This is a genomic window from Salmonella sp. SAL04213 (assembly GCF_046550535.1).
Taxonomy (GTDB): Bacteria; Pseudomonadota; Gammaproteobacteria; order Enterobacterales; family Enterobacteriaceae; genus Salmonella; species Salmonella enterica.
This window is the reverse complement of the sequence record NZ_JBGDXS010000012.1, coordinates 1-56,701: the sequence shown is the minus strand read 5'-3', so window position 1 is coordinate 56,701 and position 56,701 is coordinate 1. Positions and strand designations below refer to the sequence as shown.

The 56,701-nt window shown below is 53.1% G+C and carries 58 protein-coding genes, 5 tRNA genes and 1 pseudogene (1 of these 64 cut by a window edge); 16 read left to right on the top strand and 48 right to left on the bottom strand.

Features of this window, described 5'->3' with window-relative positions; all coding sequences use genetic code 11:
• Together ACLJPQ_RS20410 and yigF are read left to right on the top strand one after the other, a co-directional pair.
• Window positions 1-439 carry the 3' portion of a membrane protein gene (locus ACLJPQ_RS20410; RefSeq protein WP_001538085.1) on the top strand. The gene continues 20 nt to the left of window position 1, outside the view, so 439 of the gene's 459 nt are visible here — the last part of the coding sequence; its start codon lies off the left edge, out of view; its stop codon occupies window positions 437-439.
• A 15-nt stretch (window positions 440-454) separates the two neighbouring features.
• The gene (yigF, locus tag ACLJPQ_RS20405; protein WP_000356594.1) at window positions 455-835 is read left to right on the top strand and encodes an inner membrane protein YigF; all 381 of its coding nucleotides are present in this window, start codon (window positions 455-457) and stop codon (window positions 833-835) included.
• A 48-nt stretch (window positions 836-883) separates the two neighbouring features.
• On the opposite strand, the gene corA is transcribed toward yigF, so the two are convergent.
• The 8 genes from corA to lptM form a co-directional block, all read right to left on the bottom strand.
• Window positions 884-1,834 carry a magnesium/cobalt transporter CorA gene (corA, locus tag ACLJPQ_RS20400; protein ID WP_000947139.1) on the bottom strand — a complete coding sequence of 317 codons (951 nt, stop codon included), beginning with the start codon at window positions 1,832-1,834 and terminating at the stop codon, window positions 884-886.
• Window positions 1,835-1,989: 155 nt separating this feature from the next.
• Entirely contained in the window at window positions 1,990-2,046 is a 57-nt protein-coding gene (gene ysgD, locus ACLJPQ_RS20395) for a YsgD/CorL family protein (RefSeq protein WP_212723238.1), read from the bottom strand.
• Window positions 2,047-2,305: 259 nt separating this feature from the next.
• Window positions 2,306-4,468: a DNA helicase II gene (gene uvrD, locus ACLJPQ_RS20390; protein WP_000383436.1), complete on the bottom strand. Its 2,163-nt coding sequence runs from the start codon at window positions 4,466-4,468 to the stop codon at window positions 2,306-2,308.
• 135 nt (window positions 4,469-4,603) lie between these two features.
• Complete coding sequence (gene yigB / locus ACLJPQ_RS20385) at window positions 4,604-5,320, bottom strand: 5-amino-6-(5-phospho-D-ribitylamino)uracil phosphatase YigB (protein ID WP_079954794.1); 717 nt, start codon at window positions 5,318-5,320, stop codon at window positions 4,604-4,606.
• Complete coding sequence (gene xerC / locus ACLJPQ_RS20380; protein WP_000132874.1) at window positions 5,320-6,222, bottom strand: tyrosine recombinase XerC; 903 nt, start codon at window positions 6,220-6,222, stop codon at window positions 5,320-5,322. Before xerC ends, yigB begins: the two co-directional genes overlap by 1 nt.
• Window positions 6,219-6,926, bottom strand: coding sequence for a DUF484 domain-containing protein (locus ACLJPQ_RS20375; RefSeq protein WP_000812760.1), 708 nt, complete (start codon window positions 6,924-6,926; stop codon window positions 6,219-6,221). The genes xerC and ACLJPQ_RS20375 overlap by 4 nt, the downstream gene beginning before the upstream one ends.
• Window positions 6,923-7,747 (bottom strand): diaminopimelate epimerase, encoded by an 825-nt coding sequence (gene dapF, locus ACLJPQ_RS20370; protein WP_001160671.1) that lies wholly within the window; start codon window positions 7,745-7,747, stop codon window positions 6,923-6,925. The genes ACLJPQ_RS20375 and dapF overlap by 4 nt, the downstream gene beginning before the upstream one ends.
• Window positions 7,748-7,783: 36 nt before the next feature.
• Complete coding sequence (gene lptM / locus ACLJPQ_RS20365; protein WP_000799903.1) at window positions 7,784-7,987, bottom strand: LPS translocon maturation chaperone LptM; 204 nt, start codon at window positions 7,985-7,987, stop codon at window positions 7,784-7,786.
• A 185-nt stretch (window positions 7,988-8,172) separates the two neighbouring features.
• Here lptM and ACLJPQ_RS20360 point away from each other — a divergent pair, with 185 nt between their 5' ends.
• From ACLJPQ_RS20360 to cyaY, 4 genes and pseudogenes are all read left to right on the top strand, one after another.
• The gene (locus tag ACLJPQ_RS20360) at window positions 8,173-8,424 is read left to right on the top strand and encodes a hypothetical protein (RefSeq protein ID WP_001621231.1); all 252 of its coding nucleotides are present in this window, start codon (window positions 8,173-8,175) and stop codon (window positions 8,422-8,424) included.
• A pseudogene (locus tag ACLJPQ_RS20355) lies at window positions 8,394-8,696 on the top strand (hypothetical protein); the annotation flags it as partial. The gene ACLJPQ_RS20360 and the pseudogene ACLJPQ_RS20355, both read left to right, overlap by 31 nt.
• A complete protein-coding gene (locus ACLJPQ_RS20350) occupies window positions 8,684-9,073 on the top strand; it encodes a DUF3021 family protein (protein ID WP_023194999.1) in 390 nt (129 codons plus the stop codon). The pseudogene ACLJPQ_RS20355 and the gene ACLJPQ_RS20350, both read left to right, overlap by 13 nt.
• A gap of 69 nt (window positions 9,074-9,142) precedes the next feature.
• Window positions 9,143-9,463, top strand: coding sequence for an iron donor protein CyaY (gene cyaY, locus ACLJPQ_RS20345; RefSeq protein WP_000999920.1), 321 nt, complete (start codon window positions 9,143-9,145; stop codon window positions 9,461-9,463).
• Window positions 9,464-9,533: 70 nt separating this feature from the next.
• Here the strand turns inward: cyaY and ACLJPQ_RS20340 are convergent, their stop codons facing one another.
• From ACLJPQ_RS20340 to cyaA, 4 genes are all read right to left on the bottom strand, one after another.
• Window positions 9,534-9,896, bottom strand: a complete 363-nt coding sequence (locus tag ACLJPQ_RS20340) for a hypothetical protein (protein ID WP_010989084.1) — start codon at window positions 9,894-9,896, stop codon at window positions 9,534-9,536.
• Between the two features lie 11 nt (window positions 9,897-9,907).
• On the bottom strand, window positions 9,908-10,450 hold the full coding sequence (locus ACLJPQ_RS20335) for an STM3941 family protein (RefSeq protein ID WP_001747560.1): 543 nt from the start codon (window positions 10,448-10,450) through the stop codon (window positions 9,908-9,910).
• 185 nt (window positions 10,451-10,635) lie between these two features.
• Window positions 10,636-10,989, bottom strand: coding sequence for a membrane protein (locus ACLJPQ_RS20330; RefSeq protein WP_000752579.1), 354 nt, complete (start codon window positions 10,987-10,989; stop codon window positions 10,636-10,638).
• 107 nt (window positions 10,990-11,096) lie between these two features.
• Complete coding sequence (cyaA, locus tag ACLJPQ_RS20325; RefSeq protein WP_000281718.1) at window positions 11,097-13,643, bottom strand: class I adenylate cyclase; 2,547 nt, start codon at window positions 13,641-13,643, stop codon at window positions 11,097-11,099.
• A 376-nt stretch (window positions 13,644-14,019) separates the two neighbouring features.
• Between cyaA and hemC the strand changes: the two genes are divergently transcribed.
• The 4 genes from hemC to hemY are packed head-to-tail and all read left to right on the top strand — an operon-like array spanning window position 14,020 to window position 18,088.
• Entirely contained in the window at window positions 14,020-14,961 is a 942-nt protein-coding gene (gene hemC / locus ACLJPQ_RS20320) for a hydroxymethylbilane synthase (protein ID WP_001521319.1), read from the top strand.
• Complete coding sequence (gene hemD / locus ACLJPQ_RS20315) at window positions 14,958-15,698, top strand: uroporphyrinogen-III synthase (protein WP_000025494.1); 741 nt, start codon at window positions 14,958-14,960, stop codon at window positions 15,696-15,698. Before hemC ends, hemD begins: the two co-directional genes overlap by 4 nt.
• A gap of 21 nt (window positions 15,699-15,719) precedes the next feature.
• On the top strand, window positions 15,720-16,889 hold the full coding sequence (gene hemX / locus ACLJPQ_RS20310) for a uroporphyrinogen-III C-methyltransferase (protein WP_000138962.1): 1,170 nt from the start codon (window positions 15,720-15,722) through the stop codon (window positions 16,887-16,889).
• Between the two features lie 2 nt (window positions 16,890-16,891).
• Window positions 16,892-18,088 (top strand): protoheme IX biogenesis protein HemY, encoded by a 1,197-nt coding sequence (gene hemY / locus ACLJPQ_RS20305; RefSeq protein WP_023602562.1) that lies wholly within the window; start codon window positions 16,892-16,894, stop codon window positions 18,086-18,088.
• A 581-nt stretch (window positions 18,089-18,669) separates the two neighbouring features.
• Here the strand turns inward: hemY and ACLJPQ_RS20300 are convergent.
• The 20 genes from ACLJPQ_RS20300 to trxA form a co-directional block, all read right to left on the bottom strand.
• A tRNA-Pro gene (locus ACLJPQ_RS20300) sits at window positions 18,670-18,746 on the bottom strand.
• A 42-nt stretch (window positions 18,747-18,788) separates the two neighbouring features.
• Window positions 18,789-18,875: transfer RNA gene (locus tag ACLJPQ_RS20295), tRNA-Leu, on the bottom strand.
• 20 nt (window positions 18,876-18,895) lie between these two features.
• Window positions 18,896-18,971 (bottom strand) — tRNA-His (locus ACLJPQ_RS20290).
• Window positions 18,972-19,025: 54 nt separating this feature from the next.
• A tRNA-Arg gene (locus ACLJPQ_RS20285) sits at window positions 19,026-19,102 on the bottom strand.
• Between the two features lie 102 nt (window positions 19,103-19,204).
• Complete coding sequence (thrP, locus tag ACLJPQ_RS20280; protein WP_000818378.1) at window positions 19,205-20,590, bottom strand: bifunctional threonine/serine APC transporter ThrP; 1,386 nt, start codon at window positions 20,588-20,590, stop codon at window positions 19,205-19,207.
• A gap of 206 nt (window positions 20,591-20,796) precedes the next feature.
• The gene (wecG, locus tag ACLJPQ_RS20275; RefSeq protein WP_000183617.1) at window positions 20,797-21,537 is read right to left on the bottom strand and encodes a lipopolysaccharide N-acetylmannosaminouronosyltransferase; all 741 of its coding nucleotides are present in this window, start codon (window positions 21,535-21,537) and stop codon (window positions 20,797-20,799) included.
• Entirely contained in the window at window positions 21,534-22,892 is a 1,359-nt protein-coding gene (gene wzyE / locus ACLJPQ_RS20270; RefSeq protein ID WP_000055605.1) for an ECA oligosaccharide polymerase, read from the bottom strand. The genes wecG and wzyE overlap by 4 nt, the downstream gene beginning before the upstream one ends.
• Entirely contained in the window at window positions 22,889-23,968 is a 1,080-nt protein-coding gene (locus ACLJPQ_RS20265) for a TDP-N-acetylfucosamine:lipid II N-acetylfucosaminyltransferase (protein WP_023206350.1), read from the bottom strand. The genes wzyE and ACLJPQ_RS20265 overlap by 4 nt, the downstream gene beginning before the upstream one ends.
• Window positions 23,965-25,215 (bottom strand): lipid III flippase WzxE, encoded by a 1,251-nt coding sequence (gene wzxE / locus ACLJPQ_RS20260; RefSeq protein WP_000050288.1) that lies wholly within the window; start codon window positions 25,213-25,215, stop codon window positions 23,965-23,967. Before wzxE ends, ACLJPQ_RS20265 begins: the two co-directional genes overlap by 4 nt.
• A gap of 1 nt (window position 25,216) precedes the next feature.
• Window positions 25,217-26,347 carry a dTDP-4-amino-4,6-dideoxygalactose transaminase gene (gene rffA / locus ACLJPQ_RS20255; RefSeq protein WP_000612080.1) on the bottom strand — a complete coding sequence of 377 codons (1,131 nt, stop codon included), beginning with the start codon at window positions 26,345-26,347 and terminating at the stop codon, window positions 25,217-25,219.
• A 4-nt stretch (window positions 26,348-26,351) separates the two neighbouring features.
• Complete coding sequence (gene rffC, locus ACLJPQ_RS20250; RefSeq protein ID WP_001145154.1) at window positions 26,352-27,029, bottom strand: dTDP-4-amino-4,6-dideoxy-D-galactose acyltransferase; 678 nt, start codon at window positions 27,027-27,029, stop codon at window positions 26,352-26,354.
• Entirely contained in the window at window positions 27,007-27,321 is a 315-nt protein-coding gene (locus tag ACLJPQ_RS20245) for a sugar phosphate nucleotidyltransferase (RefSeq protein WP_223154456.1), read from the bottom strand. Before ACLJPQ_RS20245 ends, rffC begins: the two co-directional genes overlap by 23 nt.
• A complete protein-coding gene (gene rffG / locus ACLJPQ_RS20240; RefSeq protein ID WP_000822142.1) occupies window positions 27,264-28,331 on the bottom strand; it encodes a dTDP-glucose 4,6-dehydratase in 1,068 nt (355 codons plus the stop codon). Before rffG ends, ACLJPQ_RS20245 begins: the two co-directional genes overlap by 58 nt.
• Window positions 28,331-29,593 (bottom strand): UDP-N-acetyl-D-mannosamine dehydrogenase, encoded by a 1,263-nt coding sequence (gene wecC / locus ACLJPQ_RS20235; RefSeq protein WP_058820863.1) that lies wholly within the window; start codon window positions 29,591-29,593, stop codon window positions 28,331-28,333. Before wecC ends, rffG begins: the two co-directional genes overlap by 1 nt.
• The gene (wecB, locus tag ACLJPQ_RS20230; RefSeq protein WP_000866685.1) at window positions 29,590-30,720 is read right to left on the bottom strand and encodes a non-hydrolyzing UDP-N-acetylglucosamine 2-epimerase; all 1,131 of its coding nucleotides are present in this window, start codon (window positions 30,718-30,720) and stop codon (window positions 29,590-29,592) included. Before wecB ends, wecC begins: the two co-directional genes overlap by 4 nt.
• 55 nt (window positions 30,721-30,775) lie before the next feature.
• Window positions 30,776-31,822 carry an ECA polysaccharide chain length modulation protein gene (gene wzzE, locus ACLJPQ_RS20225; protein ID WP_000193413.1) on the bottom strand — a complete coding sequence of 349 codons (1,047 nt, stop codon included), beginning with the start codon at window positions 31,820-31,822 and terminating at the stop codon, window positions 30,776-30,778.
• A gap of 11 nt (window positions 31,823-31,833) precedes the next feature.
• Complete coding sequence (gene wecA / locus ACLJPQ_RS20220; RefSeq protein ID WP_000771937.1) at window positions 31,834-32,937, bottom strand: UDP-N-acetylglucosamine--undecaprenyl-phosphate N-acetylglucosaminephosphotransferase; 1,104 nt, start codon at window positions 32,935-32,937, stop codon at window positions 31,834-31,836.
• A 229-nt stretch (window positions 32,938-33,166) separates the two neighbouring features.
• Window positions 33,167-34,426, bottom strand: a complete 1,260-nt coding sequence (gene rho / locus ACLJPQ_RS20215; RefSeq protein WP_001054532.1) for a transcription termination factor Rho — start codon at window positions 34,424-34,426, stop codon at window positions 33,167-33,169.
• Between the two features lie 87 nt (window positions 34,427-34,513).
• A complete protein-coding gene (locus tag ACLJPQ_RS20210) occupies window positions 34,514-34,597 on the bottom strand; it encodes a rho operon leader peptide (RefSeq protein ID WP_134820045.1) in 84 nt (27 codons plus the stop codon).
• A 247-nt stretch (window positions 34,598-34,844) separates the two neighbouring features.
• Window positions 34,845-35,174, bottom strand: a complete 330-nt coding sequence (gene trxA, locus ACLJPQ_RS20205; RefSeq protein ID WP_001280776.1) for a thioredoxin TrxA — start codon at window positions 35,172-35,174, stop codon at window positions 34,845-34,847.
• Between the two features lie 143 nt (window positions 35,175-35,317).
• On the opposite strand from trxA, the gene rhlB reads away from it, so the two are divergent.
• Window positions 35,318-36,583 carry an ATP-dependent RNA helicase RhlB gene (gene rhlB, locus ACLJPQ_RS20200; protein WP_061424544.1) on the top strand — a complete coding sequence of 422 codons (1,266 nt, stop codon included), beginning with the start codon at window positions 35,318-35,320 and terminating at the stop codon, window positions 36,581-36,583.
• 136 nt (window positions 36,584-36,719) lie between these two features.
• Complete coding sequence (gene gppA / locus ACLJPQ_RS20195) at window positions 36,720-38,201, top strand: guanosine-5'-triphosphate,3'-diphosphate diphosphatase (protein ID WP_061424542.1); 1,482 nt, start codon at window positions 36,720-36,722, stop codon at window positions 38,199-38,201.
• Between the two features lie 39 nt (window positions 38,202-38,240).
• Here the strand turns inward: gppA and rep are convergent, their stop codons facing one another.
• From rep to ACLJPQ_RS20175, 4 genes are all read right to left on the bottom strand, one after another.
• Window positions 38,241-40,265, bottom strand: a complete 2,025-nt coding sequence (gene rep, locus ACLJPQ_RS20190; protein WP_001238842.1) for a DNA helicase Rep — start codon at window positions 40,263-40,265, stop codon at window positions 38,241-38,243.
• Between the two features lie 99 nt (window positions 40,266-40,364).
• Entirely contained in the window at window positions 40,365-41,093 is a 729-nt protein-coding gene (gene pnuC, locus ACLJPQ_RS20185) for a nicotinamide riboside transporter PnuC (RefSeq protein WP_020838007.1), read from the bottom strand.
• Complete coding sequence (locus ACLJPQ_RS20180) at window positions 41,093-41,836, bottom strand: nucleoside phosphorylase (protein WP_001182428.1); 744 nt, start codon at window positions 41,834-41,836, stop codon at window positions 41,093-41,095. Before ACLJPQ_RS20180 ends, pnuC begins: the two co-directional genes overlap by 1 nt.
• Before the next feature lie 28 nt (window positions 41,837-41,864).
• The gene (locus ACLJPQ_RS20175) at window positions 41,865-42,566 is read right to left on the bottom strand and encodes a Crp/Fnr family transcriptional regulator (protein ID WP_001024340.1); all 702 of its coding nucleotides are present in this window, start codon (window positions 42,564-42,566) and stop codon (window positions 41,865-41,867) included.
• A gap of 193 nt (window positions 42,567-42,759) precedes the next feature.
• Here ACLJPQ_RS20175 and ppiC point away from each other — a divergent pair, with 193 nt between their 5' ends.
• Window positions 42,760-43,041, top strand: a complete 282-nt coding sequence (gene ppiC, locus ACLJPQ_RS20170; protein WP_001096806.1) for a peptidylprolyl isomerase PpiC — start codon at window positions 42,760-42,762, stop codon at window positions 43,039-43,041.
• Between the two features lie 93 nt (window positions 43,042-43,134).
• On the opposite strand, the gene ilvC is transcribed toward ppiC, so the two are convergent.
• A complete protein-coding gene (ilvC, locus tag ACLJPQ_RS20165) occupies window positions 43,135-44,610 on the bottom strand; it encodes a ketol-acid reductoisomerase (protein ID WP_000024943.1) in 1,476 nt (491 codons plus the stop codon).
• A gap of 164 nt (window positions 44,611-44,774) precedes the next feature.
• On the opposite strand from ilvC, the gene ilvY reads away from it, so the two are divergent.
• A complete protein-coding gene (gene ilvY, locus ACLJPQ_RS20160; RefSeq protein WP_000365798.1) occupies window positions 44,775-45,662 on the top strand; it encodes an HTH-type transcriptional activator IlvY in 888 nt (295 codons plus the stop codon).
• Window positions 45,663-45,664: 2 nt separating this feature from the next.
• On the opposite strand, the gene ACLJPQ_RS20155 is transcribed toward ilvY, so the two are convergent.
• The 9 genes from ACLJPQ_RS20155 to ilvL all read right to left on the bottom strand — a co-directional run bounded on the left by ACLJPQ_RS20155 (window position 45,665) and on the right by ilvL (window position 53,251).
• Window positions 45,665-46,006: a helix-turn-helix domain-containing protein gene (locus ACLJPQ_RS20155; RefSeq protein WP_000560822.1), complete on the bottom strand. Its 342-nt coding sequence runs from the start codon at window positions 46,004-46,006 to the stop codon at window positions 45,665-45,667.
• Window positions 46,003-46,320: a type II toxin-antitoxin system RelE/ParE family toxin gene (locus tag ACLJPQ_RS20150; RefSeq protein WP_000535852.1), complete on the bottom strand. Its 318-nt coding sequence runs from the start codon at window positions 46,318-46,320 to the stop codon at window positions 46,003-46,005. Before ACLJPQ_RS20150 ends, ACLJPQ_RS20155 begins: the two co-directional genes overlap by 4 nt.
• Before the next feature lie 282 nt (window positions 46,321-46,602).
• On the bottom strand, window positions 46,603-48,147 hold the full coding sequence (ilvA, locus tag ACLJPQ_RS20145) for a threonine ammonia-lyase, biosynthetic (protein ID WP_001518457.1): 1,545 nt from the start codon (window positions 48,145-48,147) through the stop codon (window positions 46,603-46,605).
• A 2-nt stretch (window positions 48,148-48,149) separates the two neighbouring features.
• A complete protein-coding gene (gene ilvD / locus ACLJPQ_RS20140) occupies window positions 48,150-50,000 on the bottom strand; it encodes a dihydroxy-acid dehydratase (RefSeq protein ID WP_001127441.1) in 1,851 nt (616 codons plus the stop codon).
• A 159-nt stretch (window positions 50,001-50,159) separates the two neighbouring features.
• Window positions 50,160-51,089, bottom strand: coding sequence for a branched-chain-amino-acid transaminase (gene ilvE / locus ACLJPQ_RS20135; protein ID WP_000208532.1), 930 nt, complete (start codon window positions 51,087-51,089; stop codon window positions 50,160-50,162).
• A gap of 17 nt (window positions 51,090-51,106) precedes the next feature.
• On the bottom strand, window positions 51,107-51,370 hold the full coding sequence (ilvM, locus tag ACLJPQ_RS20130; RefSeq protein ID WP_000983260.1) for an acetolactate synthase 2 small subunit: 264 nt from the start codon (window positions 51,368-51,370) through the stop codon (window positions 51,107-51,109).
• Window positions 51,367-53,013 carry an acetolactate synthase 2 catalytic subunit gene (gene ilvG, locus ACLJPQ_RS20125; protein ID WP_080185138.1) on the bottom strand — a complete coding sequence of 549 codons (1,647 nt, stop codon included), beginning with the start codon at window positions 53,011-53,013 and terminating at the stop codon, window positions 51,367-51,369. The genes ilvM and ilvG overlap by 4 nt, the downstream gene beginning before the upstream one ends.
• Before the next feature lie 2 nt (window positions 53,014-53,015).
• Entirely contained in the window at window positions 53,016-53,066 is a 51-nt protein-coding gene (gene ilvX / locus ACLJPQ_RS20120) for a peptide IlvX (RefSeq protein ID WP_192930503.1), read from the bottom strand.
• A gap of 86 nt (window positions 53,067-53,152) precedes the next feature.
• Window positions 53,153-53,251, bottom strand: a complete 99-nt coding sequence (gene ilvL / locus ACLJPQ_RS20115; protein WP_001311244.1) for an ilv operon leader peptide — start codon at window positions 53,249-53,251, stop codon at window positions 53,153-53,155.
• Between the two features lie 351 nt (window positions 53,252-53,602).
• On the opposite strand from ilvL, the gene ACLJPQ_RS20110 reads away from it, so the two are divergent.
• Entirely contained in the window at window positions 53,603-55,123 is a 1,521-nt protein-coding gene (locus ACLJPQ_RS20110) for a YifB family Mg chelatase-like AAA ATPase (RefSeq protein ID WP_000050217.1), read from the top strand.
• Window positions 55,124-55,147: 24 nt separating this feature from the next.
• Here ACLJPQ_RS20110 and maoP read toward each other — a convergent pair whose 3' ends face one another.
• On the bottom strand, window positions 55,148-55,486 hold the full coding sequence (gene maoP, locus ACLJPQ_RS20105; protein ID WP_000840996.1) for a macrodomain Ori organization protein MaoP: 339 nt from the start codon (window positions 55,484-55,486) through the stop codon (window positions 55,148-55,150).
• 106 nt (window positions 55,487-55,592) lie between these two features.
• Between maoP and hdfR the strand changes: the two genes are divergently transcribed.
• On the top strand, window positions 55,593-56,441 hold the full coding sequence (gene hdfR, locus ACLJPQ_RS20100; protein WP_001541181.1) for an HTH-type transcriptional regulator HdfR: 849 nt from the start codon (window positions 55,593-55,595) through the stop codon (window positions 56,439-56,441).
• Window positions 56,442-56,541: 100 nt separating this feature from the next.
• Here the strand turns inward: hdfR and ACLJPQ_RS20095 are convergent.
• A tRNA-Trp gene (locus ACLJPQ_RS20095) sits at window positions 56,542-56,617 on the bottom strand.
• Between the last annotated feature and the right edge of the window lie 84 nt (window positions 56,618-56,701).

The window sequence follows — 56,701 nt, the reverse complement described above, 5'->3', positions numbered from 1 at the left end:
GGTAGCATATTGTCATGCTAACGACGTAACCCAACATATGGATGTGAAATTAATGTTAAGTGTTTTTATTCCTTCATCTGAGAGATGTGTTTCCAGATGTCGTTATTTATTATCATTCGCGCTAATAAATATAATATTTTCCATTTTGGTTGGGGTTTTATTACATTTAAGCTTTGTGATACTGGCAATTTTATTCACAATTTTACTACATTATCTCGTCATTAATTTAAACTGTCAGCGATTCAGAGACAGTGGCTTTGAATATATAAAATTCTATGTATGGGGTACGCTTGTAATCTATATTGCCTCCTTCGTGATAATGGTTGCTGAAGATTTCGCTTGCGATGGCTTTGGTATGCCTCTTTTTCTAATATGGTATTTTGCAACCTTTTCTCTGCTACTTCTGGCCCCCCCGGATTCGAATTCACTCAACAAGTAATTTAATGGAGTTTACATGGACAAGGATTATATTAATGATGGTTCGCTATCTGAAAAATGGAAATACCGTTTTTCATTTTACGATCAACATGGTTTCCCTGGATTTTGGAAAGTAAGCCCAGAATATAAACAGGCATTTAAAGCATTAAAGCCCCGACAACGGTTGACTATTCAAATAAACTTTATTGCCTTTTTCTTCTCATGGATTTATTTGTTTGTACTGGGTCTGTGGAAAAAAGCAATTATAGTTATTTTATTAGGGATCGTTGCAATATTTATTGGAGCATTAATCGGCGTTAACATACTTGGACTTGTTGTCGCAGCTTATGTCGGCGTCAATACAAATAAGTGGTTCTATGAAAAAGAGGTTAAAGGTATCAATACCTGGAGCCTGTAACTTTTCAGGGTGGTTCAGCCGCAGCTGAATCACCCTGGCCTTAATGTCTTACAGCCAGTTCTTGCGCTTAAAGTACAAATACGGCGCAAGCCCCGCCAGAATCATAAAGATAATCGCGCCTGGATAACCAAAGCTCCACTTCAGTTCCGGCATAAACTCGAAGTTCATCCCATAGCTGGAAGCGACCAGCGTCGGCGGCAGGAACACCACGGAAACCACCGAGAAGATTTTGATAATGCGGTTCTGCTCAATATTGATGAAACCCATCGCCGCCTGCATCAGGAAGTTCACCTTCTGGAACAGCGATTCATTGTGCGGCAGCAGAGATTCGATATCGCGCAGGATCTCACGCGCCTGCTCCAGCTGTCCGCCCGGTAAGCGCGCCTTGCGCACCAGGAAGTTCAGCGCGCGTTGGGTATCCATCAGACACAGGCGTACCTTCCAGCCGATATCTTCCAGTTCCGCCAGCGTGGAGAGCGCTTCGTCGTATTCATCGCCCTGATGCCCTTCCATAATGACGCGGCTCAGTTTTTCCAGATCGCTGTAGATGTTTTCGATCTCATCCGCTAACTGTTCAATTTTGGTTTCGAACAGATCGAGCAGTAGTTCATAAGCATTACCGTCGACCATCGCCTGGCTGCGGGCGCGCATACGATACAAACGGAAGGCGGGCAGTTCGCGTTCACGCAGCGTAAACAGACGGCCATCGCGAATAGTGAATGCCACCGTAGAGTTACCGGCATGATCTTCCGCATCTTCGAAGAAGAAGAAGGAGTGGATATGCAGTCCGTCTTCGTCTTCAAAGAAGCGCGCGGATGCTTCGATATCTTCCAGTTCAGGACGCGTCGCCAGACTCTGGCCCAGCTCAGATTGTACGCGCAATCGCTCGTCGTCGTCCGGTTCGACCAAATCGACCCATACGGCATCAATCAGGCTTTGTGACTCCTCGACTTCCAGCCGGGTCAGTCGGTTTTTTTCCAGTTGAAATGCGCTCAGCATGACCGGGACTCCCAATGCGTAAAAATATCGGACAGTTCAGATGGGCACACAGAAACAAATTGGGTTTCAGACCATTAAACAGCCTGACTCAACGCGACGGGAAAAAATGAAAGGTCGCTGACAACCGCTAAGGCTATCAGCAAAAAGGGATAGCCTTAGGAGTTGATCCTGGATGACAGGATAATGAGCCAGTATCTACTGGGTGTGTCCAAGGCGAATGTCCTCTTAGCGTAATCGTGGGCGCATGTTACGCCAGCAAAAATTTGCCGTCAACACGCAACGAAACGCGAAAAAGCAATAATTTCCCCTTATGCAGAAAGGTTAGCAGAGTGAGAGTATTTATCTATGATTTCAGAATATTAACATCAATATATCGCCGGATGGCGGCTTCGCCTTATCCGGCCTACAAATCAAAATGTTAGCCAGCACGTAGGCCGGATAAGAGGTGCCATCCGGCAATATGAGAGCCGGTCAAACCGTTTCCAGCTTCGCATACGCGGCAACCAGCCATTTGATCCCTTGCCCCTGAAAAGCCACCTGCAACCGGCTATGCTCGCCGCTGCCCTCCAGGTTGACAATAGTTCCCTCGCCGAACTTCGCATGGCGCACGCGTTGGCCGAGTTTGTAGCCTGTGTCGTTTTCCGCCAGCGGCGTTCCCATTCGTTGATGGCTCACCGGACGACTGACGGTGGCGCGCAGACGGACCTCTTCCACGCACTCCTCCGGCAACTCGCCGATAAAACGCGACGGGCGATGGTAGACCTCTTTACCATACAGACGGCGAGTTTCGGCATAGGTTAGCGTCAGTTTCTGCATGGCACGGGTAACGCCGACGTAGGCCAGACGACGCTCCTCTTCCAAACGCCCGCCCTCATCCAGCGACATCTGGCTGGGGAACATCCCCTCTTCCATCCCGACGATAAACACCTGCGGGAACTCCAGCCCTTTGGCCGAGTGCAGCGTCATCAGCTGTACCGCATCCTGCCAGGTATCCGCCTGCCCCTCGCCCGCTTCCAGCGCCGCGTGAGAGAGGAAGGCCTGCAATGGCATTAAATCTTCATCTTCGTCGTTGTAGCTGAACTGCCGCGTCGCCGTCACCAGTTCCTCTAAGTTTTCGATGCGCGTCTGGCCTTTCTCGCCTTTTTCTTGCTCATACATGGTGCGCAGGCCGGAATCTTTGATCACCCGGTCAGTCTGCACATGCAGCGGCATGTCGGCAGTTTCCTGCGCCAGAGCGTCGATCAGTTCCATAAAGCGTTGCAGCGCGCTGGCCGCACGCCCGGCCAGGGCTTTTTCCTGTAACAATTCACGGCACGCCTGCCACAATGTTAGCTGGCGATCGCGCGAGGTCTGGCGCACCACGTCCAGCGTGCGGTCGCCGATACCGCGCGTTGGGGTATTCACCACGCGTTCAAAGGCGGCATCATCGTTGCGATTGGCAATCAAACGCAGATAAGAGAGCGCATCTTTGATCTCCTGGCGTTCGAAGAAGCGCATACCGCCGTAAATCCGGTACGGCATACTGGCCTGTAATAACGCTTCTTCCAGCACGCGCGACTGGGCGTTGCTGCGATAAAGGATGGCGCATTGCGCAAGCGCGCCGCCGTTGTCCTGCCAGGTTTTGATACGGTTAACCACAAAGCGCGCTTCATCCAGTTCGTTGAAAGCGCAGTACAGCGATATCGGTTCGCCATCAACGCCGTCAGTCCACAGCTTTTTACCCAAACGTCCATTGTTATTCTCAATCAGAGCGTTCGCCGCGCTAAGGATGTTGCTGGTCGAGCGGTAATTCTGCTCCAGACGAATGGTCTGCGCGCCGGGGAAATCATTGAGGAAGCGCTGGATGTTCTCTACCTGGGCCCCGCGCCAGCCGTAGATCGACTGGTCATCGTCGCCAACGATCATCACCTTACCGGTATCGCCCGCCAGCAGACGAACCCAGGCGTACTGAATGTTGTTGGTATCCTGGAATTCGTCCACCAGGATGTTAGTAAACCGCTCGCGATAGTGTTGCAGGATGTGCGGCTTGTTCAGCCATAGTTCATGAGCGCGCAGCAGTAGCTCGGCGAAATCCACCAGACCAGCGCGATCGCACGCTTCCTGATAGGCCTGATACACCTTCTGCCAGGTCTGTTCCACCGGATTGCCATAGCTTTGGATATGGTGCGGGCGTAGCCCTTCGTCTTTCTGGCTATTGATGTACCACATCGCCTGACGCGGCGGCCACTGCTTCTCATCAAGATTCATCGCCTTAATCAGGCGTTTAAGCAAACGCATCTGATCTTCGCTGTCGAGAATCTGGAAATCCTGCGGCAAATTAGCGTCCATATGATGCGCGCGCAGCAGGCGGTGCGCCAGACCGTGGAACGTCCCTACCCACATTCCGCCCTGGCTGGTCCCCATCAACTGGCCAATACGATGGCGCATTTCCGCCGCCGCTTTATTGGTAAAGGTCACCGCCATGATGGAATATGGCGAGTTGTTTTCTACGCTCAGTAACCAGGCGATACGGTGCACCAGCACGCGGGTTTTCCCGCTTCCCGCGCCCGCCAACACCAGCATGTTGCTACGTGGCGCGGCCACCGCTTCGCGCTGTTTATCATTAAGGCTGTCGAGCAGGTAAGAAACGTCCATTGGCACCGCCGCGTAAAAACATGAAAACTAAAAACGCCCGGTGGCGCTTCGCTTACCGGGGCTACTTATCGTAGGGCGGATAAGCATAGCGCCATCCGCCAGAATAACTGGGAATTTATACAGAACTACTGGTGATTATATCAGCGAGGTGAGAGATGCCAACCGCGAAATTTCGATATGCGGCAGTAAACGGCTGTCCTGCGTCCGCATCAGGTCGGCATTTTCCGGCTTGATCCAGCAGGCCTGCATCCCACAGCGAATAGCGCCAGCCACATCGGTAGTCAGATCGTCGCCGACATGCAGGATCTCGCCGATCGGCACATGCAGTTTTTCCGCCGCCCGGAAATACATGTCGCTAAACGGCTTGGAACGTCCATCCGGGCCGGCGCGCAGTACAAACTTAAAGTAATCGCCGAGGCCAAACAGTTCCGGCTGGGCATTGCCGTTAGTGATCGCCACCAGCGGCCATTTTTTCGCAAGCTGCTGTAACGTCTCATGGGTAGCCTGCGGAACCTCAATCTGGCTGCGCCATTTGGCAAAATGCATCATCGCCGCATTCGCGCCGGCAATGGCCTCCTGCGCCGATAATCCCGCATCCCGCATGGCCTGCTCTATCGCGCGATGGCGCCAGCGGGTAACGTCATGATAGATTTCCGGCTCCGCTTCACGCACCGCCTGCCGTATCCGCTGTAAATCGACGTTTTGAAACGAACGTAGCGACGGGTGATAATTTTGCATAAAAGCGAGCGCTTCCTGCTCAGTACGCAAAATCACCGGACGGTTATCATAAAGGGTATCATCCAGGTCAAAGGTGAGCGCGGCAATACGCCCCAAAGGCCGGTAAAAACGCATTATTTCCCCCGTTTAGCGCGCGGATGCGCCGCGTCGTACACTGAAGCAAGGTGTTGAAAATCAAGATGAGTATAAATTTGGGTGGTGGAAAGGTTGGCATGACCCAGCAGCTCTTGCACGCCGCGCAGATCGCCGCTCGATTCCAGCATATGGGTCGCGAACGAATGGCGCAGCTTATGTGGATGCACGTGGCTGTTTAGCCCCTGCTTTATGCCCCATTCGGCGAACCGTTTTTGGACATTGCGCGCGGAGATACGCTTGCCGAGCTTCGACAGGAATAACGCCTCTTCGTCGCTGGCGAACAGGCCGCGCAGATCCAGCCAGTGCTCAATCCACGTCACCGCGTTACGGCCAATCGGCAGGCGTCGCTCTTTGCTGCCTTTACCCATTACCCACACTTCGCCGGTATCAAGATCGAGGTGCTTTATATCCAGGCCAACCAGTTCGGATAAACGCAGTCCCGCGCCGTACATGACCTCCAGCATCGCCCGGTCACGTACGGCGAGCGGATCGTTAAGATCGATGTCCAGCAGGCGGTTAACGTCGTCGACATCAATATTTTTCGGCAGATGACGCGGCGCTTTCGGTGCGGAGACGCCCTTCGCCGGGTTAGCTTTCAATTCGCCCTGACTGACTAACCAGTCAAAAAAGCTTCGCAATGCCGAGAGACGTAGCGCCAGACTGGCAGGGCCAAGCCCTTTGCGCCGACTGCGCACCGCAAAACTGCGCACAATCGCAGCGTCACATTGTTGCCAGCTTTTCAGCCCGGTTTCTCCGGCTAAAGCGATAATGGCATCAAGCTGACGCTGGTAGTTCAGCAGGGTAATAGGGCTAAGCTGGCGCTCCACGCCTAAATAGCGCAGGAACCGCGAGACATCCTGAGAAAGCGCGACATCCGTCATACGCGTTTAATCCAGCGTTCCAGCAGTTCCGGCAGCATCAGCGCGATCTCCTGTAAAAGCTGCGTCCCCTGCCCCGGCTGATAGTGGTGCGGGTCACGGCTGCTGAAGAGTATCACCCCGAGGTCGCCATCGCTGCCCATCATCGACATGGCTACCGAGCCTACAGCCTTCGCCTCCGGCAAGACCACCAGCAGTTCCGGGCCGTTTAGCGGGCCAAGATAATGCTGCGACTGTCCCAGTCGTTGAATACGCAGCGGCTCGAAGGCCTGACGGTTTAAAGCCAGATGCGTATAGCGCGATGGCGCGCCAAGACGCCACCGATCCGGGAACAAACGCAGCGTCGCGCCGGCAAGCCCCAAATCGCGCGCCCAGCGGTGAAACCGCATCAGCATCTCATCCAGACTATCCGCGGCGACCAGACGGCTTTGCAGATGCAGCAAGCGATAAAACAGGCTTTCATTGGCATGAGCCTGTTCCATCAGCAGCGTCATATTTTCTTCAAGCACATTGATGTGATTACGCGCGCGGGCCATATGCCACTCAACGAGCGAAACCGTTCCCCGCACGGGATGTGGAACACGCATCGCTTCCACGGCATGGGCGTTACGGATAAAAAACTCAGGGTGGTGGCGCAGGTAATCGACGACCGCTCGATCGTCCAGTTCCGTGAGCGTTTCCTGTAGTTCTTCCTCTGGTTGCTTCATAAATGGATAAATCCGTCGTAGATATGTGCCGCCGGACCAGTCATGTATAACGGATGACCCGGACCTTTCCAGGCGATATCCAGCCGACCGCCCGGTAATTCCACGCGTACTTCTTCAGCCAGCAGCCCCTGCTGAATCCCCACGGCAACGGCAGCGCACGCGCCGCTGCCGCACGCGCGGGTCTCCCCTGCGCCGCGTTCATAGACTCGCAGCCGGATATGCTCACGTCTTACAACCTGCATAAAACCAATGTTGGCGCGTTCCGGAAAACGCTCATGGCTTTCCAGAACCGGCCCCAGTGTTTCAACGGCCGCCGTGTCGACGTTATCAACCTGAATGACACAGTGCGGATTACCCATTGAAACCACGCCGCACAATATGGTCTGTTCCGCCGCTCGCATAATATACGTCTTTTCCGCTTTGTTGGCGCGAAAAGGCACCTGCGCGGGTTCAAAGTTTGGCTCCCCCATATTCACCCGCACCAGTTCATCTTCCGTGACGCTCAGTACCATCCGGCCATTCGCGGTACTGACCCGAATGTCGCGTTTATTGGTTAGCCCTTTCAGGCGAACAAATCGCGCGAAACAGCGCGCGCCATTGCCGCACTGCGAAACTTCACTGCCGTCGGCGTTGAAGATGCGGTAATGAAAGTCCAACTCAGGATCATAGGGCGGCTCAACCACCAGCAGCTGATCAAACCCTACGCCCAGGTGTCTGTCGGATAGCCGACGAATCAGTTCCGGCGAAAAAAAGACATTCTGCGTTACCGCGTCGACGACCATAAAATCGTTGCCAAGGCCATGCATTTTAGAGAATTGCATCATTCACTCCGTTCACGCGGGGACAGAAAACTATCCTCAGTAATTGACCTGGGACGGGCCATCTCCCGTTGCGCGATCGTTCTTATCGGGCATCGTGGACTGCGTTTGCGAATCGACTTTTTTCGTCGGCGGCGGCGCATTTTTATCGGCTGGCGGGAAATAAAGCGGCCCTTTCAAACCGCAGCCCGTCAGGCTGAACAGAGTCAGAAGTACAGCGAGTGTCTTAAACACGTTTTTCATTATGGATTGCCTGTAAGTTCATGCTTTCTATTTTCTATCATCGCAGGAGAAGGCGTAAAAGCAAGCGTTTAGGGGCTCTTTATAAAATCTGAAAAGCGGCGCGTTGCCATGATTATTGCGCATTTACATCAGGGAACATGCTTTGCTAATCACTTTAGGTTTACGTACCACGTCCGGATGACCTTATGCAATATCGTAATTTGTTTTGCCTTTTTTCGCTTTCACTTCTGCTGCCTCCCGCCTGGGGATGCCGGCTGAGTGAATCTCCGCACAATGTTTATCAACGGCAAGGCAGCGGCGTGGTTTATCTCCAGCCAGAAGAGGAGAACAATCTTTCGTTGCCGGAGGTGAATTTCAAACGCCTGCGTCGGTTACCCAATTCATTGATTAACCCGGCAACTCAGGGCTGGAACTGGATAGCACAGCCCCCTTCCTGAACCGGGAAATTAACGCCGGAAAAGAGCATGGCTATTTTATGCGTGATAGCCAGCAAGGTCAGGGTATTCATGTCTTTAGCATCAATGGGCCGCTAAAAGTCACCGAGCGTTTTGCGTATGACAACCGCTATGTTTATACGTGGATTGGCAGCCAGCTTTACCGAACAGCATCCCCCTGCCCGGATAAGACGCATACTCTGAATAGGAACGTCATGTACACCAATAATAAAGATATCATCATCATAACGCAGGCGGAGGAATGCCAAAAATGACGCCGCTAAACCGTTTTGCGCACTTGATTAAACATCTGAAAAACGCCCTTCGGGGCGTGGGGATCGGTTCATGCATTTACGTCATTGTTGAAAGCGTTATGCACGGCACGATAAACGGTGTTGAAGCTGCCGGGGTTCTGACGATAAGCGCGGTACTCGGTCTGCTTAGCGCTCTTTTGGATATCAAAGCAAAGCCGCGCGCCCCCTTAATCCTGTTGCATTTTCTCCTCTGCGGCGGCTGCGTCGCGCTGATGGTGGCAATGCTGTCGGCGCTGAACCATTTCCCGGTTAACGCGTCCGTCATACTTATCACCAGTGCGCTATTTATCGTCATTTATCTACCGCTGGGTTTTATCCTTTACCGCTCACAACGGTAATTCGTATCGGTTCCAGAAGCTGACGCTTCCCCTTATACTGGCGATATCACTCAATAGCGGGATAAAACAATGAACGACAGTGAATTTCATCGCCTGGCTGACGCCCTGTGGCTCACCATTGAAGAACGCCTCGATAACTGGGACGGCGACAGCGATATCGACTGTGAAATCAACGGCGGCGTGTTGACCATCAGCTTTGAAAACGGCAGTAAGATCATTATTAACCGTCAGGAGCCGTTGCACCAGGTGTGGCTGGCGACCAAACAGGGCGGCTATCATTTCGATCTGAAAGGCGACGAGTGGGTTTGCGATCGCAGCGGCGAAACCTTCTGGGAGCTGCTGGAGCAGGCGGCGACGCAGCAAGCGGGTGAAAAGGTGAGTTTTCGCTAAGTTTTAATTCCGCAGGAGAGCCAGAAGAATAGCGCTTTCCTGCGTATATTTAACGAGATATGCGGTCGTATTACCAACCCCGAAATGTGAAATACAGCCAGGTTGCCAGAAACAGCGCGGGCCATACACTCAACCAACCAACCCAAAAACCGTAGCGTTGCCAAAAGGTTAGGTTAAATAGTGGCTTCTGCTCGGTAAAAAGTTGACGTAACGCTGGTGACCAACGTTTTTCCTTGATTTCATTGCTGCAATGATTGCATATCGCTAAACCAAACTTATCTCTTTTTCTCGCCTGAGACAGACCACATGTACGGGTCCTTTTTTGGCGAATAATCAACCATACATCCTGATTATTACAATAAGGGCATGTTTCATGTGTGGGTAGGGTTGCCAGAGGCAGCACATCAATATGGTGAGTAATAACAAAAAACATATATCTCTACCCTATTGTTCCAGGTTTCTGGCAACAGCCATTTTAAAAATATCCTGTAACTCATCTGAATCATAATCGAGATCGTTTAGAGAGATATTCATCACGCGATTACTTCCATGCTTATTCAATAATGACAGAAAATTATTACGCATTTTCTCATTAGTAATTCGCTGACAATAAAGCTCAACATCTTTGACAAAAACGGCCAGCACAGGCGTATTATCGCTAACACGCTCACCAACATAGTCGATTTCATGCCAGTAAACTATTGGTAGCCTGGTTGTGTGTAATGTTACTCCCTCCTGGTTCAACGTTAGCTGTGGCTTTCCTGAAAAGGCGGAGTACCAGTAAGCACTTGCGCCTGCTATCATGAGGAGTATTAAAAAAACACACACCATCTTTAGCATAATACTATAATTTAGAAAGAGGCTCATCATAAGAGCTATAGCTACCACTGAATAAAACAGAGCTAATTTTATTTGTCGTTTCTTATTCACGTAAATAAGAATAGGGTTGTTTATTGACATATAATATCCTTTTATAAAAACATCCATAAGAAACCATTAAAGAGCTTTTGTTTCTAATATGGTTTTTCAAAACATATTTACGAAAACAATGAAAGACGCGATAGCATTTTGAACGGTCTGGATATTACTACATAAATTGTATAAGAAAAAATATTGTCTAAACCTTGTTCCGCTCAATGAGCATTCTTCGAATGTAGGCTGGATAAGGCGTGTTAGCGCCGCCATCCGGCACAGTATCGCTCTAAAGCCATAATCATATTGATAAGAATAATGGCCGCACATGTGAGCATTAACGCGGTAAAGAACAAAAAGGCGATACCGTACAATTCCCATCCCAGATCATAGAGAAAATGGTAATTGTCGCAGGAGATGATCACATCCAGACCGGGACATACTTTTCCCCATCGCCCCCAGTAAGACGCATCCCAGAGTTGAAAACTGGCCATGCTGGCGCATAGCGAGAGCAGGCACCCAGCAGATATAAAACAGAATAACTTATTTATAAGAATGAAGCCGAGGCTGACCATCGCCATGACTATCCCTAACAAAATGAACGCATCTGCCACCTCAAACCTCCTCCTGTAAACCAAATGCGGAGGTCACGGTAACGAAGTTGGGTGAAGTTAATGTGAAGCGGTGAACGCCAGCCGGGCAGCTTTGCCCGGCGCAGCACTTACGAAAAATACTGCTGCAATAGCGGCGCGTCATGATCCTGGTTTGCTGGCGGCACGGTGTTGATAGGCTGCGTACGGAATGGGATCACCTGCGCGCGGCCATCGGTTTTCACTATCTGGTAGAACTGCGGCAGGTTAAAGTTGATAAAACTGGAGCCATACGTGAAGCGATCGTGCGATGACGAATAGAAGCGACTGACGTCGCGCACCAGTTCTTCCTTGCTACCTTCGCAGTGGTGATACACTTCCGCCCGGTTACTTTCATCCAGAATATAAATATTAAAGCCTTTCTCATCGCCCGTTTCTTCAAAGAAGAACTGAATGATCCCTTCGCTGGCGAAGCCATCCACCACTGACGGCAATTTCACCTGGTTGGTTTCCACCTGTACCGACAGCCCGTGCAGCTTGTTATGCGAAATCGCGCCGTAGAATTCGATAGCGTTCTCCAGCTTCTGCACCGAGACATTCAAGCGTTCGAAGAATAGTCCCCACGTCTGCCCGGAAACCCGCAGCGCCTTGAAGCGACCGGTCTCCTGACGGGTGCTGGAAAGACGTAGCTCGATACATTCGGAGACCAGTTGCTGCACGCGGGTGCGAATCAGACCGCGAAGATGCTGACTGTAGCAGAACACTTCGACGCTATCCGGCGGCGCGGCATCCTGGTGCATTTTCCCCAGAATCGTTTTCAGCGCTTCGATCATCGCCTGCTCGCCGTTAAAGTGCAGAGTACGCACTTCGTTCCACGAGTTGCGATATAACAAGTCGATACTGCCTATCAGACAGTTTTGCTCTTCGCCAAAGCTGAAAACGTCCAGCTTACGGAAGTCAAAATGGACCACTTTATTGCGAAACGCCGCCGTCGGGTCATATTCGAGGTTAACGATAATCGCCAGATGGCGAATTTCACAGGGGCTGTAGAGCGCTTTCGGCGTCGGAGCAGGCAAGCGCAGCGGGAAATGGTGCGAAACATCGGCGACCATCTCCTGCAACTTAGGCAGGTCGACAATACCGTTGCCCTTAATAAACAGATGCGTTCGCGACGTCAGCAGGCCGTTGAACCACGCCCACGCGACCAGCTTATTAAGATAACGGTTATATTCCAGCGGCTGATGGCTGATGATGGAATCCATGTTCGGCGCGCGGTTGTAGAGATACCAGCCTGAACGGTTGGCGCGTCCCGGCGGCACATGGATAAAGGTTAAATTCGGCTCGGACAGATCCGGCGATATCTGCGGGTTCACCAGCGTGACTTTACCCGGCAACGCTTCAAAAGCCGCGTACAGCTTACGCGTCAGTACGCCGATATCCTGCGGGCTGGCACTCACGCTGAGGTTGTTGCGCCGCGCAAAGCGAATCAGATTACGATAGCTCTGCATCATGGCGTCGAGCAATTCGTTGTGGGCTTCGCGCACCTGATCGATTTTCCAGTTTGCGCGATTATCGAGCATGGTCAGACGCGCGTCGTCCCATCCCCACTCGCTGACTAACTGGCTTAATACTTCCCGACGCCAGCCTACGCAGGCGCGCTCGCGACTTAATTTCTCGCACACTTTCAGGTAAAAGCAGCGGCGGACTAAATCCAGCCGCGTCGGATCTTCAATCGCCGTCAGGTATTCAGTGACCCGTTCCAGCATCATGCAGTAGGGATCGAGTCCAAACGATACGATTTCACCGTCATGCAGACGTTGTTTAATATCTTTCGCCAGCAAACGTGGGTTGGGATATTCCCATGAGTAGGCTTCCAGCAGCAGCGTTTTCAGCACCGCTTTGTACGGCGAGTCAATGCTCTTGTATAGCTGCCACAGGCTGGCGCCAAAGTACTCTTCGGCGGAGAGCGAGCTTAAGCCCCCCAGATCCAGCCATTCGTTTGGCGTTAATACGCCCTGCGCGTAGAGCGTCATGACATAGTCGTCGTAATGCTCTTCTTCGTCGCACGGCACCATACTCCACAGGATACGCTTCCCGGCCAGGCGCACAGCGGTACGATAAAACTCATCAAGCAACAGGATATGCTGCGTAGAACCACAGTCTTCCCCGCCCAGACTGCCGCTTTCGTTATGGCGGAAACGGTTCTCGTCGATCAGGAAGAAGCTCACCTCAACGCCAAGCGAGGCGGCCCAGCTTTCCAGCAGGCTGCATTTACGTTGCAGCAACTGACGCTCTTCGCCGTCGAGCCAGGACTGATGGCACACCCAGATATCCAGGTCGGACGAGCAGCTCTGCCCGACCGAGGAGGTGCTACCCATAGTGTAAACGCCGGTAATCGGCAGCTCGCCCTTCGGCGGGTCCTGCGGCGTCATACCGCGGTACAGCTCAAGTTCGTTCAGATAGTGGCGTTGGGTTTCATCAGGCGTGTAGAAGCAAATACCGCTGGGAACGTTACCATCAAGGTAACCCGGCATCAGTGGATGGTGATAGTGCAATAATGTCGGCAGAAGACTGTAAACCTGCTGAAAAGCGGGTCCCATGGCAGCAAGCGCGCGATCCACACGCAGTTGATTTATGGCATCCAGTCTCTGTTTCAGAGTCTCAATATAGAGGTACAAGACGTATCGCCTGATGTTGCTACCCGTCATGGTGCAGGTCAGTACTTGACCGTCGCCATTCGGGATAAACCGTATGTCAAAAATAACCGTTACCCTTTCTCGCCTGCATATTTTTATCCAATACCGACGAAAAAATGGTCTAAAACGTGATCAATTTAACACCTTGCTCATTGACCGTAAAGAAAGATGCGCTACATACAAGTGTAGCACCGTTCGCTGCGTGTAAATTCTTAAATACGGGCTGGCGGTTTCTCGTCATTATTCACTGTCATTGACGACACTGCGCCTTATCCTCTCACTCACGGTGACCGGAAAACTAACATACTCTCTATAAGGATGTTAGGATGGTCAATGATTGATAATGACGGTAACAAGCATGTTAGACAATGTTTTAAGAATTGCCACACGCCAAAGTCCCCTTGCGCTTTGGCAGGCACATTATGTCAAAGACGCATTGATGGCAACCCATCCGGGACTGACGGTAGAACTGGTGCCGATGGTCACACGCGGCGACGTGATCCTTGATACTCCCCTGGCGAAAGTGGGCGGTAAGGGACTGTTTGTTAAAGAGCTTGAAATCGCGCTGCTGGAAAAGCGCGCTGATATCGCCGTGCACTCTATGAAAGACGTTCCGGTGGCCTTCCCGGACGGTCTCGGTCTGGTGACCATTTGCGAGCGCGAAGATCCGCGCGACGCGTTTGTCTCGAATAAATATCACAGTCTGGACGATCTGCCCGCGGGTAGTATCGTCGGGACGTCCAGTTTGCGTCGCCAGTGTCAACTGGCGGAACGCCGTCCGGACCTCATTATCCGTTCGTTGCGCGGCAACGTCGGCACACGTCTCGGCAAGCTGGACAACGGCGACTATGACGCCATTATCCTGGCCGTGGCCGGTCTGAAACGCTTAGGTCTGGAGTCGCGCATTCGCACAGCCTTGCCGCCCGACGTTTCACTTCCTGCCGTAGGCCAGGGCGCCGTCGGGATTGAGTGTCGTCTTGACGACGCGCGAACGCAGGCGCTGCTCGCACCGTTGAATCACTCGCAAACCGCGCTGCGCGTAACGGCGGAACGCGCTATGAACACCCGCCTGGAAGGCGGGTGTCAGGTGCCGATTGGCAGCTATGCAGAAATCATCAACGGTGAAATTTGGTTACGCGCGCTGGTTGGCGCGCCGGACGGTTCGGTGATGGTGCGCGGCGAACGTCGTGGTTCTCCCGAGCAGGCGGAGCAAATGGGCATCTCGCTTGCAGAGGAACTGCTGGAAAACGGCGCACGCGCGATTCTGACAGAAGTTTATAACGGCGAGACGCCCGCATGAGTATTCTGATCACCCGCCCCTCTCCCGCAGGGGAAGCGTTAGTGAGCCGTCTGCGCGCACTGGGGCAGGTGGCCTGGAGTTTTCCACTGATTGAATTTGTCGCCGGCCGGGAGCTACCCACCCTGGCCGACCGCCTGGCGACGCTGACGGAAAACGATCTGGTTTTTGCCCTTTCACAGCACGCCGTCGCCTTTGCTCACGCCCAGCTCCAGCGGGATGGCCGAAACTGGCCTGCGTCGCCGCGCTATTTCGCGATTGGCCGCACCACGGCGCTCGCCCTTCATACCGTTAGCGGGTTCGATATTCGTTATCCATTGGATCGGGAAATCAGCGAAGCCTTGCTACAATTACCTGAATTACAAAATATTGCGGGCAAACGCGCGCTGATTTTGCGTGGCAATGGCGGCCGCGAACTGCTGGGCGAAACCCTGACAGCTCGCGGAGCCGAAGTCAGTTTTTGTGAATGTTATCAACGATGTGCGAAACATTACGATGGCGCGGAAGAAGCGATGCGCTGGCATACTCGCGGCGTAACAACGCTTGTTGTTACCAGCGGCGAGATGTTGCAACGGCTCTGGTCGCTGACTCCCGAGTGGTATCGTGAGCACTGGTTACTACGCTGTCGGCTATTGGTCGTCAGTGAACGTCTGGCGCACCTTGCCCGGGAGCTGGGCTGGCAAGATATTAAGGTCGCTGATAACGCCGACAACGATGCGCTGTTGCGCGCATTACAATAACTCTCATAATGGGATGCCATAATGACGGAACAAGAAAAATCCTCCGCCGTGGTTGATGAGACCAGGGAGAGCGTGGAAACCACGCCACAGCCAGTTAATACCGAGAAAAAAAGTAAGAACGGCGCCGCGCTGGTATTAAGCGCGGTGGCGATTGCGATTGCCCTGGCGGCAGGTATTGGGCTTTATGGCTGGGGGAAACAGCAAGCAACCGCGCAAACGGAAACCAGCGATGCGCTGGCGACGCAACTGACCGCCTTGCAAAAGGCGCAGGAGAGCCAAAAAGCGGAGCTGGAAGGGATTATCAAAAAACAAGCGGCGCAGTTAGATGACGCGAATCGCCAACAGGCGGCGCTGGCGAAACAGCTTGATGAAGTACAACAAAAAGTCGCCACCATTTCCGGCAGCGATGCTAAAACCTGGCTGCTGGCGCAGGCTGATTTCCTGGTGAAACTCGCCGGACGTAAGCTGTGGAGCGATCAGGACGTCACTACCGCCGCTGCGCTGCTCAAAAGCGCTGACGCCAGTCTGGCGGACATGAATGACCCCAGCCTGATTACCGCACGACGCGCGATTACTGACGATATCGCCAGCCTGTCATCCGTTGCGCAGATCGACTACGACGGCATTATTCTCAAGCTCAATCAGCTCTCTAACCAAATCGATAACCTGCGTCTGGCGGATAACGATACTGATGGTTCGCCGATGGATTCAGACAGCAGCGAGCTGTCCAGCTCGTTAAGCGAATGGCGCGTTAACCTGCAAAAAAGCTGGCAGAACTTTATGGACAGCTTTATTACCATTCGCCGCCGCGATGATACCGCCGTACCGCTGTTGGCGCCCAACCAGGACGTCTATTTACGCGAAAATATTCGCTCCCGCCTGTTAGTCGCCGCGCAGGCCGTGCCACGCCATCAGGAAGAAACATACCGTCAGGCGCTGGATAACGTTTCGACCTGGGTTCGCGCTTATTACGATACTGACGACGCCGCGACAAAAGCCTTCCTGGAGGAGGTCGATAAATTAAGCCAGCAAAATATCACGATGGATCTGCCGGAAACTCTGGGAAGCCAGGCGATTCTTGAAAAACTGATGCAAACCCGCGTGCGTAATCTGCTGGCGCAACCGACAGTCTCTACGGCAGCGCCTGCCACGCAGACAGACGCTCCGGCAGCCGCGCCGCAAGGAGAATAATGATGCTAAAAGTATTATTGCTCTTTGTGTTGTTGCTCGCGGGTATCGTGGTCGGCCCGATGATAGCCGGTCACCAGGGCTATGTGTTAATCCAGACCGATACCTACAACATTGAAACCAGCGTCACCGGCCTGGCGATCATTCTCATCGTCGCTATGGTGGTGCTATTCGCCATTGAGTGGTTACTACGCCGTCTGTTTCGTACCGGCGCGCACACCCGCGGTTGGTTTGCCGGTCGTAAACGCCGTCGCGCCCGCAAGCAGACCGAACAGGCGCTGCTGAAGCTGGCGGAGGGCGATTATCAGCAGGTTGAAAAGCTGATGTCAAAAAATGCCGACCATGCTGAACAACCGGTGGTAAATTATCTGCTGGCGGCAGAAGCGGCGCAGCAGCGCGGCGATGAAGCGCGCGCTAATCAGCACCTTGAACGTGCGGCAGAGCTGGCGGGGAACGACACCATCCCGGTCGAGATCACGCGCGTGCGCTTACAGCTGGCGCGCAATGAAAATCACGCGGCGCGTCACGGCGTGGACAAACTGCTGGAGGTCACGCCGCGTCACCCGGAAGTTCTGCGTCTGGCGGAGCAGGCCTATATTCGTACCAGCGCATGGAGTTCTTTACTGGATATCATCCCATCCATGGCGAAAGCGCACGTCGGCGATGAAGCGCATCGCGCCATGCTCGAACAACAGGCGTGGATAGGACTCATGGATCAGGCGCGCGCCGAGCAGGGCAGCGAAGGATTACGCACCTGGTGGAAAAACCAAAGCCGTAAAACCCGCCATCAGGTGGCGCTGCAGGTCGCGATGGCCGAGCATCTAATCGAGTGTGACGATCATGATATGGCGCAGCAGATTATCATCGACGGTCTGAAACGCCAGTATGACGATCGGCTGGTGCTGCCCATTCCTCGCCTCAGAACCAATAATCCGGAACAACTGGAGAAAGTGCTGCGTCAGCAAATCAAGACGGTAGGCGATCGCCCGCTGTTATGGAGCACGCTCGGCCAGTCGCTAATGAAACACGGTGAATGGCAGGAGGCGACCCTGGCTTTCCGCGCCGCGCTGAAACAACGCCCGGACGCGTATGATTATGCCTGGCTTGCCGATGCGCTTGATCGACTGCATCAACCGGAAGAGGCCGCCGCCATGCGGCGCGACGGCCTGATGCTGACATTACAGAACAATCCCCCGCAGTAATTCCCTCTTGCCCGGTGGCGCTTCGCTTACCGGGCTTACCGCCTACGCAAAATCATTCGGGATGCATAAAAAAACGCCTGCCCGGTTAAGGGGCAGGCGTCAAAACAGGTCTGTATGACAACATAAAGGGGTGCTTCACTCAACGTTGTGTCCAGGGTGTTTGATGAGGCGTAAGCGACATCTGTCAGTGGACGATAAGCACCGTAAACGGCTCTGCATCATTCCTGAGTTTATGAGGCCAGAAGGCGAACATAAGAGATGGAATGAGCATCTACCCGTACATTATTGCACATAACGTGCCATCTTTGCACCGCTAAAAAACAGGCGCAGGCATTAAAAAAACGTAGAGAATTCACGCGATTGTCATCCCCCCGCCGCTGGCGAGGTTTTAGCGTGTCGCCCGGCGGAGACAGAACAGGATGCTTTTTATAAAGTGATTATAAATCAATAGATTATTCGTCACCGAATAGCGACAAATGAAGCCTGGGATATCGCCAATAAACCATAATGGCAACACGTGTGGGATAAGTAGTTGAAAATGAACAGAAAACAAAAAACCCCGCCTAAGCGGGGTTCAAAATTGGTCGGCGAGAGAGGATTCGAACCTCCGACCCACTGGTCCCAAACCAGTTGCGCTACCAAGCTGCGCTACTCGCCGATATACTGCTTTTTTGAATTTTTAGTTCAATTCATTGAGTCGTGGTGCGAGGGGGGGGACTTGAACCCCCACGTCCGTAAGGACACTAACACCTGAAGCTAGCGCGTCTACCAATTCCGCCACCTTCGCGTTTCACAACTCTATATTAATGGGGTGGCTAATGGGATTCGAACCCACGACAACTGGAATCACAATCCAGGGCTCTACCAACTGAGCTATAGCCACCACTGAAACTTTTTACGCGGTATTAAACCACCGCAGCTCAAGCACCTAAATAAATGGTACGCCCGACAGGATTCGAACCTGAGACCTCTGCCTCCGGAGGGCAGCGCTCTATCCAGCTGAGCTACGGGCGCTTAGCGCCGTTGCGGGGGTGGATAATACGGACTTCACACCCCGCTGTCCAGTGCCTTTTTAAATAAAATGCGCGTTTGGTTATGCTTTGCGCATTTTGGCGCTTATTCCCCCACCTTGTGGGCGGTTCCGTGACGATTCAGACCGAAAACTTTGTAGACCAGCGTGACGGCCAGCAGGAAGATGACGCCGACAAACAGCGACATGCGCGTATCTTCATTAAAGTACATGCCGATTAAAACGCAAACCAGAAACGCCATCGTCAAATAGTTCGCCCACGGAAACATAATGGAACGAAAAGGATGATCCGCAATCGCTTCTTTATGCGCCCGACGAAAGCGCAGTTGGCTAATCAGAATGACAAACCACGGCACCATCCCCGGCAGTACGCTGGCGCTATAAACGTAAACAAAGACGCGCTGCGGATTGGGGATGATGTAGTTCAGGCAAGAACCTACCAGCAAAATCAAAATAGAGAGCGCCACGCCCGCGACCGGCACGCCGTGGCGAGAGACTTTCGCGACTGCCGCCGGCAGTTGACGGTTTTTCGCCAGCGCGTAAAGCATACGCCCACAGCTATACATTCCGCTGTTACAGCCGGAGAGCGCCGCCGTCAGCACGACAAAGTTGATAATGCCTGCCGCGGCGGTGATGCCGATTTTCGCGAAGGTGAGCACAAAGGGGCTGCCGTTGCTGCCAATCTCATTCCACGGGAAAATGGTGACGATCACGAAAATCGCGCCAACATAAAAAATCAGGATACGCCACAGCACTTTACCCACCGCGCTACGCAACGTCACCTGCGGATTCTTCGCTTCACCGGCGGTAATACCGATCAACTCAACCCCTTGATAAGAGGCCACCACGATACATAATGCGGTCAGAAAGCCTTTCCAGCCGCCGGCAAAAAAGCCGCCATGCTCGGTCAGATTACCAAAGCCAATCGCCTGGCCGCCGTTACCAAAGCCGAAGAAAATCACCCCCAAGCCGATGATGATCATCACAATAATCGTGGTGACTTTGATCATCGCAAACCAGAACTCGATTTCACCATACAGGCGCACCGCAGCCAAATTCGCCAACGCAACCAGTCCGACGGCAATCAGCGCCGGTATCCACTGCGCCATCTCCGGAAACCAGAACTGGACGTAGACCCCAATGGCGGTAATTTCCGAGATCCCGACCGCCATCCACATAAACCAGTATGACCAGGCGGTAAGATAGCCAAAAAAAGGACTCATATACCGGTGGGCGTACACGGCAAAGGAGCCGGTAACAGGTTCCAGAAAGAGCATCTCCCCCATCGAACGCATGATGAAAAAGACGAACAATCCGGCGATGATATACGCCAGCAGCACTGACGGGCCCGCCCATTTCAGCGTACTGGCGGCGCCCATAAAGAGTCCGACGCCGATGGTGCCCCCGAGGGCAATCAATTCAATATGACGAGCTTCCAGCCCACGCTGTAGCTCCGGTTTTTTCTCTGCCATAAATCCTCATGTCGTGTTTGCAACGGTTCCGGTAGTACCGGTTATTGTTATGGGTACATCGATTGTTGCGAATATTTTCTTAAATTTGGACAAATGGCAAATGGAGCATTAAAAAAATGCACTTATTGTGTAAGAAATCATCGATTATGTTGTAAATGAGCAGCGCCATAAGCACAATCCGCTGCTCAAGTCATCAGAAGGGAGAATTAGAGATCGCCAGTATAGTGCCAGCGAAGGTAGCGCAGCAGACGCATCTGGCGGGTAATACGCTTCGGTTGAGAAAGCAGACGATACAACCACTCCAGCCCCAGGTTCTGCCATATTTTTGGGGCGCGTTTGACGTGACCGGTAAACACATCATAGGTACCGCCCACCCCCATATATAGCGCATGGGGATGCACTTCCCGACAATCGCGCATGAGTAATTCCTGTTTTGGCGATCCCATCGCGACGGTGACAATTTTCGCGCCGCTGGCATGGATACGCGCAAATAGCGCCTGACGCTGCTCCGGCGTAAAGTAACCGTCCTGGCTACCCACAATATTGACGTTCCACTGCGTCCGCAGTTTTGCTTCCGTCTGCGCCAGCACCTCAGGCTTGCCGCCGACAAGAAATACCGGCGTGCCTTCTTTACCCGCGCGCGCCATTAACGCTTCCCAAAGGTCAGCGCCAGCCACACGAGAAACCTGCGCCTGCGGAAATTTTTTACGTATTGAACGCACCACGCTGATGCCATCGGCATATTTAAATTCCGCCGCCGCTATCAACGCGCGGACTTCCGGATTGTCTTCCGCCGTCAGCAGCTTTTCGGCGTTGATCGCCACCAACGTGCCTTGCTTCAGTTGACCATCGGCAAACAGATAATTCAGCGCGTGTGACATGTCGCGCCAGCCAATCAGAGGTAATCCACGCAGCGAGTAAAGGGGCGCAGCGGCATTATTGGTCATAGTTTTCCTTCCACCTGTGCCTGAGGGAGCGAAGTTGTACGTTTATGAATCAGTCCGGCGCTATCAAATAACCAGAACAGAAGCTTAGCGACCAGCAGGCTGGCGCCAAAAACCACCAGGAAGAAAACCACGCGCGAAACAAACGAATCCAGCCCTTCTCGCGCCAGCACAATCATATTAAAGATGGCGCCAAAGCAGAAACTGTGCAGAATCGCCGCCTTATAGCGATTGGGCTCCCGGTTACCCAGTTCATACAGCCAGTCGAACCATTTGATAATCAGCCCGACGACGATCGCGCCGAGCGGAATAAACAGCGCCCCGCCCATGACCACCAGCGATCCGATAAGCGTTGGCGATATCGCCAGGCCAGAATGGTTGTTCAGGACTTCCCAGGTGAAGTAATTCGCAGAATTCAGCACGATACTGGGTCGTCCCGGCCATAACCAGGTGGGAATAAAGACGTAGAAATCACGCACGATAGGGGCCAGCCCCTGAAAATCGATATTGTGGTAATTTTGCAACAGCAGCGCCAGATTCTCCCACGGCGAAAAGGTATCGCGCGTCAGATAAAGAAACGTATAGAACGCCTCATCGCCGCTCACATTTAATCCGTAGCGTTTGAGCGCCAGCCAGAACATACCGACAATCCCCAGCACGCCCGCCGCCGCCAGCATCCACAGGCTGATCCAGCCCCGAATAATGCCGATAAACAGGAAGATAGCAAACGCAATAATGATGTTAGCGCGCGTGCCGCCGACAATCATGTAGGTCAACAGACCAAACGCGACGGTGCTCACCAGAAAGAACAGCCACGCTTTGCTGTCCTGGCGCAGGAAATAGACCACCAGCATCGCCGGAATGAAGAAATAGAAGAACCGTTTTAACGCCACGCCGGAGACTTCGCTGGAAAATATCTGACTGTAGGAGTGCAGCCGGAACAGCAAAAAGCCGTTATGCATAAAGAAAATCGCCACGCTCACCAGCGCGATGCCCATCAGGATCACCCAGGTAAGGTGGGTTTCCACCCGGTTCATGGTAAATAGCGGCTTGCGTGGTACATCCACAACGCGTTTGCGTAAACGCGTTTTATAGGTCACGTAATACACGCCGTAGAAACAGGCGGCGGATAATAGAGCCTGCAATAAGATTTCCGGCGGCGCGACGCCAACGTCGAAACGAAATACCAGCACGCTGGTTAGCGGAAAACCAAAAAAGAAGGTCAACAAAAACAGCAACGAAAAGAAAACGTTGAAGTTAAAACGCACGCGGCGGAATTCAAACCAGGTCAGCGTGGCGATAAACAGCGTAGAGAGCAGCCAGACCACCAGCAGCCCGCTGAATTGCATTAAACTCATTCGGCTTCTCCTGCGGCGATTCTCAACGCATTATGCCACGGTTGCAGGTAGTTGGGGCTAAAGAAGGTAATGCCGCTTTTATCTACCGATGCGAGCTGACGCTGCGCCTCGCGCACGACCTGCTCATTAAGATCGTCCGTGGTAAACAGGACGGGCAGATGCTGTTCCGCCATATCCTGCCAGAAAGGATTGTCGCGATTCAGTACGCACGGGATATCGGCCTGAATTAGCAGACATAACGTCCCGATCCCCTGTTGGCGGGCAAAAATAAAATAACCGAGGTCGCACTGGCGCAACAGCGCAAGATAGGCATCAAATTCCATTTTTTCGCTAAGAATTTGTAGATTTTCGGCGCTAAACAGCGCCAGACCGGCCTGACGAACCTCATCAATATAGTCCTGGTTATTGGCCGGATAGCCCATCGGCACCACCACGTTTACCGTGTCGCCAAACTGCTGATACACCGCCCGTAACGCCGCAATATGTTGGTTACTGCGATCGCCAGAGTTCCCTACCAAAATGGTCAATTTCCCCGCACGTTGGCGCTCTTTTGCCATAGCATTCAGGGAAGGGTCCATGCGCGTCGGGAAATAGAGCAACTCGCCGCGTACGCCCGGGTGCTGGCGCGCAAAATAGCTGAGATCGCCGCGCGTCGCGAATACGCCCCCTACTCGCCCCTGCGCGATACGACGAAGCGGGTAGAAAAGGCGGAATTTCAGCCCGTGGGACACTTCGTAGAGATCCGCGCCCCAGATATGCCAGTAAAACTGAGCTGGCTTAATACCGCCGCTTAACAGCGCCAGCCACAGGCTGGTGTTGAACTGACCGTGAAAGAAGAATCTCTGTCGACGATTTGCTTTCGCTTTGGCGATGACCGCCTGCGCCAGCGCTTTCTTACTGCCATAAAAACGAAGCGAGAGCGCCGGGCAGCTTTCCGTGAAGCCGTTATCTTCACCGGCAACCATAAATTCGCGCGCGTGCTCGCTTGCGGCGGCCAGCGTATCATTGAAAAACCGCAGCACGGTGTGGTTATGGTGAGGGATATCCGATCCCAGGACGTGAATCAGTACAGTCATGCTCGCCTACGCCAGAGTAAAAATACGCCGCAACAAAGTGAAAAATAGACAATATAGGTGGCCATATAAGCCTGTGCCGCACCCAGCGCGCCGTGAGCGGGAATCAGCCAGTGAGCGAACGCCGTTAACAGAATGAACTGGCTAATTTCAGCCAGAATGTAAAATCGCAACGACGCTTTGGCAATCACCAGATAACCGAAAACATAGGCGCCGACTTTCAGCACGTCGCCCACTAACTGCCAGGCGAACAGATCGCGCATCGCGGTGAATTTGGCGGAAAAAAGCAGCCAGATAGCAAAATCGCGCAGTAGCCAGACGGTAAAACTCGCCGCCGCAACCGCCGGTAAAACAAATTTCAGCGCTTTTACTACTTCGCGCGTAATGTCCTGTTTTTCCGTCAGGCGTGAGAGCGTGGGTAACAGGTAAACGCTGAAGGAGGCGGTGATAAATTGCAGATAGGCGTCAGAAATACTGCTTACGCCCTGCCAGATCCCGACATCGCTCCAGCTATAGTGCGCGGCCAGTTGGTTTCGCATCATCACATAGGCGACCGGCATCGTAACGGAGGTAATCAGCGCCATCAGGGTAAATTTACTGAGCTGCCCTGCCAGACCGTTGTTCCAGGAGGGCTTGAGATAGCGTAGCGGGACGGTGCCGCGCTTAATCAGTATTATACCGGCTGGCACTACCACCAGCGCCGGCACCAGCGCCAGGCCAAGCAGAGCGCCTTCATAGCCGCCGACACGGTAGCAGAGATACCAGGCGGCGACGCCCAAAAAGCTGCCGACAATTAACGATAAGGCATTACCCGACGCGTCACGAAAGCCCTTCATTAGCGCCAGCAGCAGGTTCGCCCAGGCGATCCCCATTTGTACCAGCGCAACCAGACGCACCAACCCTTGATAGTCCGTATGACCGAACAATCCCTGGCTAATCGGCGCCGCCGCCAGCAGGAAGACTAGCGCCAGCAGCGTAGAGAACCCCAATACCATCGCGGAGGAGGTTCCCACCACGGTACGTAACTGCGCCGGGTCATCATGATGTTGTGCGACGAGTTTGGTAACGCCGTTAAAGATCCCGGCGCCAGCCAATACGCCCAGCACGGTAATCATCTGGCGGAAGTTACCCGCTTGTCCGACGCCCGCCGGGCCAAAAGAGACGGCCAGTAGTTTCACCACCAGCAGTCCGGCGCCAATTTTTACCAGCGTACTGACCGCCGTCCACAGGGAGGCTTTAGCAAGCGACATATCAGGAGAAATAATTTAGCAAGGTAGTAATCACCGTTCGTTGATCGACGGGCGCAAGGTTATAAAACAGCGGCAGACGCAACAAACGTTCGCTCTCTTTTGTGGTGTAGACATCGTCCCCGATAAACTCGCCGAATTTATCGCCCGCCGGACAATCATGCAGCGGAATGTAATGGAATACCGCCATGATTTCCGCCTCTTTCAGGAAATTAATCAGCGCGCTGCGATCGGCGATATCCCGCAGTTTGATGTAAAACATGTGGGCATTATGCCCGCAGTTTTCCGGAATAGAAGGCAGCTCGATACGCCCGGCGCGCGCCAGCGGCGTTAACGCATCGTAGTAAGTCTGCCACAGCGACAGACGCTGTTGATTGATACGATCGGCGGCCTCCAGTTGCGCCCACAGGTAGGCAGCCTGCAGATCGGACATCAAATAACTGGAGCCGATATCCCGCCAGGTGTATTTGTCCACCTGACCACGGAAGAACTGGCTACGGTTGGTGCCTTTTTCGCGGATGATCTCCGCGCGTTCAATCAGCGTACGATCGTTGATCAGCGTCGCGCCGCCTTCGCCGCCAGCGGTGTAATTTTTGGTTTCATGGAAGCTAAAACAGCCGATGTGACCGATCGTTCCTAACGCGCGCCCTTTGTACGTGGACATCACGCCCTGGGCGGCATCCTCGACAACGAACAGATTATACTTATCCGCCAGCGCCATGATGACGTCCATTTCACAAGCGACGCCAGCGTAGTGTACCGGCACGATAGCACGGGTTTTATCAGTAATCGCCGCCTCAATCAGCGTTTCGTCAATATTCATCGTATCCGGACGAATATCGACAAACACAATTTTCGCGCCGCGCAGGACAAAAGCGTTAGCAGTGGAGACAAACGTAAAGCTCGGCATGATCACTTCATCGCCGGGCTGAATATCCAACAACAGAGCCGCCATCTCCAGCGATGCGGTACAGGAAGGCGTTAGCAACACCTTCGCGCTGCCGAAATGTTGCTCCAGCCACTGCTGGCAACGACGCGTAAAGCCGCCGTCGCCGCACAGTTTGCCGCTGCTCATTGCAGACTGCATGTATTCGAGTTCGGTTCCCACCACCGGCGGCGCATTAAAAGGAATCATGTTGTCACCTGTATAACCAGTACGCAGTGCTTTCGATGTTGGCACCGCTTTGTATGTAACGTTTAAGCGCGGCGGTGTTGCCCAACTGGGTCGCCACCCGCAATGTTGCTTTGCCGCGACTCTGCGCCCAACAGATCGCCGCCTGCATAAGTTCCGCTCCCGCGCCGCGTCCGGCCAACAGACCGATGCGCGCGTCGGTATCATTCAATTCCCGCAGCGAGACGTAACCGCGGATAGCGCCTGTCTCCGTGCGAAGCACCAGGCATTGGTGATCAAACGTGCCGCGTACCGCATTCTCAATCCACTGGGCGTAAAAACGGGCGCTGGCGTCGGGCGCATACCACGGCGCGCGAAAACGACTCTGCGTAAACGCCTCTCCGGCCAACTGACGCAAAGCAGGAATGTCTTTAAGGTGTGCAATTTCCGCGCCATGCTGGTCGCGATGCCCTTTTACCGGCAACGCAAAATCCACCTCGCCTTCAACCAAAGAGAATCCCAGCGATTGCAACGCCGACAGCCAGGCGATGTTTTCAGCCGGCACTTTTACCTGCACGCGTTGCCACGCCTGCAGCGCTTCTGGCGTTAATTCGGGCGCTGAGGCATCGATACGCACAATGCCGCTATTCACGCCAAAAAACGTATTTTCCCAGAGTAACGGTTCAATACTGGCGCGGACGGGCACGGAGCAACTCCAGTAAATATTGGCCATAGCCGGTTTTTTCAAGCTGACTGGCGGCGCGTTTCAAACCATCATCATCCAGCCAGCCGTTGCACCAGGCAATCTCCTCCAGACAGGCAATTTTGAAGCCCTGGCGCTTTGATACGCCGCGCGTAATGGGATGCAACCGGGTACCGGAACCTCCCGCCAGAATGATGCCTTTCATTCGTTTCTCCTCCAGGAGTAAGAACCTGCCGTTTAGCGTTTCAGTCCTAAGCGTTCGCCCTGATAACTGCCATCCTGCACGGGTTTCCACCAGGCCTCATTGGCGAGATACCACTGAACGGTTTTTCGCATCCCGCTTTCGAAGGTTTCCTGCGGCGTCCAGTCCAGCTCGCGGGCGATTTTCGACGCGTCGATGGCATAGCGTAAGTCATGGCCGGGTCGATCGTCGACGAAGGTAATCAGATCGTGATAATTCGCCACACCCTGCGGTTTTTGCGGGGCCAGTTCCTCCAACAGAGCGCAGATCGTCCTGACCACATCCAGATTTTTACGTTCGTTATGACCGCCGATATTATACGTTTCGCCCACCGCACCGTTCGTCACCACGTGATACAACGCACGGGCATGATCCTCTACATACAGCCAGTCGCGAATTTGCTGACCGTTGCCATAGACCGGCAATGGTTTACCCGCCAGCGCGTTCAGAATCATCAGCGGGATCAGTTTTTCCGGGAAATGGTAGGGCCCGTAGTTATTAGAGCAGTTGGTGACAAGCGTAGGCAGACCGTAGGTACGTAACCAGGCGCGTACCAGATGGTCGCTGCTGGCTTTGGAGGCGGAATAAGGGCTGCTTGGCGCATATGGCGTGGTTTCGGTGAAGAAATCGTCTGCAGTATGCAGATCGCCATACACTTCATCGGTGGAGATATGGTGGAAGCGGAACGCCGCTTTAGCGTCCGCGTCAAGCGCGGACCAGTAAGCGCGAGCGGCTTCCAGCAAGGTGTAAGTACCAACGATATTCGTTTCAATAAACGCCGCCGGGCCGTCGATGGAACGGTCTACATGGCTTTCCGCCGCCAGGTGCATCACGCTATCGGGCTGATACTGCTGGAAAACTCGCTCCAGTGATGCCCGATCGCAGATATCCACCTTCTCAAAGGCGAAACGGTCGCTTTGCGCCACCGACGCCAGAGACATCAGGTTGCCCGCATAGGTGAGTTTATCCACCACCACCACCGCGTCTGCCGTTTCATGGATGATATGCCGCACCACCGCAGATCCGATAAAGCCTGCGCCGCCGGTCACCAGAATGCGTTTCATCAGCGCCAGACTCCTTTGGTATCAACTACATAACGTTGATGAACCGCATCGCCGGGAATCGCTTTAAATTCGTCGTGATCGACCAGCATCACCAGCACATCGGCGGCGGCCAGCGCCGCGTCCAGTTTCGCCAGCGTGCAAAGTCCGTCCAATTTTTTCGGCAACTGATGGATATTCGGTTCGACGACCAGGGTTTCGCCGCTGTGCCAGCGGGCGATACTTTGCGCGATCCCCATCGCCGGGCTTTCGCGCAGATCGTCGATATTCGGCTTAAAGGCCAGCCCAAAACAGGCGATTTTCACTTCGCTGGCGCGTTTATCGGTGGCCGCCAGGCAATCTGCGACCGCGGCTTTTACCTGATCGACCACCCAGTGCGGTTTGCCGTCGTTCACTTCACGCGCGGTGCGAATCAGTCTCGCCTGCTGCGGATTTTGCGCCACAATAAACCACGGATCGACCGCAATGCAGTGCCCGCCAACGCCTGGACCCGGCTGCAGAATATTGACGCGCGGATGGCGGTTCGCCAGACGGATCAATTCCCAGACGTTAATCCCCTGTTCGGCGCAAATCAGCGACAATTCATTCGCAAAGGCGATATTCACATCACGGAAGCTATTTTCCGTCAGCTTGCACATCTCTGCGGTGCGCGAGTTGGTGACAACGCATTCGCCCTCAAGGAAAATTTTGTACAGCGCGCTGGCGCGAGCCGAACATACTGGCGTCATACCGCCAATCACGCGGTCATTTTTAATGAGTTCCACCATCACCTGACCCGGCAGCACACGCTCCGGACAATAGGCGATATTCACGTCGGCCTGCTCGCCCGCCTGCTGGGGAAAGGTCAGATCCGGACGCATCCCGGCCAGCCAGCCGGCCATTTGCTCCGTTGCGCCGACCGGCGATGTTGATTCCAGAACCACCAGTGCCCCTTTTTTTAATACCGGCGCAATGGATTTCGCCGCGGCTTCCACATAGGCCATGTCAGGGTCGTGATCGCCTTTGAATGGCGTCGGCACGGCAATCAGGTACGCATCGGCCTCGACAGGTGTCGTCGTCGCACGCAGAAAGCCGCCCTCCACCGCCATCTTCACCACATTGCCCAACGCCGGCTCCACGATGTGAATTTCACCGCGATTTATGGTGTCTACCGCATGTTGGTTGATATCCACGCCGATAACCTGCTTCTGGCGGGAAGCAAAAGCGGCTGCAGTCGGTAATCCGATATACCCCAGCCCAATAACAGAAATGGTCGTAAAACTCATAACGATACCCGATAACTTTTTAACGCCTGTAAAATGCGCGCGCATGATTGCCCGTCACCATAAGGATTATGGGCGCGGCTCATGGTTTGATATTCATTTTCGTCGTGCAGTAGACGCATAACTTCCGCCACAATGCGCCGGGAGTCCGTGCCGATCAGTCTTACCGTACCAGCGGTAATGGCTTCCGGACGCTCTGTGGTTTCACGCATGACCAATACCGGCTTACCTAATGACGGCGCTTCTTCCTGAATACCGCCGGAATCGGTCAGAATGAGCCAGGCGTGATTCATCAGCCAGACAAAAGGTAAGTAGTCCTGCGGCTCAATCAGTACCACGTTTTCAACATGGCCGAGGATACGGTTGACAGGTTCGCTGACGTTGGGATTGAGATGCACCGGATAGACAATTTGCACATTCTGGTTCGCGGCGGCGATTTCCGCCAGCGCCTGGCAGATATGCTCAAAGCCCTGACCAAAGCTTTCACGCCGATGACCGGTCACCAAAATCATCTTCTTATTCGCGTTGAGGAAAGGATACTGCTCGGCCAGTTCAGCCTGTAATGTATCGCTCGTCAGAACGCGATCGCGTACCCAGATCAGCGCGTCGATAACGGTATTGCCAGTGACAAAAATGCGCTCATCCGGAATGTTCTCCCGCAACAGATTCTGCCGCGAGTTTTCCGTCGGCGCAAAGTGGTACATCGCCAGATGTCCGGTCAGCGTACGGTTTGCCTCTTCCGGCCAGGGGGAATAGAGATCGCCGGTTCGCAACCCGGCTTCTACGTGCCCTACCGGAATTCGTTGATAGAAAGCCGCCAGGCTGGTAGCAATCGTAGTGGTGGTATCGCCATGAACCAGCACCACATCAGGTTTAAAATCTGCCAGGATCGGCTTTAATCCCTCCAGAATTCGGCAGGTAATTTCCGTCAACCCCTGTCCCGGCTGCATAATGTTGAGATCGTAATCAGGCACAATAGAAAAAAGAGTTAATACCTGATCAAGCATCTCCCGATGCTGCGCAGTAACGCATACTTTGGCCTCGAAATGAGGATCTTTTTCCAGCGCATGGACCAGAGGCGCCATCTTAATGGCCTCCGGTCGTGTACCAAATACAGTCAGTACTTTCACATCGATTCTCTTCGAATAGACAGTAGGGGCCCAGCCCCCTACTGCAGAGGTGTTGCTAAATCGTGCGGCGACGGGTTAAGGCAACGCCCGCACCGATTAGCGCCCCAACGATACCCCACATAATCATCAGGAAGGCTCGGCGTGGGCTATCACGTTTTACCGGTTCTTCCGGCGTACGCAAATAACGATAGGTCTGAAAACGAGGGTCCAGGGTCGGCCCCACATTAAGCGTATTCAACATTGCCCGATTTTGAAAGTAGTCCAAATCGAACGCAGGGCCAACCGCTTGCAGATTTTCAAGACGCGCCTGCAACATAGGGCGACCGAGTAAAAAAAGCTCTGAGTCCGGTAATTCATCCGCCGGGACATCCGTCGCGCTACGAGAAATATTATGTTGTTCCGCAATTTTGAGCGCCTGCTCAATACTGTTTACACGACGCGAATAGATCGCTTTCGCAACCTCTTCCTGCCGTTTGACCTGGGCTTTCATCTGCACGGTACGCGCAGCCCAGGCACCTTTTAATTCATCATTCAGATGGCTCGCCGCCCGCTGGCTGGCGAATGCAACATACTGACGCAGCAAATTATTGGCGTCCGGCGCAGTTTCAGCAATCAGCTTCACATTGTCGTTGATGGCGCGTGTAAAATCGCCGGGCGTAAACTGTATGTTATTGATCAGTTCATCAAGCATCGCCGCATCAGCTTTGCTATTCCCGACCATTCGCTGCTTGTAATAGTCCGTCTGTAACCAGAAATCGCGACGCGTATCCCAGGAGGCAAGTTGCATGATGAACTCTTTATACGCTTCATCCATCACTGAGGGTTTATCGGAAGAAGCAGGATCGGTCTTAATATCCAGGTTGCGCAGAAACTGCTGCTGGGAGTAATAACCGCCCAACATATTTACGGTTGGGCGATCGGTGATCGCCGTCGCACTCCACTCCTGACGAGCAAAAAAGGTATAGGCTAACGCGATAAGGGCAAATAGCAGGCCAATGCCGATAATCCAGAATTTGCCAGCCCATAAAGTACGAAACAACCCGCGAATATCCAGTTCATTTTCAGCGCTCACCGCGCGTGCCCCCGGTAATGGTTGTGTCATCGTATCCTCATTTACTTGGTTAAGTTTGGCCGGTTCTCACGTTGCCTGCGCAGGCGACGCTTCACACGCTTAATAAATCTCGCCACCTTCCAGGCCCGCTTAATGCAGTAGCCATAGAGGAAGAATGCTAGCAAAAAGAGCACCAACATAACCCATTCAGGAACAAAATGAGAGTATTCTGCCGTTACGCCTACTCCCGCCAGAATCGCCGCTGCGAGCGTAATAAGAACAAATGCCTGGCGGGAAGTAAACCCTGCTCGCATAACCAAATGATGAATATGTTGGCGATCAGGGGAAAAGGGGCTCATCCCTTTACGCAGACGGCGATACATAATCGCCACCATATCCATCAATGGAATAGCGATAATCCATAGCGCGGTAACCGGACTGATAGAGTGAGTTTTCCCCTGCGTCGTTTCCAGTAAAAGCCAGATGACGGTAAAGCCAATCAGTGTACTACCGGCATCGCCCATAAAGACTTTATAACGCCGCCCCAAAATACCGAGATTAAGCATAATGTAAGGCAGAATCGCGGCGATCATGGCAAAGCACCACATTGCCAGACTAGTCTGACCATCAAACCATAAAATCAGCCCCATCGCCGCAAATGAGACGCTGGATAACCCACCCAGCAGGCCGTCAATACCGTCCACCATATTGAAAGCGTTGATCGCCGCCCATACCGCAAACAGGGTAAGGAAATAGCCAAAGGGGCCAAGCACTAACTCCCAAGGCCCAAAGATGTAACCAAGGCTACCTAAGTGAAGTTTTGCGATAACCATCATTACAACCGCAATAACAGCCTGAACCACAGCACGAATTTTTACACTGATATCAAAACGGTCATCCATCGCACCAACAAAAACCAATACACCAGCGCAAATAAGATATAGCGATAAGTGCGGTATGTAGTAATCCGAGAGGCCAAACATAAAGCAGATTCCTGCAAACACAGAAATCCCGCCGACTAATGGGATAACACCCTGATGTCGTTTACGAAAGTTTGGTTTATCCACTAAACCAATTTTTATGGCTACTTTTCGCGCAAGAAAAATAAAAATGGTCGTGAATAAAAAAATACTGATTAGCTCAGATAAAGCGGTGAGTAACTTCACAGTGTATGTGCTCTCAGCATATATCATTTCCTTAAAGTATAATGCGTTACGCCAGCTCCTAGAAGAGACCTGTTAGAACATTACACTTTTTACCGCAAACAATGTGTATTGTGCATGGTGTTACTCTGTAGCGCATATCCCGATGACCAGTTTATATGACATGACGCTAAGATGAATCGCAAAACAAAAACGCCACGTAAAAACGTGGCGTTTTCAGGTAAAGACCAGGTTATGAGCGCTTCATCATCTCGAAAAAGTCGTCATTAGTTTTGGTCATCGCCAGTTTGTTAATGAGGAATTCCATCGCGTCAATTTCACCCATCGGATGGATGATTTTACGCAGGATCCACATTTTCTGCAGCTCTTCCTGAGTGGTGAGCAGCTCTTCTTTACGGGTACCGGAACGGTTGTAGTCGATAGCCGGGAAGACACGTTTTTCAGCGATCTTACGCGAGAGGTGCAGCTCCATGTTACCGGTGCCTTTAAACTCTTCGTAGATAACTTCGTCCATCTTGGAACCGGTATCGATTAGCGCCGTCGCGATGATAGTCAGGCTACCGCCCTCTTCCACGTTACGCGCCGCGCCGAAGAAACGCTTCGGACGATGCAGGGCGTTAGCATCCACACCACCGGTCAGTACTTTACCGGAAGCCGGCACCACGGTGTTGTAGGCACGCGCCAGACGGGTGATGGAGTCGAGCAGGATGATGACGTCTTTCTTGTGTTCAACCAGACGTTTCGCCTTCTCGATAACCATTTCGGCAACCTGAACGTGGCGGGATGCCGGTTCGTCAAAGGTAGAGGCAACAACTTCGCCTTTCACCAGACGCTGCATCTCGGTCACTTCTTCCGGACGTTCGTCAATCAGCAGCACCATCAGCACGCAGTCTGGGTGGTTATACGCGATGCTCTGCGCGATGTTCTGCAGCAGCATGGTTTTACCCGCCTTCGGCGGCGCGACAATCAGACCGCGCTGGCCGCGACCGATCGGCGAAGCCAGATCCAGAACGCGCGCCGTTAAGTCTTCGGTAGAACCGTTACCACGCTCCATACGCAGACGAGAGTTTGCGTGCAGCGGGGTTAAGTTCTCAAAGAGGATTTTGTTACGGGCGTTTTCCGGTTTGTCGTAGTTAACTTCGTTAACTTTCAACAGCGCAAAATAGCGTTCACCTTCTTTCGGCGGGCGAATCTTACCAGAAATGGTATCACCAGTGCGGAGGTTGAAACGGCGGATTTGGCTGGGGGAAACGTAGATATCATCAGGACCGGCGAGGTAGGAGCTGTCTGCAGAACGGAGGAAACCAAATCCATCCTGCAATATCTCCAGCACACCGTCGCCAAAGATATCTTCGCCACTCTTTGCGTGCTGCTTCAGGATGGCAAAAATAATGTCCTGCTTGCGCATACGGGCCAGGTTTTCCAGCCCCATACTTTCGCCGAGAGTGATCAGCTCAGAAACCGGCGTATTCTTTAATTCGGTAAGATTCATAATGGTGTGAGTTCTTAAACTTGGGGTAAATCTCGAACTTAATGTTGTGAATGGTATGGCAGGGTCATCCATGCCTGTTTACGGCTATCAACTCATGTCTGTTCGCTGTCTGGTCACAGGAAAGTACGCAGAACTGAAACGACAAGACGGAATGAGCGAAGAGCCAGGAATCTTTCCACTTCTCGTGCGAGAAAAAACGGGAAGTGACGGATAAAACCAGATTCAAACTTAATAAGGTATGTTTAATTCGAAGTCAATACTAACTTAGCACGACTCAGACCGGGCGTCCAGAGATCCTGACAATTTAAGAATAACGTAAGGACAACAGACGCCACGAAACTGCCTGATACCTTAATCATTCGTCGAATGACAGACGCCTGACCATACAGCGCCTTTGTCATTCGACGTATAAAAGGTATTACGCCAGATTGGCGTCGAGAAACTCTTTCAACTGACCTTTAGACAGTGCGCCTACTTTGGTTGCCGCCACTTCGCCGTTTTTAAACAGCAGCAGAGTCGGAATACCGCGGATGCCATATTTAGGCGCAGTACCTGGGTTCTGGTCAATGTTCAGTTTGGCAACGGTCAATTTGCCCTGATATTCGTCAGCGATTTCATCCAGAATCGGAGCGATCATTTTACACGGCCCGCACCACTCTGCCCAGAAATCAACGAGGATAGCCCCGTCCGCTTTGAGTACATCCGTGTCAAAACTGTCGTCAGTCAGGTGAATAATTTTATCGCTCATATATAACTCCACAGGAATAAGCCTGGCGTGTTGGTGTAGCATTAACCAACGAGGTGCTGATGTTAACTTCGCCAACAAAGGTTGACTTTATTTCACCGGATACGCTTTCGTAAAGCAATAGTAAGCTGATATTCTACCACACTATGAGCAAAACACATTTAACAGAACAGAAGTTTTCCGACTTCGCCCTGCACCCACAGGTGGTTGAAGCCCTTGAAAAAAAAGGGTTTTATAATTGTACGCCCATTCAGGCACTGGCCCTTCCGCTAACGCTGGCGGGTCGTGACGTTGCAGGGCAGGCGCAAACCGGTACCGGGAAAACGATGGCGTTTCTGACGTCAACGTTTCATTATTTACTTTCTCATCCCGCGATCGACGATCGCAAGGTGAACCAGCCGCGCGCGCTGATCATGGCGCCGACGCGTGAATTAGCCGTACAAATTCACGCAGACGCGGAGCCGCTGGCGCAAGCGACAGGCTTAAAATTAGGCCTGGCTTACGGCGGCGATGGTTACGACAAGCAGCTTAAAGTGCTGGAAAGCGGCGTTGATATTCTTATTGGTACGACGGGCCGACTGATCGACTACGCCAAACAAAACCACATTAACCTCGGCGCCATTCAGGTCGTCGTACTCGATGAAGCCGATCGCATGTACGATTTGGGCTTTATTAAAGATATCCGCTGGCTGTTCCGTCGTATGCCGCCGGCTACGCAGCGTCTGAACATGTTGTTCTCAGCCACCCTGTCTTATCGGGTTCGCGAGCTGGCGTTTGAACAGATGAACAACGCCGAATATGTTGAAGTGGAACCGGAGCAAAAGACCGGCCACCGCATTAAAGAAGAGCTTTTCTATCCCTCTAATGAAGAGAAAATGCGTTTACTGCAAACGCTGATCGAAGAAGAGTGGCCGGATCGCGCCATTATTTTCGCCAACACCAAGCATCGTTGCGAAGATATCTGGGGACATCTGGCGGCAGATGGCCATCGTGTTGGTCTGCTGACCGGCGACGTCGCGCAGAAAAAGCGCCTGCGGATTCTGGATGAGTTCACCCGCGGCGATCTGGATATTCTTGTGGCGACCGATGTCGCGGCGCGCGGGTTGCATATCCCCGCCGTAACGCACGTCTTTAACTACGATCTGCCAGACGATTGTGAAGACTATGTTCACCGTATCGGTCGTACCGGTCGCGCTGGCGCCAGCGGACATTCCATCAGCCTGGCTTGCGAAGAGTATGCGCTGAATCTGCCCGCTATTGAGAGCTATATCGGCCACTCGATTCCGGTCAGCAAATACAATCCGGAAGCGCTCATGAACGATCTGCCCAAGCCGTTGCGCCTGACGCGTGCGCGTCCTGGCAATGGTCCGCGCCGCGCTGGCGCTCCGCGTAATCGTCGTCGTTCAGGTTAAGAAAAGTTATGCCATACACAAAATCATTTAGCCTGTATCAAGGCGGCAAGAAAACAAATCCCGATGAGCGTACTTTAGTAAATGATTCAGGGGAGTGTACGCAGCCAACACGGATACAGGTTGAAGGATGAAGTGTATGAATTCCACCTCGTTGTATGCCGCCATTGATCTCGGTTCCAATAGTTTTCATATGCTGGTCGTGCGCGAGGCGGCGGGAAGCATCCAGACGCTGACCCGAATAAAACGCAAGGTGCGTCTGGCCGCGGGTCTGAACAACGACAACCACCTTTCGGCCGAAGCGATGGAACGCGGCTGGCAATGCCTGCGTCTGTTTGCTGAACGTTTGCAGGATATCCCGCAGCCACAAATCCGCGTGGTTGCCACCGCAACATTGCGTCTCGCCGTCAATGCGGGTGAATTTATCGCGAAAGCGCAGACTATCCTTGGTTGTCCGGTGCAGGTTATCAGCGGCGAAGAAGAGGCGCGGCTGATTTATCAGGGAGTCGCTCATACCACCGGCGGCGCAGATCAGCGACTGGTGGTGGATATCGGCGGCGCCAGCACTGAACTGGTTACCGGCACTGGCGCGCAAACCACGTCGCTGTTTAGCCTGTCGATGGGCTGCGTAACGTGGCTTGAACGCTATTTTAGCGATCGTAATCTGGCGCAAGAAAATTTTGATGACGCGGAGAAAGCCGCGCGCGATGTACTGCGTCCGGTCGCCGATGAACTGCGTTTTCATGGCTGGAAGGTCTGCGTGGGTGCCTCCGGCACCGTACAGGCATTGCAGGAAATCATGATGGCGCAGGGGATGGACGAGCGCATTACGCTCGCCAAACTGCAGCAGCTAAAACAACGCGCGATACAGTGCGGGCGTCTGGAAGAGCTGGAAATCGAAGGCCTGACGCTGGAGCGCGCGCTGGTTTTCCCAAGCGGGCTGGCTATTCTGATCGCGATATTTACCGAGCTGAACATCCAGAGCATGACGCTGGCAGGCGGCGCGTTACGCGAAGGGCTGGTGTATGGGATGTTGCATCTGGCGGTAGATCAGGATATCCGCAGCCGCACGCTGCGGAACATTCAGCGTCGGTTTATCGTCGATACCGATCAGGCAAATCGCGTGGCGAAGCTGGCAGATAACTTCCTCAAACAGGTAGAAAATGCCTGGCATATTGAGCCTATCAGTCGTGAACTGTTGCTTAGCGCTTGCCATTTACATGAGATCGGTCTGAGCGTTGATTTTAAACAGGCGCCCTATCATGCCGCCTATTTAGTACGCCATTTGGATCTGCCTGGCTATACGCCCGCGCAGAAAAAATTGCTCGCCACCCTCTTACTGAATCAGACCAATCCGGTCGATCTCTCTTCGCTTCATCAGCAAAACGCGGTACCGCCCCGTGTTGCGGAACAGCTATGCCGTTTGCTGCGACTGGCGATTCTTTTTGCCGGTCGCCGTCGTGACGATCTGGTACCAGAAATTACGCTACAGGCGCTAAATGAAAATCTGACGTTAACCTTACCTGGCGACTGGCTGGCGCATCACCCGCTGGGTAAAGAGTTGATTGATCAGGAAAGCCAGTGGCAAAGCTATGTACACTGGCCGCTGGACGTTCGCTAACCGTAGTTTGATTGCCGGATGACGCTTCGCTTATCCGGCCTACGATTTCGCTCGCTTTGCCGCCATCATGGCTTTCAGATTAGCCAGATGACTTTGCCCTTTTTGCATTCGCTCCTCAGCGCTTACCACTTTGCGCTCCTGCTCCCAGATTAAATCATCCTGCGGCAGTTCTAACAAGAAGCGACTGGGTTCCGGGCGCACCAACTCCCCATACTGACGGCGCTCTTTACATAATGTAAAGGTGAGCTCTTTCTGCGCGCGAGTGATCCCGACATAGGCCAGCCGACGCTCTTCCTCAATATTATCTTCGTCAATGCTGCTTTGATGCGGCAAAAATCCTTCTTCCATTCCCACCATATAGACATACGGGAATTCCAGTCCTTTCGACGCATGAAGCGTCATCAACTGTACCTGATCCAGCTCTTCTTCGCTCTCGCCGCGCTCCATCATATCGCGCAGCGTAAAGCGTGTAACCACCTGGGTGAGCGTCATCGGCTCATCGAGTTCGTTGCCTTCCAGCATCTCAGTCATCCAGCTAAAGAGCTGGTTAACGTTTTTCATACGCATTTCCGCCGCTTTGGGGCTCGGCGAGGTTTCGTACAACCAGGATTCATAGTCAATACCGTGGATGAGATCGCGCACGGCGGCGACAGGCTCGCGTTCGGCCAGACGCTGGATTTCCCCCAGCCAGTGGGTAAAACGCGTCAATGAATCGTAACCACGTCCGGTCAGCTTCTGGCTAAGCCCCATATCAAAGCTGGCGGTAAACAGGCTTTTATTACGCGTCATTGCCCATTCACCCAGCTTTTGCAGAGTAGCCGGACCGATTTCGCGTTTTGGCGTATTCACGATGCGCAGGAAAGCGCTGTCATCATCCGGGTTGGTCAACACCCGCAGATAGGCCAGCAAGTCTTTAATCTCCGGACGGGAGAAAAATGAGGTGCCGCCGGAAATTTTGTACGGAATGCGGTTCTGCATGAGGAATTTTTCAAATACCCGCGACTGATGATTCCCGCGATACAGAATGGCGTAATCCTTGTACTGGGTCTTGTTCACAAAGTGATGGGCAATCAGTTCGCCGGTAACGCGCTCAGCTTCATGCTCTTCATTGTTTGCGCTTAACACTTTGAGTTCCGCGCCGTAACCGAGTTCGGAAAAGAGGCGCTTTTCAAAGACGTGCGGATTATTGGCGATGAGAATATTTGCCGCTTTCAGGATGCGGCCCGAAGAACGATAGTTTTGCTCCAGTTTAATCACCTGCAGCGCCGGAAAGTCCTGGCTCAGTAACACCAGGTTTTGCGGACGCGCCCCGCGCCAGGAGTAGATAGACTGATCGTCATCGCCTACGACCGTAAAGCGCGCGCGTTGCCCGACCAGCAGCTTAACCAACTCATACTGGCTGGTGTTAGTATCCTGATATTCATCCACCAGCAGATAACGAATTTTATTCTGCCAGCGCTCGCGCACCTCGTCATTGCGTTGCAGCAGCAGCGTCGGCAGCAAAATCAAATCATCAAAATCGAGAACGTTACATGCCTTCATATGGGCGTCGTAAAGCCCGTAGCAGTGGGCAAAAATACGATCGCGTTCACCTTTCGCCCCCGCCGCTGCCTGTGCAGGCGTTTTGAGATCGTTTTTCCAGTTGGAGATCGTGGAGATCAGCTGTTGCAACAGAACCTTGTCGTCTTCGATCAGGCCTTCGGTCAGCTCTTTGAGCAAGGCGACCTGGTCGGTATCGTCAAACAATGAAAAGTTCGATTTCATCCCCAGCGCAGCGTACTCGCGCTTAATAATATCCAGCCCTAGCGTATGAAAGGTGGAGATCATCAAACCGCGCGCTTCCTTACGGCCGAGCGTCTGCCCGACGCGTTCTTTCATCTCACGCGCGGCCTTGTTGGTAAACGTCACCGCCGCAATATGCCGGGCCTGATAGCCGCATCCGCGGATCAGGTGGGCGATTTTATTGGTAATTACGCGAGTTTTACCAGAACCCGCTCCTGCCAGCACCAGGCAGGGTCCGGTGACGAATTCGACAGCGTGTTGTTGGCCGGGATTTAAACGCATGGGAATAGTGCTCAATCTTCGAACGGGGGAGGGATTGTAGCAGAAAGCGAGGCTCAGAGAAGACCAGGCTGCTTTTTCAGGCAGCCTGGAAAAGGTCAATCAGCAGGCTCTGGCGGCAAGCGGCGTATAGCCATTACGCTGTGCGCTCTTGATCCAACTGTAAGAACCCATTAGCGCGATCGCCGTCAGCAGAACATACTCAAGCGACATCGCATAAACGCCCTGTACTGCATAGATCACGACGCTAATTACATCAATAATCACCCACAGCAGCCAGTTTTCCACGTACTTGCGGGTCATCAGCACCATCGCCGCAATCGACAACACCAGCATGGTGGAATCCCAGAACGGGAACGCATCCGGCTGGAGTTCAGGCATCGCCACCTGCATACCTACCGTTTGCAGCAGAGCGAGCATAACGCGGGTCAACATAGCGAAGACCGGATCGATAAACCACGTCATCAGCAGAATGGCGATAATACATACGCCCCCCAACCTCCATGTTTGTTGACGAGAAAGCCAGCGTACTTTCAGAGCGGCTTCCCGGGCGTCATTCTGCCGGCTCCATGCGTACCAGCCGTAAATATTCGCCGCAAAGAAAAACACCTGAAGTAGCAAGCTGGCATACAGTTGAATCTGAAAAAAGATGGCGGCAAACAGAGTGACGTTAATCAAACCAAACAGGTAATTAACGATTTTTTCCCGGCTGGCGCACCAGATGCACAATAAGCCAAAGACGGTGCCGATAGCCTCAATCCACGACAGCGCATACCCACCCTCGCCGAGAGGAATGTTGACCATTACATTGTTAATGCTGAAAAAGTCCATCATTGCTCTCCTTGCAAACTATCGAAATAAATGGCCTGAAGCGCCAGAGAAATTTGGCGCTCTTCACCTTGCTGGCACAAGGTTTCCTGCTGAACATAATGGTTAATGCTGCTCTCCAGACAACCACTATGCGCGACGACCACGTTTAGCAACGACGCGGTACGCAGCCCTCGTAACGCCCCCACCACCATCAGCGCGGCGGTTTCCATATCCGCGCCGAGAACTCCCCTGGCCGACCATTCGGCATCCAGTTCAGCTTCGCGATCGGTATAAAAACTGTCATGGCTGCGCACCAGCCCGCAAACGGCAGAGATGTTCATCTGTTTCGCCTGCTGTATCAGCGTGGCGGTAAGATACGGGTCCGCACAGGCCGGATAACTGGCGGGCGCATAGGTTTTGCTGGCGCCGTCGTCAGCCACCGCGCCGTGGGCGATGATCACATCGCCCAACGCCAGCGAGTCCTGCAACGCGCCGCAACTACCGATACGGATTAGCGTGTTGACGCCAACCTGGCGTAACTCCTCAATGGCGATAGCGGTTGACGGTCCGCCGATTCCCGTGGAGAGCACGACTATTTCAACCCCCTGGTACCAACCGCGCGCCGCGCGAAACTCCCGGTTTTGCCCCAGAATCTCAGCCTTATCAAGAAAACGGGCGATTCTATCCACCCGCCCGGGATCGCCGGGCAAAAGCGCATATTTCGCGCGGGTCATGCTTGTGTTAAGCCGAATATGGGGTTGCATCTCCCGTCTCCTTATTGTTCTGAGAGGTTCAGATTTCCGCCTCCTGTTTGAGTTTTTCAGGAGCCAGTAAAATGATCCGCTCACCGTCGGTATCGATAATGTTCAGCGATTTCAGATCGTGCAGTATCCGGTTGATACTGCGCGTCGTCGCCGCAAATTCCTGACCAAGATTCTGCTTATCAAGCAAAATAGTGGTTGATTCATATTGTTGATAACGCAGCCATAATGCCTGGCATACGCGCTGATGCAGCGAGTACAAATTGTCGCTACTGGCCTTTTTCGACAACTGGTAATACTGTTGGCTGAAAAACCGCAGCATTCGCTGGTTAAAGTGGTTATCCAGCGTCAGCCAGCGGCAAAAATGCGCTTGCGGCAGGCTGAGTAGCTGTACATTGCCGACGGCTACGACAGAACAGATGTAATGCCGCGACTCAAATATCTCTAGCTCGCCCAGCATATCTCCTTTGCCATAACGCGCCTGCCGGTAACGGCGTCCATCTTCAGCTTCGTAAAAAACATCCACTTCGCCGGCCACAATGAGTGAAAATTGCTGGCATATTTCCCCCTGGCGGCAGATAAGCGCGCCACGGGAAATGTCGTCAAATCGCCAGCACTGCATGATTTCCAACGGGCAGTATTTAAGTAATTCATAGAGCACTGGGTCGCGTACGACCTGGCGTAGCCCTAAAAGCCAGTCGTCTGGAAATTCTGCGTTTTTCATTATGTTCATGGTATCTCGCCCCTTGTCAGAAAGGACAGGACCGCCGTCCCGCACATCCGAAATACGCCCGCTAAAAATGCCGCTTATCTCCCGGTTCATTAAATCAGGCGGGACATCTGTCCTGTAATGGCGAAGAGTATATGTCTGACGGCCTAAGGAGTGATAAAGTGACGGCCAATCTTTGCGACGTGAGAACACAATAATGGCAAAAATGGCAGCAGCACTGCATATCCTTGTAAAAGAAGAGAAACTGGCATTGGATCTTCTGGAGCAAATTAAAAACGGCGGCGATTTTGAGAAGCTGGCGAAGAAGCATTCTATCTGCCCATCCGGTAAAAAAGGCGGTCATTTAGGCGAATTTCGTCAGGGCCAGATGGTTCCGGCATTCGATAAAGTAGTCTTTTCCTGCCCGGTACTGGAGCCAACCGGCCCGCTGCATACTCAGTTCGGTTACCACATCATTAAAGTATTGTATCGCAAATAAAAAGCCGGGTGGCGGCTACGCCTTACCCGGCCTACATCGTCTGCTTGATTTTGTAGGTCGGGTAAGCGCTAGCGCCACCCGACACTGCCTACATTAACCCGCTACCGCAATGCGTTTCATATCCGTCATATAGCCGCGCAGTTTCTTACCTACCTGCTCAATCGCATGACTACGAATCGCGTCGTTCACGTCGCGAAGCTGTGCGTTGTCTACCGCGCCTTCCGGGATAGCACTACCCAGATCGCCCGGTTGCAATTCCGCCATAAACGGTTTCAGCAGCGGTACGCAAGCGTAAGAGAACAGGTAGTTACCGTATTCTGCGGTATCGGAAATAACCACGTTCATTTCATACAAGCGCTTACGGGCGATGGTGTTGGCGATCAGCGGCAGCTCGTGCAGTGATTCGTAGTAAGCGGACTCTTCGATGATGCCGGAATCGACCATGGTTTCGAACGCCAGCTCAACGCCCGCTTTCACCATCGCAATCATCAGCACGCCTTTATCGAAGTACTCCTGCTCGCCGATTTTACCTTCAAACTGCGGCGCGGTTTCGAACGCGGTTTTACCGGTCTCTTCACGCCAGGTCAGCAGTTTCTTATCGTCGTTAGCCCAGTCAGCCATCATGCCGGAAGAGAATTCGCCGGAGATGATGTCATCCATGTGTTTCTGGAACAGCGGCGCCATGATCTCTTTCAATTGTTCGGACAGCGCGTAAGCACGCAGTTTCGCCGGGTTAGACAGACGGTCCATCATCAGGGTGATGCCGCCCTGCTTCAGCGCTTCGGTGATGGTTTCCCAACCGAACTGAATCAGTTTTTCCGCGTATGCCGGGTCGGTGCCTTCTGCCACCAGCTTGTCGAAACACAGCAGAGAACCGGCCTGCAGCATACCGCACAGAATAGTCTGCTCGCCCATCAGGTCAGATTTCACTTCCGCAACGAAAGAAGATTCCAGTACGCCCGCACGGTGACCACCGGTGGCCGCCGCCCAGGCTTTAGCAATCGCCATGCCTTCGCCTTTCGGGTCGTTTTCCGGGTGAACGGCGATCAGGGTCGGTACGCCGAAACCACGTTTGTACTCTTCGCGCACTTCGGTGCCCGGACACTTCGGCGCGACCATCACCACGGTGATGTCTTTACGGATCTGCTCGCCCACTTCCACGATGTTGAAGCCGTGGGAGTAGCCCAGCGCCGCACCGTCTTTCATTAGCGGCTGTACAGAACGCACCACGTCGGAGTGCTGTTTGTCTGGCGTCAGGTTAACCACCAGGTCGGCCTGCGGGATCAGCTCTTCGTAGGTGCCTACTTTGAAGCCGTTTTCGGTCGCTTTACGCCAGGAGGCACGCTTCTCAGCAATGGCTTCTTTACGCAGGGCATAGGAAATATCCAGACCGGAGTCACGCATGTTCAGGCCCTGGTTCAGCCCCTGAGCGCCACAGCCGACGATGACCACTTTTTTACCCTGCAGGTAGCTCGCGCCGTCGGCGAATTCGTCGCGGCCCATAAAGCGGCATTTACCCAGCTGCGCCAGCTGCTGGCGCAGATTCAGTGTATTAAAGTAGTTAGCCATGATGGTGTACTCCGTGATGTTGTGTTGTCGCGCTTATTGTTCGGTTTACAGATTGCTATCTGTGCGAATGAACCCACATTACAACAGGAAATTTATTGCGGAAATTGATATATTCACAACGTTATGTTGCGGTTTATGCAACGTCAAAAACCGGAGGTCTGTCTGTGGATTTACGCGATCTAAAAACCTTCCTGCATCTGGCGGAAAGCCGCCACTTTGGCCGCAGCGCGCGCGCGATGCACGTCAGCCCCTCCACGCTCTCCCGGCAGATCCAGCGGCTGGAAGAAGATCTCGGCCAGCCGCTGTTTGTGCGCGACAACCGCACCGTCACGCTGACCGAAGCCGGTGAAGAGCTGCGAGTGTTTGCCCAACAGACGCTTTTGCAATATCAGCAGTTGCGCCATACCCTCGATCAGCAGGGGCCGTCCCTTTCCGGCGAACTCCATATCTTCTGTTCAGTGACCGCGGCATACAGTCATCTGCCGCCGATCCTCGACCGTTTTCGCGCCGAACACCCTTCTGTTGAAATCAAATTGACGACCGGAGATGCTGCCGATGCGATGGAAAAGGTGGTAACGGGAGAAGCGGACCTGGCAATCGCCGGCAAACCAGAAACGCTGCCCGGCGCGGTGGCGTTTTCGATGCTGGAAAATCTGGCGGTGGTGCTGATCGCCCCGGCGCTGCCCTGCCCGGTGCGTAATCAGGTTTCGGTTGATAAGCCCGACTGGTCGACGGTGCCGTTTATCATGGCCGATCAGGGGCCGGTACGCCGCCGCATTGAGCTGTGGTTTCGCCGCCATAAAATCAGCAATCCGCAGATTTACGCCACCGTCGGCGGTCACGAAGCGATGGTCTCAATGGTGGCGCTGGGCTGCGGCGTGGCGCTGCTGCCGGAAGTGGTGCTGGAAAACAGCCCGGAGCCGGTGCGCAACCGGGTGATGATTTTAGAACGTAGTGATGAAAAAACGCCGTTTGAGCTTGGCGTCTGCGCGCAAAAAAAGCGGCTGCATGAGCCGCTAATTGATGCGTTCTGGAAGATTTTACCGAATTAGTTTTACGGCCCTACCATTACCCGAACAGGCTTCCCAATACGGCTAAGCATATTCACCAGAGCATCAATGGTGAATTTGCTGCATTTCTTGTTGACGACATCCGAAACGCGCGGTCGGGATATATGCAAAACTGTAGCAACCTCGGCTTGCTTCATCTGGTTTCGCGTAATCCAGAGGGTAATTTCTTCCATGAGCTGTTCTTTAATGGCTAACGTGTTTTCGATTTCACTCAGGGAATCAGCGTAAAACTTTTCTGCGTCCTGCTTATCAAACCCCAAATCAGCAAAAACATTACCGCCAGATGGCGTCACATGGCGAATATCACTATCAGTTTTGGCAATCACAAGCTGTTTCTCCGTTGTTGCACCACCCGGTTATAACGCGTTCTGGCGATGTTTTTATCGTGCTGACTGGTTTGTTGCGTCTGTTTTTGGAAACTATGCAAAACGTAGAGTGCTTCTTCAAACTTAGCGACATACATAACGCGATAGATACCATTGTTGTCACGAATCCGAATTTCATTTACCCCAGCCCCAATTTCTGAAAACGGTTTCCAGTCATCGGGTTCAATTCCATACTGAATTTTGTGAAGCTGATAACCGACTGCTTTACGTACCGTTATGGGAAAAGCCAGGAGATCCTCCAGAGAAGATCCCACCCATCGAATTTCTTTTTCATTGGAGAGAGCTCGGGTGAGTAACATAACATCCTTGTGTATAAAATTTTATACATTGTTTTTAGCAGGTGCAAGTGATAGCGGTGCTAACGATATGGTGAGCCGAGTTTCACCACAAGCAGATTGGGCGCCTTCTGGAAAACGTCTCGCAAAATTAAATGAGTGGATGCTCCGGGCTGGCAGAAAAGCCCAATAACTGAGGGAAGATAATATCTTGATATTAGGCCCACTTTACTTTGTGGGCCCGAAAAACTAAACGCTGAATTAACCCGCCAGAAAGAACCGGAACGCCGGGTTATTGCTCTCATCATGGCATTCATAGCCCAGCTCATGCAGCCGGGTTTCGAAATCCGGCTCATGATCGCCTAACTCGAACGCCGCCAGCACGCGACCATAATCGGTACCGTGGCTGCGGTAATGGAATAGCGAAATATTCCAGTGCGTGCCAAGCGTATGCAGGAATTTGAGCAACGCGCCGGGCGACTCCGGAAATTCGAAACTATACAAACGCTCCTGTAATGGCTTGGAGGGGCGTCCGCCGACCATATAGCGCACATGCAGCTTCGCCATTTCATCGTCGGAGAGATCCACTACGCTATAACCGCCGTCGCACAGTTGGGTGATAATCTCTTTTCGCTCCTCCAGCCCCTGACTGACGCGTACGCCGACAAAAATACAGGCATTTTTCGCGTCGGCAAAACGGTAGTTAAATTCGGTGACCATACGCCCGCCAAGCAACTGGCAGAATTTGAGAAAGCTCCCCTTTTCTTCCGGAATGGTCACCGCCAGTAACGCTTCGCGCTGTTCCCCCAGCTCGCAGCGTTCAGACACATAGCGCAAGCCGTGGAAGTTGACGTTGGCGCCGGAAAGGACGTGCGCCAGGCGTTCGCCGCGAATATTGTGCTGGGCGATATATTTCTTCATCCCCGCCAGCGCCAGCGCGCCGGACGGCTCCGCCACCGCACGCACATCTTCAAACAGATCTTTCATCGCCGCGCAGATAGCGTCGCTATCGACTGTAATAATGTCGTCGAGATATTCCTGACACAGCCGGAAGGTTTCGTCGCCGATGCGTTTTACCGCCACGCCTTCAGCAAATAACCCAACGCGCGGGAGATCCACTGGATGACCGGCTTCCAACGCCGCTTTCAGGCAGGCGGAATCCTCCGCTTCGACGGCAATCACTTTGATTTGCGGCATCAATTGTTTGATCAGTACCGCTACGCCCGCCGCCAGGCCGCCGCCGCCAACCGGCACAAAGACACGATCGAGATGCGAATCCTGCTGAAGCAGTTCCAGCGCCAGTGTGCCCTGCCCGGCGATCACCATTGGGTGATCAAACGGCGGCACCCAGGTAAAACCCTGCTGCTGCGCCAGCTCAATAGCTTTCGCTTTCGCTTCATCAAAATTAGCGCCGTGCAACAGCACTTCGCCGCCAAAACCGCGTACCGCATCGACTTTAATATCCGCCGTTGCTTTTGGCATGACAATCAGCGACTTCACGCCAAGCCGTGCGGAGGAAAACGCCACGCCCTGTGCATGGTTCCCCGCCGACGCGGTAATCACGCCGTGGGCTTTTTGTTCTTCGGTCAATCCGGCCATCATCGCGTAAGCGCCGCGCAGCTTAAAGCTATGTACCGGCTGCCGGTCTTCGCGTTTGACGAGAATAACGTTATCCAGACGTGACGAGAGCTTTTCCATTTTTTGCAGCGGCGTCACCTGCGCCGCTTCGTATACTGGCGCGCGTAGCACCGCGCGCAGATACTCCGCCCCTTCCGGCGCGACTGACAGTGGTTGAGATTCCGCCATCATCAACCTCCCAGTTTCGATTTATCGCGCACCGCGCCTTTATCGGCGCTGGTCGCCAGGCTGGCGTAGGCACGCAGGGCAAACGAAACCTGACGCTGACGATTTTTCGGCGTCCAGGCTTTATCGCCGCGAGCTTCCTGCGCCTCGCGGCGTGCGGCGATTTCAGCCTCGTTCAACTGCAACTGAATGCTGCGGTTCGGGATATCAATCGCAATGGTGTCGCCATCTTCAATCAGCGCAATAGTGCCGCCGCTGGCCGCTTCCGGCGAGACGTGGCCGATGGAAAGACCCGAAGTACCGCCGGAGAAACGCCCATCGGTGATGAGCGCGCAGGCTTTGCCCAGCCCCATCGACTTCAGGAAACTGGTCGGATAGAGCATTTCCTGCATTCCCGGCCCGCCTTTCGGCCCTTCGTAGCGGATCACGACTACATCGCCTTCCACTACTTTGCCGCCAAGAATCGCCTCTACCGCGTCGTCCTGGCTTTCATACACTTTCGCCGGGCCGGTGAATTTAAGGATGCTGTCATCCACGCCTGCGGTTTTAACGATGCAGCCGTTTTCGGCGAAGTTGCCATACAGCACCGCCAGACCGCCGTCTTTGCTATAGGCATATTCCAGCGAGCGGATGCAACCCGCTGCGCGGTCGTCATCCAGCGAATCCCAGCGACAATCCTGCGAGAACGCCTGGGTAGTACGGATACCGGCAGGGCCAGCACGGAACATTTTTTTAACCGCTTCGTCCTGCGTAACCGTGATGTCGTACTGTTCCAGCGTTTGCGGCAGCGTCAGGCCTAATACGTTTTTCACGTTGCGGTTCAGCAGCCCGGCGCGATCCAGCTCGCCTAAAATACCCAGCACACCGCCGGCACGGTGAACGTCTTCCATATGGTATTTCTGGGTACTTGGCGCCACTTTACACAACTGCGGCACCTTGCGGGACAGCTTGTCGATATCACTCATGGTGAAGTCGATTTCCGCTTCCTGCGCCGCCGCCAGTAGATGCAGAACGGTATTGGTCGAACCGCCCATCGCAATATCCAGCGTCATCGCATTCTCAAACGCGGCTTTGCTGGCGATGTTACGCGGCAGTGCACTTTCGTCATCCTGCTCGTAATAGCGTTTAGTCAGTTCAACAATCCGCTTACCGGCATTGAGGAACAACTGCTTCCGGTCAGCATGGGTCGCCAGCAGCGAACCGTTGCCCGGCTGCGACAGGCCCAGCGCTTCGGTCAGGCAGTTCATGGAGTTAGCGGTAAACATGCCGGAGCAGGAGCCGCAGGTTGGACAGGCGGAGCGTTCAACCTGGTTACTTTGATCGTCAGAGACTTTCGGGTCCGCTCCCTGAATCATGGCATCAACCAGATCGAGCTTGATGATCTGATCGGACAGTTTGGTTTTCCCGGCTTCCATCGGTCCACCGGAGACAAAGATCACCGGAATATTCAGGCGCAGCGAGGCCATGAGCATCCCAGGGGTGATTTTGTCGCAGTTGGAGATACACACCATCGCGTCAGCGCAGTGAGCGTTCACCATGTACTCCACGGAGTCGGCGATCAGCTCGCGCGACGGCAGTGAATAGAGCATACCCCCGTGCCCCATGGCGATCCCGTCATCCACGGCAATAGTGTTGAACTCTTTCGCCACACCGCCGGAAGCTTCAATCTGTTCGGCGACCAGCTTACCGAGATCGCGCAGATGAACGTGACCCGGCACAAACTGAGTGAATGAGTTCACCACGGCGATAATCGGTTTGCCAAAATCACTGTCGGTCATTCCGGTGGCGCGCCACAGCGCGCGGGCACCCGCCATATTACGACCATGGGTGGTGGTGGCGGAACGGTACTTAGGCATGCTTTATTTACTCCCCATCTTTTCCCTTCATACTTCACGCCACAGGTGCGTTGGCTGCCTCACTCACCCCAGTCACTTACGACAGTAAGCTTCTGGGGATTTGCTGCGTTGCCGCCTTCCTGTGACGCAAATTATTTGGGAAAATATTAACTTTATTTATTATGAATTTACCGGATCCAACCAGCCCCATTTATCCTCGGTTTCTCCAGTGAAGAGACCAAAGAAGGCTTGTTGAATACGCTTGGTAACAGGGCCGCAACGGCCTTCACCTACCTGGATACCATCAACGCTGCGTACCGGAGTAATTTCTGCCGCGGTTCCGGACATAAATACTTCGTCGGCCAGATACAGCGATTCACGGGACAGCACCTGCTCGCGCACTTCAATACCCAGCTCTTTCGCCAGTTTGATGATCGCGTCGCGAGTAATGCCTGGCAGCGCGGAAGAGGTAAACGGCGGAGTAAACAGCACGCCATCTTTTACCTCAAACAGGTTTTCGCCTGCGCCTTCGGAGATATAGCCGTTTACATCCAGGGCGATGCCTTCCTGATAGCCGTGGCGGCGCGCTTCGCTACCCACCAGCAGTGAGGAGAGGTAGTTACCGCCCGCTTTCGCAGCGGTTGGAATGGTGTTCGGCGCAGCGCGATTCCAGGAAGAAACCATCGCATCGATCCCCTGATCCAGCGCTTCGGCGCCCAGGTATGCCCCCCACGGGAACGCGGCGATGATGACGTCAGTGGTGTATCCCGGGGGCGGGTTAACGCCCATACCGACATCGCCGACAAATACCAACGGACGGATATAGGCGCTGGTCAGGTTGTTTTTGCGGATCACTTCGCGGCAGGCTTCCATCAGCTCATCAATACTCTGGGAAACCGGAAAACGATAAATTTTTGCTGAGTCGCGCAGACGCTGCATATGTTCACGATGACGAAACACTACCGGGCCTTTGTGAGAGTCGTAGCACCGAATCCCTTCAAATACCGACGTACCGTAGTGCAGCGCGTGGGACATTACGTGAACCTTCGCGTCTTCCCAGCGCACCATCTCGCCATTGAACCAAATGTAATCAGCTTTTTTCGTCGTCATTTTTCTTCCTTTTGCGCTCAGGCGCGGATTTGTTGTGATGTGGCAGCGCTCTGGCAGATCGCGACATGCGCAACATCTACCAGTTTACTTAACTGACTAAACAGTAAGTCGACCGACCGGGGACTGGCAACGGTCAATTCAATATTTATATTCTGCGCATCGGTCGCGGCTTCCATATTCATGGAGCACACCTGAAAACCACGATGGCGCACCACGCGTAAAACACGTTCTAAGGTTTCTGGATTAAAGCGTGCCGATACATTGACCTGATGTTGCATCATGATAATTTCTCCAGCATTTCAGAGTTACTGGCGCCAGGCGGCACCAACGGCCAGACATTTTCAAGTTCGTCGATTGAGACGTGAAGCAGGTACGGCCCTTCGCTTGCCAACATCGTGTCGAGTGCCGCTTCAACCTGGTCTTTACGAGTAATGTGCTGGCCTGGAATGCCGAAGGCGCTGGCCAGCATGAGGAAATCGGGGTTATCGGTCAGGGTGGTTTCGCTATATCGCTCCTGGAAAAACAGTTGCTGCCATTGTCGAACCATTCCTAACCGCTGGTTGTCGAGTAAGACTATCTTCAACGGTAACTGCTTGCGTTTTACGGTGCCCAACTCCTGAACATTCATCATGAAGGAGCCGTCACCGGAGATACAGATAACGGTATCATTCGGTCGCGCTACCTGCGCGCCAACGGCCGCCGGTAAGCCGAATCCCATCGTCCCCAGACCGCTGGAAGTGATGAAGTTCTCCGGGCGGGTGTAAGTCATATGCTGGGCTGACCACATCTGATGCTGCCCCACATCCGTCGTCACCACGCTGTCTGCGGGTTTGCGTTCCGACAATTGCTTCAACAACAACGGCGCATAGATAGTCTCGCCAGGATGGTCATAGCGCCAGGCGTGTTCTGCGCGCAGCTCTGCACAGGACTGACGCCATGCGTCAATCTTCAGCGGTTGCTGTAATGCCGGCAACAGCGAATTTAAATCGCCCTGCAACGCGACGTGTGCCTGACGCAGTTTGTTCATTTCCGCCGGGTCGATATCCATATGAATTACGTTGGCGTTAGGAGCGAAAGTATTCAGCTTACCGGTTACCCGGTCATCAAAACGTGCACCCACTGCGATCAGTAAATCACACTCTTGCACCGCGAAATTAGCCGCTTTAGTACCGTGCATTCCCAGCATGCCCAGATAGTACGGATAATCAGCTTCAACAGCCCCCAGCCCTTTCAGCGTGCAGGTAACTGGCATTTGCGTTACCGCGATAAATTTACGCAGCGCCGGAACTGCCTGCGCCATACCAACACCACCGCCGACGTACAGCATGGGTTTTTTCGCCTGTTCCAGCATCTGGCGCGCCTGTTCAACATCAGCCTGCGGGAAGGTCGCTTCGTTATCAACGGTAGTAAACCAGGGTTCCAGCTCACCGCTGGCCAACTGGATATCTTTCGGGATATCCACCAGAACCGGGCCAGGACGGCCAGCGTTGGCAACTTCAAAAGCCTCTGCCATGATACGAGGCAACTCTGCCAGCGACTGCACCAGAAAGCTGTGTTTGGTACAGGCCAGCGACAGCCCTAACACATCCACCTCCTGGAACGCATCAGTGCCGATGAACGGGGCGGAAACCTGACCCGTGATCGCGACGACGGGGACCGAATCTAACAACGCATCCGCCAGGCCAGTGATCAGGTTAGTGGCGCCAGGGCCGGAAGTGGCGATACAAACACCGGTTTTGCCGGTAGAACGGGCATAACCGATTGCCGCCATTGCCGCACCCTGTTCGTGTCGGCACAACAAATGCTCCACACCACCGTCATACAACGCGTCGTAAACCGGCATAATTGCTCCGCCAGGATAACCAAATACGGTTTTCACCCCCTGCGCTCGCAAAGCATGTACCACCCACTGTGCCCCGTTCATAGTTACATCCCCGTCGTAAATCTTGAGAAACAGAATTTTATGCTGTTATTCACGTTCTGCTCCTCGCTTAAGTTTTTCAGGCCAAAAAAAACCCCCGGACCTTTCGGTGCGGGGGTCTTAGTTCGTTAAGGCTTGATTTCTAAGCCTTTCCTCGTCCAAGTGCAGCCCCGCACGGTGGGATAATAATCACCACCACGCTAATCACGACCAGGCTAATCACTCGTAGAAGGGCTGTCATTTTTGTCTATTCTTGCATCTTGTTCGAAGGAATACCTAAAGAGTTACCATAGGTTTTGCCAATAGCACAAGATATTTTTTTAACCACGTTTCAGATAATGCAGGTGAATGCCTAAAAGTGCTTTGTTTTTTATAAGAAAAATTAGCAACTGAAAAATTTTCACGTTTTCCTCCCCCTTTTGGCGCGCTTTACACCCTGTTTTCCTTCTTTTCGCTTCTGCGAGCGTTCTTCCAGTTTGATGTTTCTTGCCTGAAAATGACGCCAAAATTCAGGAAGCAGCCGCTAAAAAACAAAAAGTCAGCAATTCGATTTTCTCTTTTATTCCGCATAATCCACGTAACAGGAGGGATTATGTCACTGGCGATTGTTCATACCCGCGCCGCACTTGGCGTCAATGCGCCGCCTATCACTATAGAGGTGCATATCAGTAATGGATTACCGGGATTAACCATGGTTGGCCTACCGGAAACCACGGTAAAAGAGGCGCGTGACCGGGTACGTAGTGCGATTATTAATAGCGGATATGAATTTCCGGCTAAAAAAATAACCATTAACCTTGCTCCAGCCGATCTACCGAAAGAGGGCGGAAGGTATGACCTGCCTATTGCTGTTGCGCTTCTGGCCGCGTCTGAGCAGCTTACAGCGTCGAATCTTGAGGCATATGAGCTGGTGGGTGAGTTAGCGCTTACAGGCGCATTACGCGGCGTTCCTGGCGCAATATCAAGTGCAACGGAAGCCATCAGGGCCGGCAGAAATATTATCGTCGCAACAGAGAACGCGGCGGAGGTTGGGCTTATCAGCAAAGAAGGATGTTTTATCGCCGATCATCTACAAACCGTCTGCGCCTTTCTGGAAGGGAAACACGCCCTGGAAAGACCTTTAGCTCAGGATATGGCATCGCCTACCGCAACAGCCGATCTTCGCGATGTGATCGGTCAGGAGCAGGGTAAACGCGGCCTGGAGATTACAGCGGCAGGGGGGCATAATCTGCTATTGATCGGCCCGCCGGGTACAGGTAAAACCATGCTGGCCAGTCGACTGAGCGGGATTCTTCCACCATTAAGCAATGAAGAGGCGTTGGAAAGCGCCGCGATCCTCAGTCTGGTTAATGCCGATACGGTACAAAAACGATGGCAGCAACGCCCCTTTCGCTCACCTCATCATAGCGCCTCACTTACTGCTATGGTCGGCGGCGGCGCAATACCCGCCCCGGGAGAGATATCGCTGGCGCACAACGGAATTTTGTTCCTTGATGAATTGCCTGAATTTGAACGACGCACACTGGATGCGCTACGTGAACCTATCGAATCCGGTCAAATTCATTTATCCCGTACCAGAGCGAAAATAACGTACCCTGCCAGGTTCCAGTTAATCGCCGCAATGAATCCCAGCCCGACCGGACATTATCAGGGAAACCATAATCGCTGCACGCCAGAACAGACACTACGTTACCTTAATCGGTTGTCAGGCCCGTTTCTTGATCGTTTTGACCTTTCGCTTGAGGTACCGCTTCCACCACCCGGAATTCTTAGCCAACACGCCTCAAAGGGTGAGAGCAGCGCTACGGTAAAAAAGCGGGTCATCGCCGCCCATGAACGGCAGTACCGACGCCAGAAGAAGTTAAACGCGCGTCTGGAGGGTCGCGAAATCCAAAAATACTGTGTTTTGCATCACGATGACGCCCGCTGGCTTGAAGACACGCTGGTGCATCTTGGATTATCCATTCGCGCCTGGCAGCGTTTACTAAAAGTGGCCAGAACCATTGCCGACATAGAACTGGCTGACCAGATCTCGCGTCAGCATTTGCAGGAGGCGGTAAGCTATCGGGCGATAGACAGATTGTTAATTCATTTGCAAAAGCTGTTGGCGTGAAAAAAGGGCATTACGCCCTTTTTATTAATCATCAGCTTCGGTGTAGTCTTCTGCGCCTTCAACTTGCGGCTTGCCGCCAGACAAGGTGTGGAAGCGTTTTGGACGCTTGATACGCGTCATATACTTGGACCAGACGCGTTCTGCATCCGTTACCGGCTCGCGTTCGCCGCGACATACCGCTACAAACAGCTTCTCTTCTTCAGTCACAGGCTCACGCTTGCCAAGATCCAGATCATTAAAGGCATGACCATGACGCTCAAGCAGTTGTGCCTCTTTAATCGTGAAATCACCGTGACGAGAGAATCCACGTGGATAATGTTTATTGTCAAAATATCGATTAGTCGTCGTAAAGCTTTCCGCCATCCTGCACGCTCCTAATTCTTTGTCTGAGCTATTTATGGCGCGGAGTATTAGTTACGCTTGACAGAGTGTAAAACAAAACATTTAAATCATAACGACAAATAATTTTGTGGAGAGCACAGTGGATACGGAATTGTTAAAAACTTTCCTGGAAGTTAGCCGGACACGCCATTTCGGGCGGGCCGCAGAAGCACTTTACCTGACGCAATCCGCGGTGAGCTTTCGTATCAGGCAACTGGAGAATCAACTGGGCGTAAACCTTTTTACGCGGCACAGAAACAATATCCGTTTAACCACGGCTGGCGAAAAACTTTTACCGTATGCGGAAACGCTGATGAATACGTGGCAGGCGGCACGTAAAGAGGTGGCGCATACCTCACGCCATAACGAGTTTTCCATCGGCGCTAGCGCGTCTTTATGGGAGTGTATGCTTAACGCCTGGCTGGGGCGACTGTACCAACTACAGGAGCCACAAAGCGGCCTGCAATTCGAAGCCAGAATCGCTCAACGGCAATCGCTTGTGAAGCAACTTCATGAACGCCAGCTTGATCTCCTCATTACTACCGAAGCGCCCAAAATGGATGAGTTCAGCAGTCAGCTGTTAGGGCACTTCACTTTGGCGTTATATTGCAGCAGCCCTGCCCGTAAGAAATCAGAACTCAATTATCTGCGGCTGGAGTGGGGCCCAGACTTCCAACAGCATGAAACCGGGCTGATCGCAGCAGATGAAGTGCCGGTATTAACAACCAGCTCAGCCGAACTCGCCCGACAGCAGCTTAGCGCATTAAATGGCTGTAGCTGGCTTCCTGTAAACTGGGCAAATGAAAAGGGCGGATTACATACCGTTGCCGACAGCGCAACGCTTTCACGGCCGCTATACGCCATTTGGCTGCAAAACAGCGATAAATACTCGCTGATCTGCGATCTGTTAAAAACGGATGTGCTGGATGAACAATGAAAATGATGAAAAGAAAAGGAAGGGAACTCACGATTACCTGATCAGATAATCAGGTAATTTTAGGCAAAAAAAATCCTTAGCAGATGCTAAGGATTATTTCTGGCAGGGGCGGAGAGACTCGAACTCCCAACACCCGGTTTTGGAGACCGGTGCTCTACCAATTGAACTACGCCCCTAATTAGGGTGGCGGAACGGACGGGACTCGAACCCGCGACCCCCTGCGTGACAGGCAGGTATTCTAACCAACTGAACTACCGCTC

Excerpts from the sequence above, each read along its gene's own strand:
- hemC (WP_001521319.1), top strand. The coding sequence starts at position 14,020 with ATGTTAGACAATGTTTTAAGAATTGCCACACGCCAAAGTCCCCTTGCG.
- pnuC (WP_020838007.1), bottom strand. The coding sequence starts at position 41,093 with ATGGACTTTTTCAGCATTAACAATGTAATGGTCAACATTCCTCTCGGC.
- ACLJPQ_RS20375 (WP_000812760.1), bottom strand. The coding sequence starts at position 6,926 with ATGAAGCAACCAGAGGAAGAACTACAGGAAACGCTCACGGAACTGGAC.
- ilvC (WP_000024943.1), bottom strand. The coding sequence starts at position 44,610 with ATGGCTAACTACTTTAATACACTGAATCTGCGCCAGCAGCTGGCGCAG.
- ilvA (WP_001518457.1), bottom strand. The coding sequence starts at position 48,147 with ATGGCGGAATCTCAACCACTGTCAGTCGCGCCGGAAGGGGCGGAGTAT.
- rep (WP_001238842.1), bottom strand. The coding sequence starts at position 40,265 with ATGCGTTTAAATCCCGGCCAACAACACGCTGTCGAATTCGTCACCGGA.
- thrP (WP_000818378.1), bottom strand. The coding sequence starts at position 20,590 with ATGGCAGAGAAAAAACCGGAGCTACAGCGTGGGCTGGAAGCTCGTCAT.
- cyaY (WP_000999920.1), top strand. The coding sequence starts at position 9,143 with ATGAACGACAGTGAATTTCATCGCCTGGCTGACGCCCTGTGGCTCACC.
- ACLJPQ_RS20340 (WP_010989084.1), bottom strand. The coding sequence starts at position 9,896 with ATGTTTTTTGTTATTACTCACCATATTGATGTGCTGCCTCTGGCAACC.
- corA (WP_000947139.1), bottom strand. The coding sequence starts at position 1,834 with ATGCTGAGCGCATTTCAACTGGAAAAAAACCGACTGACCCGGCTGGAA.
- gppA (WP_061424542.1), top strand. The coding sequence starts at position 36,720 with ATGAATTCCACCTCGTTGTATGCCGCCATTGATCTCGGTTCCAATAGT.
- dapF (WP_001160671.1), bottom strand. The coding sequence starts at position 7,747 with ATGCAATTCTCTAAAATGCATGGCCTTGGCAACGATTTTATGGTCGTC.
- yigB (WP_079954794.1), bottom strand. The coding sequence starts at position 5,320 with ATGCGTTTTTACCGGCCTTTGGGGCGTATTGCCGCGCTCACCTTTGAC.
- ilvE (WP_000208532.1), bottom strand. The coding sequence starts at position 51,089 with ATGACGACGAAAAAAGCTGATTACATTTGGTTCAATGGCGAGATGGTG.
- wecC (WP_058820863.1), bottom strand. The coding sequence starts at position 29,593 with ATGAGTTTTACGACCATTTCTGTTATTGGGCTGGGGTATATCGGATTA.
- rho (WP_001054532.1), bottom strand. The coding sequence starts at position 34,426 with ATGAATCTTACCGAATTAAAGAATACGCCGGTTTCTGAGCTGATCACT.
- wzyE (WP_000055605.1), bottom strand. The coding sequence starts at position 22,892 with ATGAGTTTAATGCAATTCAGCGGGCTGCTGGTGGTCTGGCTGCTCTCT.
- uvrD (WP_000383436.1), bottom strand. The coding sequence starts at position 4,468 with ATGGACGTTTCTTACCTGCTCGACAGCCTTAATGATAAACAGCGCGAA.
- hemX (WP_000138962.1), top strand. The coding sequence starts at position 15,720 with ATGACGGAACAAGAAAAATCCTCCGCCGTGGTTGATGAGACCAGGGAG.
- ppiC (WP_001096806.1), top strand. The coding sequence starts at position 42,760 with ATGGCAAAAATGGCAGCAGCACTGCATATCCTTGTAAAAGAAGAGAAA.
- xerC (WP_000132874.1), bottom strand. The coding sequence starts at position 6,222 with ATGACGGATGTCGCGCTTTCTCAGGATGTCTCGCGGTTCCTGCGCTAT.
- ACLJPQ_RS20360 (WP_001621231.1), top strand. The coding sequence starts at position 8,173 with ATGCAATATCGTAATTTGTTTTGCCTTTTTTCGCTTTCACTTCTGCTG.
- ilvL (WP_001311244.1), bottom strand. The coding sequence starts at position 53,251 with ATGACAGCCCTTCTACGAGTGATTAGCCTGGTCGTGATTAGCGTGGTG.
- ilvG (WP_080185138.1), bottom strand. The coding sequence starts at position 53,013 with ATGAACGGGGCACAGTGGGTGGTACATGCTTTGCGAGCGCAGGGGGTG.
- ACLJPQ_RS20110 (WP_000050217.1), top strand. The coding sequence starts at position 53,603 with ATGTCACTGGCGATTGTTCATACCCGCGCCGCACTTGGCGTCAATGCG.
- wzxE (WP_000050288.1), bottom strand. The coding sequence starts at position 25,215 with ATGTCGCTTGCTAAAGCCTCCCTGTGGACGGCGGTCAGTACGCTGGTA.
- ACLJPQ_RS20180 (WP_001182428.1), bottom strand. The coding sequence starts at position 41,836 with ATGCAACCCCATATTCGGCTTAACACAAGCATGACCCGCGCGAAATAT.
- trxA (WP_001280776.1), bottom strand. The coding sequence starts at position 35,174 with ATGAGCGATAAAATTATTCACCTGACTGACGACAGTTTTGACACGGAT.
- wecG (WP_000183617.1), bottom strand. The coding sequence starts at position 21,537 with ATGACCAATAATGCCGCTGCGCCCCTTTACTCGCTGCGTGGATTACCT.
- lptM (WP_000799903.1), bottom strand. The coding sequence starts at position 7,987 with ATGAAAAACGTGTTTAAGACACTCGCTGTACTTCTGACTCTGTTCAGC.
- ACLJPQ_RS20350 (WP_023194999.1), top strand. The coding sequence starts at position 8,684 with ATGCCAAAAATGACGCCGCTAAACCGTTTTGCGCACTTGATTAAACAT.
- rffG (WP_000822142.1), bottom strand. The coding sequence starts at position 28,331 with ATGAAACGCATTCTGGTGACCGGCGGCGCAGGCTTTATCGGATCTGCG.
- ilvD (WP_001127441.1), bottom strand. The coding sequence starts at position 50,000 with ATGCCTAAGTACCGTTCCGCCACCACCACCCATGGTCGTAATATGGCG.
- yigF (WP_000356594.1), top strand. The coding sequence starts at position 455 with ATGGACAAGGATTATATTAATGATGGTTCGCTATCTGAAAAATGGAAA.
- ilvM (WP_000983260.1), bottom strand. The coding sequence starts at position 51,370 with ATGATGCAACATCAGGTCAATGTATCGGCACGCTTTAATCCAGAAACC.
- rffA (WP_000612080.1), bottom strand. The coding sequence starts at position 26,347 with ATGATTCCTTTTAATGCGCCGCCGGTGGTGGGAACCGAACTCGAATAC.
- ACLJPQ_RS20335 (WP_001747560.1), bottom strand. The coding sequence starts at position 10,450 with ATGGATGTTTTTATAAAAGGATATTATATGTCAATAAACAACCCTATT.
- hemY (WP_023602562.1), top strand. The coding sequence starts at position 16,892 with ATGCTAAAAGTATTATTGCTCTTTGTGTTGTTGCTCGCGGGTATCGTG.
- ACLJPQ_RS20265 (WP_023206350.1), bottom strand. The coding sequence starts at position 23,968 with ATGACTGTACTGATTCACGTCCTGGGATCGGATATCCCTCACCATAAC.
- hemD (WP_000025494.1), top strand. The coding sequence starts at position 14,958 with ATGAGTATTCTGATCACCCGCCCCTCTCCCGCAGGGGAAGCGTTAGTG.
- ACLJPQ_RS20175 (WP_001024340.1), bottom strand. The coding sequence starts at position 42,566 with ATGAACATAATGAAAAACGCAGAATTTCCAGACGACTGGCTTTTAGGG.
- rhlB (WP_061424544.1), top strand. The coding sequence starts at position 35,318 with ATGAGCAAAACACATTTAACAGAACAGAAGTTTTCCGACTTCGCCCTG.
- wzzE (WP_000193413.1), bottom strand. The coding sequence starts at position 31,822 with ATGACACAACCATTACCGGGGGCACGCGCGGTGAGCGCTGAAAATGAA.
- maoP (WP_000840996.1), bottom strand. The coding sequence starts at position 55,486 with ATGGCGGAAAGCTTTACGACGACTAATCGATATTTTGACAATAAACAT.